At 41.2% G+C, this 57,671-nt stretch carries 55 protein-coding genes and 1 pseudogene (2 of these 56 cut by a window edge); 28 read left to right on the top strand and 28 right to left on the bottom strand.

Annotated elements, in window-relative coordinates; translation table 11 throughout:
* Positions 1 to 563, bottom strand: partial view of a cob(I)yrinic acid a,c-diamide adenosyltransferase gene (locus U2718_RS02680; protein WP_341994815.1) — the 5' portion only. It extends 574 nt beyond the left edge of the window; only the first 563 of its 1,137 coding nucleotides appear in the window; its start codon is at positions 561 to 563; its stop codon lies beyond the left edge, outside the window.
* 243 nt (positions 564 to 806) lie between these two features.
* On the opposite strand from U2718_RS02680, the gene fraC reads away from it, so the two are divergent.
* From fraC to U2718_RS02665, 3 genes are all read left to right on the top strand, one after another.
* Positions 807 to 1,346 (top strand): filament integrity protein FraC, encoded by a 540-nt coding sequence (gene fraC / locus U2718_RS02675; RefSeq protein WP_341994813.1) that lies wholly within the window; start codon positions 807 to 809, stop codon positions 1,344 to 1,346.
* A 26-nt stretch (positions 1,347 to 1,372) separates the two neighbouring features.
* Positions 1,373 to 2,392: a septal junction protein FraD gene (gene fraD / locus U2718_RS02670; protein WP_341994811.1), complete on the top strand. Its 1,020-nt coding sequence runs from the start codon at positions 1,373 to 1,375 to the stop codon at positions 2,390 to 2,392.
* Between the two features lie 263 nt (positions 2,393 to 2,655).
* Complete coding sequence (locus tag U2718_RS02665) at positions 2,656 to 3,435, top strand: ABC transporter permease (RefSeq protein ID WP_341994809.1); 780 nt, start codon at positions 2,656 to 2,658, stop codon at positions 3,433 to 3,435.
* Positions 3,436 to 3,538: 103 nt separating this feature from the next.
* On the opposite strand, the gene U2718_RS02660 is transcribed toward U2718_RS02665, so the two are convergent.
* From U2718_RS02660 to U2718_RS02650, 3 genes are all read right to left on the bottom strand, one after another.
* On the bottom strand, positions 3,539 to 4,201 hold the full coding sequence (locus tag U2718_RS02660) for a pentapeptide repeat-containing protein (protein ID WP_341994807.1): 663 nt from the start codon (positions 4,199 to 4,201) through the stop codon (positions 3,539 to 3,541).
* A 318-nt stretch (positions 4,202 to 4,519) separates the two neighbouring features.
* Entirely contained in the window at positions 4,520 to 5,074 is a 555-nt protein-coding gene (locus U2718_RS02655) for a DUF981 domain-containing protein (RefSeq protein WP_341995121.1), read from the bottom strand.
* 111 nt (positions 5,075 to 5,185) lie between these two features.
* A complete protein-coding gene (locus tag U2718_RS02650) occupies positions 5,186 to 6,085 on the bottom strand; it encodes a sugar ABC transporter permease (RefSeq protein WP_341994805.1) in 900 nt (299 codons plus the stop codon).
* Positions 6,086 to 6,244: 159 nt separating this feature from the next.
* Between U2718_RS02650 and U2718_RS02645 the strand changes: the two genes are divergently transcribed.
* Together U2718_RS02645 and purN are read left to right on the top strand one after the other, a co-directional pair.
* Positions 6,245 to 7,123, top strand: a complete 879-nt coding sequence (locus tag U2718_RS02645; protein ID WP_341994803.1) for a bile acid:sodium symporter family protein — start codon at positions 6,245 to 6,247, stop codon at positions 7,121 to 7,123.
* Between the two features lie 189 nt (positions 7,124 to 7,312).
* Complete coding sequence (purN, locus tag U2718_RS02640; RefSeq protein ID WP_341994801.1) at positions 7,313 to 7,987, top strand: phosphoribosylglycinamide formyltransferase; 675 nt, start codon at positions 7,313 to 7,315, stop codon at positions 7,985 to 7,987.
* A 32-nt stretch (positions 7,988 to 8,019) separates the two neighbouring features.
* Here the strand turns inward: purN and U2718_RS02635 are convergent.
* The 5 genes and pseudogenes from U2718_RS02635 to U2718_RS02615 all read right to left on the bottom strand — a co-directional run bounded on the left by U2718_RS02635 (position 8,020) and on the right by U2718_RS02615 (position 10,919).
* A pseudogene (locus tag U2718_RS02635) lies at positions 8,020 to 8,328 on the bottom strand (helix-turn-helix domain-containing protein).
* An 11-nt stretch (positions 8,329 to 8,339) separates the two neighbouring features.
* On the bottom strand, positions 8,340 to 8,921 hold the full coding sequence (locus U2718_RS02630; RefSeq protein WP_341994799.1) for a CPBP family intramembrane glutamic endopeptidase: 582 nt from the start codon (positions 8,919 to 8,921) through the stop codon (positions 8,340 to 8,342).
* 109 nt (positions 8,922 to 9,030) lie between these two features.
* Positions 9,031 to 10,098 carry a DUF3326 domain-containing protein gene (locus U2718_RS02625; RefSeq protein WP_341994797.1) on the bottom strand — a complete coding sequence of 356 codons (1,068 nt, stop codon included), beginning with the start codon at positions 10,096 to 10,098 and terminating at the stop codon, positions 9,031 to 9,033.
* 233 nt (positions 10,099 to 10,331) lie between these two features.
* Positions 10,332 to 10,505: a hypothetical protein gene (locus tag U2718_RS02620; protein WP_341994795.1), complete on the bottom strand. Its 174-nt coding sequence runs from the start codon at positions 10,503 to 10,505 to the stop codon at positions 10,332 to 10,334.
* A 96-nt stretch (positions 10,506 to 10,601) separates the two neighbouring features.
* Complete coding sequence (locus tag U2718_RS02615) at positions 10,602 to 10,919, bottom strand: 2Fe-2S iron-sulfur cluster-binding protein (protein ID WP_341994793.1); 318 nt, start codon at positions 10,917 to 10,919, stop codon at positions 10,602 to 10,604.
* A gap of 280 nt (positions 10,920 to 11,199) precedes the next feature.
* On the opposite strand from U2718_RS02615, the gene acnB reads away from it, so the two are divergent.
* From acnB to U2718_RS02595, 4 genes are all read left to right on the top strand, one after another.
* The gene (gene acnB / locus U2718_RS02610; protein ID WP_341994791.1) at positions 11,200 to 13,866 is read left to right on the top strand and encodes a bifunctional aconitate hydratase 2/2-methylisocitrate dehydratase; all 2,667 of its coding nucleotides are present in this window, start codon (positions 11,200 to 11,202) and stop codon (positions 13,864 to 13,866) included.
* Positions 13,867 to 13,923: 57 nt separating this feature from the next.
* Positions 13,924 to 14,172, top strand: a complete 249-nt coding sequence (locus tag U2718_RS02605) for a type II toxin-antitoxin system RelE/ParE family toxin (protein WP_341994789.1) — start codon at positions 13,924 to 13,926, stop codon at positions 14,170 to 14,172.
* Positions 14,173 to 14,186: 14 nt separating this feature from the next.
* Positions 14,187 to 14,384, top strand: a complete 198-nt coding sequence (locus tag U2718_RS02600; RefSeq protein ID WP_341994787.1) for a type II toxin-antitoxin system Phd/YefM family antitoxin — start codon at positions 14,187 to 14,189, stop codon at positions 14,382 to 14,384.
* A gap of 220 nt (positions 14,385 to 14,604) precedes the next feature.
* Positions 14,605 to 14,856 carry a type II toxin-antitoxin system HicB family antitoxin gene (locus U2718_RS02595; RefSeq protein WP_341995120.1) on the top strand — a complete coding sequence of 84 codons (252 nt, stop codon included), beginning with the start codon at positions 14,605 to 14,607 and terminating at the stop codon, positions 14,854 to 14,856.
* Positions 14,857 to 14,896: 40 nt separating this feature from the next.
* Here U2718_RS02595 and U2718_RS02590 read toward each other — a convergent pair whose 3' ends face one another.
* From U2718_RS02590 to U2718_RS02580, 3 genes are all read right to left on the bottom strand, one after another.
* A complete protein-coding gene (locus tag U2718_RS02590) occupies positions 14,897 to 15,283 on the bottom strand; it encodes an endonuclease domain-containing protein (protein ID WP_341995119.1) in 387 nt (128 codons plus the stop codon).
* A 384-nt stretch (positions 15,284 to 15,667) separates the two neighbouring features.
* Positions 15,668 to 15,865, bottom strand: a complete 198-nt coding sequence (locus U2718_RS02585) for a hypothetical protein (protein WP_341994785.1) — start codon at positions 15,863 to 15,865, stop codon at positions 15,668 to 15,670.
* A gap of 221 nt (positions 15,866 to 16,086) precedes the next feature.
* Positions 16,087 to 16,377 (bottom strand): Uma2 family endonuclease, encoded by a 291-nt coding sequence (locus U2718_RS02580; RefSeq protein ID WP_341994783.1) that lies wholly within the window; start codon positions 16,375 to 16,377, stop codon positions 16,087 to 16,089.
* Positions 16,378 to 16,695: 318 nt separating this feature from the next.
* Between U2718_RS02580 and U2718_RS02575 the strand changes: the two genes are divergently transcribed.
* The 3 genes from U2718_RS02575 (at position 16,696) to U2718_RS02565 (ending at position 19,137) form a co-directional block, all read left to right on the top strand.
* Positions 16,696 to 17,379 carry a Dps family protein gene (locus U2718_RS02575; RefSeq protein WP_341994781.1) on the top strand — a complete coding sequence of 228 codons (684 nt, stop codon included), beginning with the start codon at positions 16,696 to 16,698 and terminating at the stop codon, positions 17,377 to 17,379.
* Positions 17,380 to 17,767: 388 nt separating this feature from the next.
* The gene (locus tag U2718_RS02570) at positions 17,768 to 18,133 is read left to right on the top strand and encodes a Rieske (2Fe-2S) protein (protein WP_341994779.1); all 366 of its coding nucleotides are present in this window, start codon (positions 17,768 to 17,770) and stop codon (positions 18,131 to 18,133) included.
* Positions 18,134 to 18,192: 59 nt separating this feature from the next.
* Positions 18,193 to 19,137: a pentapeptide repeat-containing protein gene (locus U2718_RS02565; protein ID WP_341994777.1), complete on the top strand. Its 945-nt coding sequence runs from the start codon at positions 18,193 to 18,195 to the stop codon at positions 19,135 to 19,137.
* A gap of 1 nt (position 19,138) precedes the next feature.
* Here the strand turns inward: U2718_RS02565 and U2718_RS02560 are convergent, their stop codons facing one another.
* The 5 genes from U2718_RS02560 to U2718_RS02540 all read right to left on the bottom strand — a co-directional run bounded on the left by U2718_RS02560 (position 19,139) and on the right by U2718_RS02540 (position 25,207).
* A complete protein-coding gene (locus tag U2718_RS02560) occupies positions 19,139 to 19,978 on the bottom strand; it encodes a protein-glutamate O-methyltransferase CheR (protein ID WP_341994776.1) in 840 nt (279 codons plus the stop codon).
* An 8-nt stretch (positions 19,979 to 19,986) separates the two neighbouring features.
* Positions 19,987 to 21,051: a chemotaxis response regulator protein-glutamate methylesterase gene (locus tag U2718_RS02555; RefSeq protein WP_341994774.1), complete on the bottom strand. Its 1,065-nt coding sequence runs from the start codon at positions 21,049 to 21,051 to the stop codon at positions 19,987 to 19,989.
* Positions 21,052 to 21,205: 154 nt separating this feature from the next.
* Complete coding sequence (locus U2718_RS02550) at positions 21,206 to 22,510, bottom strand: HAMP domain-containing methyl-accepting chemotaxis protein (protein WP_341994772.1); 1,305 nt, start codon at positions 22,508 to 22,510, stop codon at positions 21,206 to 21,208.
* 35 nt (positions 22,511 to 22,545) lie between these two features.
* Complete coding sequence (locus U2718_RS02545; protein ID WP_341994770.1) at positions 22,546 to 23,019, bottom strand: chemotaxis protein CheW; 474 nt, start codon at positions 23,017 to 23,019, stop codon at positions 22,546 to 22,548.
* Positions 23,012 to 25,207: a chemotaxis protein CheA gene (locus tag U2718_RS02540; RefSeq protein ID WP_341994768.1), complete on the bottom strand. Its 2,196-nt coding sequence runs from the start codon at positions 25,205 to 25,207 to the stop codon at positions 23,012 to 23,014. The genes U2718_RS02545 and U2718_RS02540 overlap by 8 nt, the downstream gene beginning before the upstream one ends.
* A 137-nt stretch (positions 25,208 to 25,344) precedes the next feature.
* On the opposite strand from U2718_RS02540, the gene U2718_RS02535 reads away from it, so the two are divergent.
* From U2718_RS02535 to U2718_RS02520, 4 genes are all read left to right on the top strand, one after another.
* Positions 25,345 to 25,596: a hypothetical protein gene (locus U2718_RS02535; RefSeq protein ID WP_341994767.1), complete on the top strand. Its 252-nt coding sequence runs from the start codon at positions 25,345 to 25,347 to the stop codon at positions 25,594 to 25,596.
* Between the two features lie 209 nt (positions 25,597 to 25,805).
* Entirely contained in the window at positions 25,806 to 26,171 is a 366-nt protein-coding gene (locus U2718_RS02530; protein WP_341994765.1) for a PleD family two-component system response regulator, read from the top strand.
* A gap of 7 nt (positions 26,172 to 26,178) precedes the next feature.
* A complete protein-coding gene (locus U2718_RS02525) occupies positions 26,179 to 26,784 on the top strand; it encodes a chemotaxis protein CheC (protein ID WP_341994762.1) in 606 nt (201 codons plus the stop codon).
* A gap of 54 nt (positions 26,785 to 26,838) precedes the next feature.
* On the top strand, positions 26,839 to 28,455 hold the full coding sequence (locus U2718_RS02520; protein WP_341994760.1) for an ATP-binding protein: 1,617 nt from the start codon (positions 26,839 to 26,841) through the stop codon (positions 28,453 to 28,455).
* 11 nt (positions 28,456 to 28,466) lie between these two features.
* Here U2718_RS02520 and U2718_RS02515 read toward each other — a convergent pair whose 3' ends face one another.
* On the bottom strand, positions 28,467 to 29,372 hold the full coding sequence (locus U2718_RS02515) for an alpha/beta hydrolase (RefSeq protein ID WP_341994759.1): 906 nt from the start codon (positions 29,370 to 29,372) through the stop codon (positions 28,467 to 28,469).
* A 152-nt stretch (positions 29,373 to 29,524) separates the two neighbouring features.
* Here U2718_RS02515 and U2718_RS02510 point away from each other — a divergent pair, with 152 nt between their 5' ends.
* The 7 genes from U2718_RS02510 (at position 29,525) to U2718_RS02480 (ending at position 40,671) form a co-directional block, all read left to right on the top strand.
* Positions 29,525 to 30,028, top strand: a complete 504-nt coding sequence (locus tag U2718_RS02510) for a GNAT family N-acetyltransferase (protein ID WP_341994758.1) — start codon at positions 29,525 to 29,527, stop codon at positions 30,026 to 30,028.
* A 682-nt stretch (positions 30,029 to 30,710) separates the two neighbouring features.
* On the top strand, positions 30,711 to 32,090 hold the full coding sequence (locus U2718_RS02505) for a CmpA/NrtA family ABC transporter substrate-binding protein (RefSeq protein ID WP_341994757.1): 1,380 nt from the start codon (positions 30,711 to 30,713) through the stop codon (positions 32,088 to 32,090).
* A 102-nt stretch (positions 32,091 to 32,192) separates the two neighbouring features.
* Complete coding sequence (gene ntrB / locus U2718_RS02500) at positions 32,193 to 33,035, top strand: nitrate ABC transporter permease (protein WP_341994755.1); 843 nt, start codon at positions 32,193 to 32,195, stop codon at positions 33,033 to 33,035.
* Positions 33,036 to 33,164: 129 nt separating this feature from the next.
* Positions 33,165 to 35,168 (top strand): nitrate ABC transporter ATP-binding protein, encoded by a 2,004-nt coding sequence (locus tag U2718_RS02495; protein ID WP_341994753.1) that lies wholly within the window; start codon positions 33,165 to 33,167, stop codon positions 35,166 to 35,168.
* Positions 35,169 to 35,467: 299 nt separating this feature from the next.
* Entirely contained in the window at positions 35,468 to 36,337 is an 870-nt protein-coding gene (locus U2718_RS02490; RefSeq protein ID WP_341994751.1) for a nitrate ABC transporter ATP-binding protein, read from the top strand.
* A 912-nt stretch (positions 36,338 to 37,249) separates the two neighbouring features.
* On the top strand, positions 37,250 to 38,968 hold the full coding sequence (locus U2718_RS02485; protein WP_341994748.1) for a SulP family inorganic anion transporter: 1,719 nt from the start codon (positions 37,250 to 37,252) through the stop codon (positions 38,966 to 38,968).
* Positions 38,969 to 39,252: 284 nt separating this feature from the next.
* A complete protein-coding gene (locus tag U2718_RS02480) occupies positions 39,253 to 40,671 on the top strand; it encodes a cation:proton antiporter (RefSeq protein ID WP_341994746.1) in 1,419 nt (472 codons plus the stop codon).
* Between the two features lie 88 nt (positions 40,672 to 40,759).
* On the opposite strand, the gene U2718_RS02475 is transcribed toward U2718_RS02480, so the two are convergent.
* Entirely contained in the window at positions 40,760 to 42,391 is a 1,632-nt protein-coding gene (locus U2718_RS02475) for an MFS transporter (RefSeq protein WP_341994745.1), read from the bottom strand.
* Positions 42,392 to 43,563: 1,172 nt separating this feature from the next.
* Between U2718_RS02475 and U2718_RS02470 the strand changes: the two genes are divergently transcribed.
* The 5 genes from U2718_RS02470 (at position 43,564) to U2718_RS02450 (ending at position 48,180) form a co-directional block, all read left to right on the top strand.
* On the top strand, positions 43,564 to 44,484 hold the full coding sequence (locus U2718_RS02470; protein WP_341994742.1) for a lipid kinase: 921 nt from the start codon (positions 43,564 to 43,566) through the stop codon (positions 44,482 to 44,484).
* Positions 44,485 to 44,704: 220 nt separating this feature from the next.
* Positions 44,705 to 45,337 (top strand): exopolysaccharide biosynthesis protein, encoded by a 633-nt coding sequence (locus tag U2718_RS02465; protein WP_341994740.1) that lies wholly within the window; start codon positions 44,705 to 44,707, stop codon positions 45,335 to 45,337.
* Positions 45,338 to 45,973: 636 nt separating this feature from the next.
* On the top strand, positions 45,974 to 47,005 hold the full coding sequence (locus U2718_RS02460; protein ID WP_341994738.1) for a fatty acid desaturase: 1,032 nt from the start codon (positions 45,974 to 45,976) through the stop codon (positions 47,003 to 47,005).
* A 93-nt stretch (positions 47,006 to 47,098) separates the two neighbouring features.
* Positions 47,099 to 47,515: a secondary thiamine-phosphate synthase enzyme YjbQ gene (locus tag U2718_RS02455; RefSeq protein WP_341994736.1), complete on the top strand. Its 417-nt coding sequence runs from the start codon at positions 47,099 to 47,101 to the stop codon at positions 47,513 to 47,515.
* A gap of 239 nt (positions 47,516 to 47,754) precedes the next feature.
* Positions 47,755 to 48,180 carry a KTSC domain-containing protein gene (locus tag U2718_RS02450; protein ID WP_341994734.1) on the top strand — a complete coding sequence of 142 codons (426 nt, stop codon included), beginning with the start codon at positions 47,755 to 47,757 and terminating at the stop codon, positions 48,178 to 48,180.
* Between the two features lie 149 nt (positions 48,181 to 48,329).
* Here U2718_RS02450 and U2718_RS02445 read toward each other — a convergent pair whose 3' ends face one another.
* The 9 genes from U2718_RS02445 to phaB all read right to left on the bottom strand — a co-directional run.
* On the bottom strand, positions 48,330 to 48,887 hold the full coding sequence (locus tag U2718_RS02445) for an HdeD family acid-resistance protein (RefSeq protein ID WP_341994732.1): 558 nt from the start codon (positions 48,885 to 48,887) through the stop codon (positions 48,330 to 48,332).
* Between the two features lie 147 nt (positions 48,888 to 49,034).
* Entirely contained in the window at positions 49,035 to 50,141 is a 1,107-nt protein-coding gene (locus U2718_RS02440) for a succinylglutamate desuccinylase/aspartoacylase family protein (protein WP_341994730.1), read from the bottom strand.
* Between the two features lie 79 nt (positions 50,142 to 50,220).
* A complete protein-coding gene (locus U2718_RS02435; RefSeq protein ID WP_341994728.1) occupies positions 50,221 to 50,829 on the bottom strand; it encodes a hypothetical protein in 609 nt (202 codons plus the stop codon).
* An 80-nt stretch (positions 50,830 to 50,909) separates the two neighbouring features.
* On the bottom strand, positions 50,910 to 51,986 hold the full coding sequence (locus U2718_RS02430; protein ID WP_341994725.1) for a hypothetical protein: 1,077 nt from the start codon (positions 51,984 to 51,986) through the stop codon (positions 50,910 to 50,912).
* Between the two features lie 33 nt (positions 51,987 to 52,019).
* Positions 52,020 to 52,823 (bottom strand): cyanophycinase, encoded by an 804-nt coding sequence (locus tag U2718_RS02425; protein WP_341994723.1) that lies wholly within the window; start codon positions 52,821 to 52,823, stop codon positions 52,020 to 52,022.
* A 127-nt stretch (positions 52,824 to 52,950) separates the two neighbouring features.
* Positions 52,951 to 54,216, bottom strand: coding sequence for an arginine deiminase (gene arcA, locus U2718_RS02420; protein WP_341994722.1), 1,266 nt, complete (start codon positions 54,214 to 54,216; stop codon positions 52,951 to 52,953).
* A 257-nt stretch (positions 54,217 to 54,473) separates the two neighbouring features.
* Positions 54,474 to 54,977: a DUF1269 domain-containing protein gene (locus U2718_RS02415; RefSeq protein WP_341994720.1), complete on the bottom strand. Its 504-nt coding sequence runs from the start codon at positions 54,975 to 54,977 to the stop codon at positions 54,474 to 54,476.
* Between the two features lie 1,212 nt (positions 54,978 to 56,189).
* Positions 56,190 to 56,861: a GDSL-type esterase/lipase family protein gene (locus tag U2718_RS02410; RefSeq protein WP_341994718.1), complete on the bottom strand. Its 672-nt coding sequence runs from the start codon at positions 56,859 to 56,861 to the stop codon at positions 56,190 to 56,192.
* Between the two features lie 313 nt (positions 56,862 to 57,174).
* On the bottom strand, positions 57,175 to 57,671 hold the 3' portion of the coding sequence (gene phaB, locus U2718_RS02405) for an acetoacetyl-CoA reductase PhaB (RefSeq protein ID WP_341994716.1). 232 nt of this gene lie beyond the right edge of the window; only the last 497 of its 729 coding nucleotides appear in the window; its start codon lies beyond the right edge, outside the window; its stop codon occupies positions 57,175 to 57,177.

Genomic DNA, 57,671 nt, shown 5'->3' with positions numbered 1-57,671 from the left:
TGGTGATGAGGTTTCATTTCTGAGTGTAAATCTGCGATATCAAGCAACTGTTGCGGTGTACCACGCCCAGTAGCAATAATTTCTAACTCGTGGGGTTTAGATTTAAGTATCCGCACTACTTCATCTGTCGGTAGTAAACCCAAATCCAGAACAGGGTTAATTTCATCTAAGACAACAACTGAATACAAACCAGAGGCGATCGCACCTTTTGCCACATCCCAACCCCGTGCTGCCTCATCTTTGTCAAAGGGGGTAATTTCATCTGGGCCAAAAAATTCTGCTCTGCCAGTACGAACTTGGTCGATTAAATGAGGAAATCCTCGCTGCAAGGCAGTAATAGCCCCATCTTCATCATAATCTCGTTCTGGCCCTTTTAAAAACCGCAGCAGCAATACACGGTTGGAATTGCTTGGTGTATTTATCCCCAAGCCAATTGAGCGCAAAACGACTCCTAAAGCAGCTTGAGATTTACCTTTGCCTGCACCATCGTAAACGTGAATTTGTCCTGTAACCCGTTGTTGACGCACTTGCGCTGTGCGAATCCCGATGCCGTTCCTTGTCATCTCACTAAAAGCTCTAGAGTAGCAGTCTTTAATCTTACCCAAGGTTTTGCCGAATCAGCTAGGGAGTGGTTAGTGGTTTATTACTCCCCCTCTCCCACTCTCCCCCTCCCCGTGTCCCCGCGTCCCCGTGTCCTCTTCAATACCCAATCACTAACCAAACTGGAAGAATGGGGTAATTGCCCTCATCAATTGACTAGCTTGCGGCTATACTTTCTTCAGTCACATCTGGAAAGTTACTAAGTTATGTTTGATTATCCTATGATTCCCGAAGTTATTCCCTTGGGTGCTATTTTATTTAACTTTTTATTTATATTAATAGCAATTCCTATAGAAGCATACATTTTAAATAGACGTCTCAAGTTTGATAAAAGAACATCTAGTTACTATGCTATTGCCATTAATTTATTTTCTAATGCTATTGGTTGGAGCATTTTTTTCATTTTAGAACCATTTCTGGCAGTACAGTTAAAGTCAGAGTTAATTAGCTACATTTTCTTTCATCGTTTCATCTCATCCAATATCCAAACGATAATTATTTTAACTGCTTTTATAATTTTCTTTAGTACTTTTTTTATAAAAGTTTTATTGTTAAGAGTTTTATTATTGTCTCTTTCTGATTTTAAAAAAATTGAACCTGTTAATATTAACAGACGAAGAAATTCTCGACAGGACAATAGATTAAAGATACAAAATACAAATTTAGTTACTGCTGTCTTGATAGCTAACGCGCTAAGTTATAGTGCAATTTCTATTATTTTATTTTTGATTCCAAGACAAGTATAGAAAGTTAATTATATAGAGGCTTAATTATGCAATTAATTAAAGATGCATTTGGTTTATTTAATTTATTTGGAGATGTTTACGAAAGAATTAGAAAAATTTTAATTCCACCAAAAGCTTATTCCTGGCAAACCTTAATTTATTTGAGTATTTTTTCTTTGTTAATGTCATCGCTATCTAGTGGTTTGGTTAGGGATATAATCGCTTTTTGTGGTTGGTTATTTTTAATCGCGGGAACTGCTTGGTATACAACTGATAATCCTTTACTTATCCCTGGTACTAATATGCCAGTTGGTGCATTAATCACCGGATTTTTAGTTAGTGCTTTTGCTTTTAGACAACAAGAAGATGTAATCACAACAAATACAATTGTTTTCTGGCCGACAATTTCTGCATTAATTACTGCTATTCCAGAATTTTTTGAAGGCACAGGAACTGATGTAAATCCTCAAATTCCAAAGCTGGAAGACCGTCAAAAAATAATTATTTTAATTGCTAGTAGTATGGTACTTAGTTGCTGCTTGCAATTTACATTTGTAGTAAATAAGTGGTATCAAGAATATCCTAGTTTAAAGAAAGATAATTTCCAGCGCACCTTTGTTGTCAAATTAGTACCATCAAGTGAAACTTCACAAAATGGGGCTATAATTTTAGATAAACTTGAGCCAAGAATAGAACAGCAAATTGCCGAGAGACCTTGGTCAGAAGTAGAACAATGGCTATTAGAAGCAAGACAAAGAGTTGGCAATTTAGGCAGACAAGTTATAGAAGCTAACTTACGTGAATATGAAGAAAGGTCTTTATGGCGAGTTGAACCCCGTATATATAACCTTAAATCTGGGTATAAATTAGATTTATTTAGCATTTGGAGTGGCCCTTCTTCCGCCGGGCGGGGATATTATTTGAGGAAAACTTGTCGCATTGAACCGATCGCAAAATCTAATAATACTTTTGTTCGTAGTAGAACAGATGACAAATCTGTAATAGCGGAATTTGATTGCGATCCGGTGAGTAAACCTATTTTGGAGCCACCACCGGATTTACAGTGAAGAGGGAGACACGGTGACACGGGGATGCGGGGACACCGGGAGGGAGAGAGGGAGAGAGGGAGAGAGGGAGTAATAAAACACTAACTACTAACTACTGTACGGGTGGGTTTAGAAGAGAAATTGTCTATTTAACCAAAAACAACCGGGGAAACTCCGGCAATGCGCTGCCTCCCCTACTACTAACCACTATCAAATGACTATTGACTGTTGACAAATGACTCATTACAAATGATTCATGACAATTGACTAATGGCTAAATAGCAATGAATCTCGGCAGAATTTCTGTAATAGCAATGAATGTGTTTAGGGAAGTAATACGCGATCGCATTCTATTCATTATCGGCTTTTATATTCTCATACTTGCTGCTGCTATGAGTCTGCTTCCAGAAATTTCCGCCAGTACAGAAAATAAAATTTTTCTGGATTTTGGTTTGGCGGCAGCGAATATCCTTGGTTTAGTAGTAGCAGTATTTGTTGGTACAGGGCTAGTTCACAAAGAAATCGAGAAGCGTACAATTTTGGTGCTGATGGCTAAACCAATAGCCCGCAGTGAATTTATTATTGGTAAATATTCGGGTTTATTGGCAGTACTTGCGGTTCTCATGGCTGCCATGACAGGAATTTACGTGGGGTTTTTACAATTTGACAAAATAGATCATTCTACAACTAGTATTCTGATTGCTGCATTTTTCCAATTTCTACAGTTGTCTTTAATCGCTGCTGTCGCAATTAGTTTGGGTGTATTTACTAGTTCCCTATTAGCGACGGCTTTAACCTTTTTTGTTTATTTAACGGGAAATATTACTCAAGATTTATTACAATTTGCTCGCTTGGGGCAAAATCCAGGTATTCAACGTCTTACTCAAGCTTTATATCTGATCTTGCCAGATTTATCTCGATTAGATCTAAAAAATGATGCTATCTATGGGCTAGAAGCATTACCTAACTCAATGACTCTGGTTGCGCATACTGTTTACGGGTTAGTTTACAGTTTGATGTTGCTGGCGATCGCTATATTTATCTTTTCGCAAAGAGAATTTTGATTTTGCTGAGGGACTAAAAGCTAATAGCTTTTTAATTTTTAACTATTAGCTGTTAGCACCAACAAGCTTTTCACATCTCAAATAGAATTTTAGTCTAAATTCTCTAAATAAATGCTATGTGATGTTGATGAATTATACCATCAGGCATAATAGTTTCATACATTTTTGCATTCTTGAGATTTGTATTTTCAATATTTGCTTCACTCAAGTTTGCTGCTATTAAATTTGCCCATCTTAGATCCGCAGCTGTTAAATTAGCTTGATTGAAATTTGCTTCTATTAACATTGCTCCACATAGCTCTGCGTCTGTAAGAATTGCTCTAGTTAAGTTAGCTTCAATCAGTGATGCTTCGATTAACATAGCTGAACTCAAATCTGCTTCTCTTAAATCAACACCACACAGAGAAGCACCCCAAAGTTTGCTACTGCTTAGTTTTGCCTGCCATAAAAAAGCGCCACACAAATCTGCCTGTCTTAAATCGGCTTCACTCAAATTCGCTTGAGATAAATTTGCTTCTCGTAAATTTGCCGCTCTTAAATTCGCTTGAGATAAATTTGCTTCTCGTAAATTTGCACCAGTCAAAATAGCCCCACTGAGATTTGCACCACGCAAATCTGCTCCAATAAAGTTTATTCCACTCAAATCAACTTCTCTAAGGTCAATACCACTTAAATTACATCCACTGAAGTCTCTACCTCCAGAATTGTTATTTGTGATTTGACTTAAAGGACTAAGACTTTTTTGCTGCTCAGTATGATTTTTCATTTTATTTACCTGTAGCTGTCCTAATGTAAAGTTTCTTAAATTTCACCCCGATAGTCTCTGTATTTTGAGAGTACACCTCCGGGATCAAAAAACAGGGTCACTAATTGAGAAAAATTGGAAAAATAATCTGCCTTAAATCGTGAATACATTCAAAATACGTTACTAATCGAGTATTTCATGTCAAAAGGCTCTGATAATCATCAGGGAAAATTAATAACTGAGAACATTTAATTTTATTAGTATTCTCAGCTACGGAAATTTTAATTTTGATTTGTCAACTAATTAAATTCTGATTAATTAGTAATAAATACTTAATACTTAAGGCGATCGCATTGGCAATGGTTTCCAATCAGAATAACTGTCAAGGTGTCCCCAGTATGCCATGTAACCAGTAAAGGCAAAAATTAGAGCAGCAGCTACTAGTACAATCGCACCTAATAAACGCCAAGAACGATTTGTTTTGAAATAGAGTGTTGGTGCAGCACAAACTCCACCCAATCCCGTTAAGATAAATCCAATTCCTGATAGGAGTGGTTGTCGCGTTAATCCCAGGTTAATTATGCGTGTACCAACTAAAATCGCAGTTAGTCCAGCGAAAAAGCCGTAAATTGCTACTGTTAGTAAATCCCAACCAAAGGCTAAAGCCAAAGAAGTGGTGAGGAATAAAATACCAAATAAAACACTTGTCTCACCATAAGCAATATTGAAGATACCAGTAACTGGCCATGTGAAAGTCATGTGTAAGCCGGTAACGAGTGCGATCGCTCCCGTCATGCCAAATCCAGGAATCCAAAGTTTTTTATTAGCACCATCCATACCAAAATATACGTAGCCAGCAAGGAAAAATAGCCCAGCTACGAGATTAATCAACATCAAAGTGATGTAGTTAATAAACACGATTTTGATTATTTACCCATTGACAGTGTTTCACTCACATTTGAATACATATACTGATTGTTTGAAAATCTATATTTAGAAGCATTTTTATAATTTTTTACTTTCTTCTCCCCAAGCTTGTAGCTGCAAATAAACCAACACCAGCGTTACACCTAACAACACCGTTGCTGCTGCCGCTGCATAACCAAAATCAAATTGACCAAAAGCTTCTTGATAAATGTAGTAAACCAGTAAATTAGTAGAATTTAAAGGGCCGCCACCAGTAATTACATAAACTTGCTCAAAACTCCGTAAAGTGAAAATCATAGTGGTGACAAACGCGAATACAATAGTAGGTTGCAATCCGGGTAAGGTAATATGCCAAAACTGCTGCCAAGCGTTTGCTCCATCAAGTTCTGCGGCTTCATAGCGACTGGAGGGAATTGTTTGCAACCCTGCTAAAAAAACCACCAAATTAAAGCCCAGTTGTTTCCAAATACTCAAGATAATTAGCACTGGCATTGCCCAAATGGTGCTACCTAACCAAGGAATTGAATCTATACCTATACTCTCCAAAAGCCCGTTTATAGGGCCATTATTTTGAAACAACCAGCGAAATCCTAAACCTGCTGCAACCAGGGAAATAATTGAAGGTAGAAAGTAAGCACTTCGGAGCAGTCCTCGCAGTGCCAAAGTCTGATTTAATAATACTGCTAGTACCAAAGGAATAACTAGACTAGGCAAAACAGTGGCAAGGGTAAAATAAACTGTATTAAAAATTACTTGCCAAAAATCTGAGGTGAAGAGCAAGCGCAAGTAGTTTTTTAAGCCTACCCAATGAGTACCAACAGAGGTGAAACTTCCAGCAGTAAAGCTGAGGTAAAACAAATAGGCAATTGGCCACAAGACAAATATACCTAGAAAAATCAGTGCTGGAGCTAGAAAAAACCAAGCCGCAACTGTATCGTTGTCTAGCGGTTGACTACCAAAAAAGCGTGAAGGTTTCATAACAAGTGCGACAGTTTGAAATACTAAGATTGTTTAAAGTTATTGGTTAATTTTGACAGGCGATCGCAACCACACACAACTTATGAGATTTATGAAGTACACAACACGGTAAAATTCATAGGGGTTTGTGCTGTACTCTTTTGCACAGGTAGTTGAAGCATGGAATCAAATTTTTTGACGGCTGTTTTTCTGCCCTTAGCTCTATTTATCATTATGTTGGGTATGGGGCTAACCTTGACTTTGGATGACTTTAAACAAGTTTTGATCTATCCTAAAGCAGTAATTATTGGTCTATTGGCACAGTTGGTAATGTTGCCAATAGTGGGTTTTGGAATCGCGTCAATATTTTCCCTCAGCCCAGACTTGGCAGTTGGTTTGATGATTCTAGCAGCTTGTCCTGGTGGTTCTACTTCCAATATGATTACATTTTTAGCTAGAGGAGATGTTGCCCTTTCGATTACGCTAACAGCCGTTAGCAGCTTAATTACTGTTTTCACAATTCCCTTGATTGTTAATCTGTCGATGCAGACTTTTTTGAGGGAAAGCACAACCCTACAACTACCGTTTTTGAGTACTGTTTTACAAATCGCACTGATTACAATTGTGCCAGTAACAATTGGGATGCTTATGAAGCGTTACGTTCCTGGCTTTGCCAAACAAGCAGACAAGTCTGTGAAATGGCTGTCTTTATTTTTCCTAGCGATAGTAATTGCTGGAGTACTCCTCAAAGAACGCAATAACTTTATTTCTTTTGTGATTGATGTGGGCTGGGTAACTCTGGCTTTGAATGTGGTATCAATGGCTCTAGGATTTGCGATCGCCACTTTAACAAGATTGAGTAAACAACAAACTACAGCAATCACAGTGGAAGTGGGAATTCAAAATGGCACTCTGGCGATCGCTATTGCTTCAGCACCAACGCTACTCAATAGCCCAACAATGGCTATTCCCGCTGCAATTTATAGCCTGCTAATGTTTGTTACTGGGGCGGGGTTCGCTTGGTGGGTGAATCGCCATTCAACTTTATCAAAGGCGTAATTTACATAATTAAGTAGCCCTTACTGAACTGCATACATCATGGTAGGGAACAGGTTACAGGGAACAGGGGCTAGGAAATGGACGCGGGGACAAACACACGCGGGGACACAGAGAGGATATTTCTCCCACTCTCCCTCTCTCCCCCTCTCCCTCTCTCCCACTCCTCTTCCTCCTGCCTTCTGCCTTTTTATGAGTAATTCTTCAATCGTAGATACTTCCACACCTTGCCTGATTTCTCCCAATATTCTCTGCCACCAATCTTCACATGGCACTCCCTTAAGATTAGGTATTCTGGCTTCAGGAAATGGTAGTAATTTTGAGGCTATTGCCAATGCCATCCAAGAGGGGCAACTCAATGCTCAAATCCAAGTTTTAATTTACAATCAGCCAGATGCTTATGCCGCAGTACGAGCAGCTAATTGGGGTGTACCATCTGTATTTCTCAACCACCGGGAATATAACACTCGTGAAGATTTGGATCGACAAATTGTACAAACTTTGCGGCAGTATGATGTCGAATTTGTAGTTATGGCTGGTTGGATGCGACTGGTAACGCAAGTATTAATTGATGCTTTTCCCCATCGAATTATCAATATTCATCCCAGCTTGTTGCCCAGTTTTAAAGGTGTGCGTGCCGTAGAACAAGCCTTAGCTGCTGGTGTAAAAATTACTGGTTGTACGGTGCATTTGGTTTCTCTAGAAATGGACAGCGGCCCGATTTTAATTCAAGCAGCAGTCCCTATCATGCCTGATGATACACCAGAAAAACTCCACGCTAGAATTCAAGTGCAGGAACATCAAATCTTACCGCAGGCGATCACTCTGGCAGCCCAACAACTACAAGCTCTAAACACAGCCTCGTAAAAATACGCAAAACCTATTAAGTAATACTTTGATTAAGCTGAATTTTTCATGAAAGAGTATGGTTGAATTAACACCTCAGCCGGAATTCTCAATGAGGAATGTAAACGTCGAATCATTTCTAGTGTTAGTGCTTGCTGGCAATTTAAAATTTTTGTAACCTCTCCCAGACTCCCAATAATAGGTTCCAAATCATCAGCAGATAAACCAGCTTCCACCAGTGTTGTTAAAATTTCTAAGCGATCGCAATTTTATGTATCAGGTTCTGCATCAAATAATCTTTCAATTTCATCAAGCGCAGCACGATAATCAGCTTCAGTTCGGATGGGATGGAGTTTGAGCATTTTTTAATTGTTTAATACTGTCCAACTTTCCACAAATAGCTAGAAAGCATATTAGTAATCACATGAGCCACGATTGGCACTAATAAGTTATCACTGAAAAGGGCGCTATATCCAAGTATAAATCCAACAAAAGTAGCCCAAACCACATAAGGCCATTGTTGAACACCACTCAAGTGCAAGACACCAAAGGAAATACTAGAGAAAAATACAGCTAAGTGATCTAATCCAAAAGCTGGCAACATCACACCGCGAAATAATAATTCTTCGCTCAACCCTGGTAATAATCCCAGCCAGATTAAATCTGGTAGCGCTAACGGTTTTAGTACTATTTCTAAGTAATAATTAGCACTTTTACGATAAGGAGGACAGTGCTGATAAGCCAAGCCGCTTAAGCCAGTAATGCTTAAGCCCAAACCAATTCCTAATAGTAAAGCCCTTATGTCCCAACGCCAAGACATAAGATAAAAGTTACCAAAGTGCAACCATACTTTGGCAATGATCCACAAAATAGTAGCAGTTACTCCCATTGCCACCAGTACTTGGGTACGTGTCATATATGGCATTTCTGGCTCTTGATTTTGGTGTTGAGTCACGGGAGTTTTTATCTATATAGAAGGGCAGGGGAGCAGGGCAGTGAGAGTAATAAACAATTATACGAAGCGACTAATCGCGTCTTTACAACCACTAACAAATAACTAATGACTAATTACTTAAACAATGTAAAGACGAGCTTTTGGCGCTAAGGGAAAAAGGATCTATACCCGCTTTGTGGGCAACCAATACACCTACTGCCTCCAAATATGAGTTTACCTGTATTGATTTTATCCCTAATGGCTGAGAAGGAACTTGAATCTGAGTTTTATTTTCATTCACTGTCACGATTAGACATCGCTGCTGGTTTAAACTCAGCAAAGCGCTGCTGCCACAAGCGGTTGCTGGTGCGATCGCTGCATCGACTCGATCAGCCCAAATATCTTCTGGTTGTGGTATTTGGTAAGTTTGTCTGGCAATAAACTGTGGTGCACGACTCAAACCCACAAGTACACAGGGCAAAAAAGTATAGCCCAATTCTTCTGCGGCAGAACGAGGAGATAAATTTGGATCGAGAGGTGGAGCCTCAAAGGCGGGAGCATGAGCGCAGGGAATGCGAAACTGTCGCACTACTAAATGGCTAATAACAGCTTCTGCTCCTGCAATGGGATCGACTCCTTTGCCATGACGGTAATTTTGCTCTGCTTCCTCATCAAGATGATCGGGAAAACGAGTAACTACTGCGATCGCTTCTGCCCCTGCTTTTTTAATTAGTACCTCCACTGCCCGTAGCAAACTATCTGGGTTGCCTATTGTTCCCCAGCTAGCACCAGAAGCCGCATTACGTAATTCTACGTTTAATGGAGCATCTGTAATTACATAATCAGTCAAGGATATTCCCAGGGTAGCTCTAGCTGCATCTGCTGCCTGCAATTGTCGCAGCCGCAGATCTGGCTCAATCCCTTGATCTAACACCAAACCCACACGATTTTGGTGTATTGGACGCAAACCCCAATACCCGGCAGCCAATTTGTCTAATCCATAACCTTCCACATAAAAAGTATTGGGCAGGTTCCAATACAAGCTTGCACCATTAAGGACATTTGGATGAGTAATGAGGCGATCGCAAACCTGAGCGATCGCTCTTGCAACAGGCAATGCATCCCCTGCATATCCTCCAATTGCAGCCCCAATCCCAGTAGGTATAATTAAAATAGCAGTGTATGGACGTTGATTCACAAGTTGCTCCAATTAAGGATGGAAGTAGATAGTAGGGGCGGGTTTTGTTTATTATCTTGCTGCTAACACTGAATAATTTACCTTTTAAACCCGCCCGTACAATAGATAGTAGATAGTTGTGATATTTACTACTAACTACTGCAAGGGCGGATTTTAACAGCAATCTCTCTAAAATAACGAGATATTTATGTAAACTCACCCCTACTACTCTACTAACCACTAACCACTAACTCTTATTCTTTAGTTACCACAGCTTCAATCTTTACTTTTTGTTTTTCAATATCCACAGAGGTAATAGCCCAACGTAGAGGTTCTCCCTGCTTTTGCAACTCTGCTTCAATTACTTTTTGCAATTCCGTCGGAGTTTCTTGTAAGTCAATTTCGGCAGTAATAAAATGAGTTGTCATTGCAATATCTCCTTATACTTTTTACTAAGTAAGCTAATAACTGATTTCAGGTAAATAGCTCATAGCTAATAGCTATAAAAAATTAGTAATCAGCCATTAACTTTTACCAAATTGTAGCTGATAAACGATTTCTTCTTTTTCTGTGGCTATTTTTAAATCAGAACGCGGATAAGCAACGCAAAGCAGTACATATCCTTGTTTTTGTAGTTCGGGACTTACACCCATGCCATCAGTTTGATCTACAGTTCCTTGCAGGATTTGACCAGCACAAGTTGTACAAACACCAGCATGACAAGAGCTTGGTAAATCTAACCCAGCCGCTTCTGCAACTGATAATATAGTTTCATCCTCAGGAACTTGTAAAGTATGAATTTTACCTTGATGTTGAATTTCTACAGTGTATGTTTTTGACATGGTACAAAATAGTTTGTGATGTAAATAACAAATCAAATATCTTATATTAAAAATAGGTAGAGATACAAATCAATGAAATAAATATTTTCTTGTCAGAGTTATATATGCAATAGTAGCTATACAAGGACAATTATAAATCCTTGACACAGAAAAACTAAAACTAATAATCTTTTGCTCTGTTAATTACACCTGAAAACTATTATCAGGTAAAACAACCCTGAGAGTAGGGAAGTGATTATAACCACAAGAAAAATTGTTGCCTGAACCAAGGAAGAGTAAAATGCTGGAATCATACCGTCAACACGTAGCTGAACGCGCTGCTTTAGGAATTCCCCCCCTACCTCTGGATGCCAAGCAAACCTCCGAATTGTGCGAACTACTGAAAAATCCACCTGCGGGTGAAGAAGAGACATTATTGCATTTATTGCATTTATTGCGTGATCGCGTACCTCCCGGAGTTGATCCAGCAGCTTACGTCAAAGCCGGATTTCTCACTGCTATTGCCAAAAAGGAAATCATCAGCCCCTTGATTTCACCAATCGAAGCAGTACAATTGTTGGGGACAATGGTAGGAGGCTATAATGTTCAATCCCTAATTGAATTGCTGCAAACTCCCACCACTTCTGTATCCGAATCTTCCGAAACACCATTGGTAATGGGGGGACAAGGCAAAGAACCGATCGCAGCTTATGCCGCCAACGCCCTCGGCAAAATCCTACTCGTGTATGATGCCTTCCACGATATTTTGGAATTGTCCAAAACAAATCCCTATGCCAAACGGGTGATTGACTCTTGGGCAAAAGCCGAATGGTTTACTGCTCGTCCGAAACTGCCAGAATTTATTAATGTCACCGTCTTCAAAGTTCCTGGGGAAACCAATACCGACGACTTATCTCCCGCAACCCACGCCACTACCCGCCCAGATATTCCTTTACACGCCTTAGCGATGTTGGAATCACGGATGCCAGGCGCGTTGGAAACCATTGCCGAATTAAAGCAAAAAGGATATCCAGTTGCCTACGTCGGTGATGTAGTCGGTACGGGTTCTTCTCGCAAATCTGCCATTAACTCAGTATTGTGGCACATTGGTAATGATATTCCTTTTGTTCCCAACAAGCGGGCGGGTGGATATGTTTTAGGTGGTGCGATCGCCCCAATTTTCTTCAACACTGCCGAAGACGCTGGCGCTTTCCCCATCCAGTGCGATGTCAGCAAGATGGAAACTGGCATGGTGATTACTATCTATCCCTACAAAGGCGAAATCACCAACGAAGCAGGCGAAGTAATTTCTACCTTTACCCTGAAACCAGATACAATCCTTGATGAAGTTCGTGCAGGTGGGCGCATTCCCTTACTTATTGGACGCACTCTCACCGATAAAACTCGGCAAGCACTGGATTTAGAACCCAGCACAGTCTTCACCCGTTCAACCCCCCCTGTTTCCCCCTCAAGCGGGGGGGAAACAGAAGGCGGGGTAAAAGGTTACACCTTAGCACAAAAAATGGTGGGTAAAGCCTGTGGTTTGCCTGGTGTACGCCCCGGTACTTACTGCGAACCAATCATGACTACCGTTGGTTCCCAGGATACCACCGGGCCAATGACGCGGGATGAGTTGAAAGAACTCGCCTGTCTCGGTTTCTCCGCTGACTTAGTAATGCAAAGTTTCTGTCACACCGCAGCTTATCCCAAACCAGTAGATATCAAAACTCACCATGAGCTACCCGACTTTTTCGCCTCTCGTGGTGGTGTGGCTTTACGTCCCGGAGATGGTATCATCCACTCTTGGCTAAACCGGATGTTACTGCCGGATACAGTCGGAACTGGTGGCGATTCTCACACCCGCTTCCCCTTGGGAATTTCCTTCCCTGCTGGCTCTGGGTTAGTGGCGTTTGCTGGAGCTTTGGGAGTAATGCCTTTGGATATGCCAGAATCAGTTTTGGTACGCTTCAAAGGAGAATTGCAGCCCGGTGTAACTTTGCGAGATATTGTGAATGCCATTCCCTACGTAGCAATTCAAAAAGGTTTGCTAACGGTAGAAAAGCAAAACAAGAAAAACGTCTTCGCCGGGCGGATCATGGAAATAGAAGGCTTGCCAGATTTGAAAGTTGAGCAAGCATTTGAACTTACCGATGCTACCGCAGAACGTTCTTGTGCGGGTTGCACAATTAAACTAAGTACAGAGACAGTTTCCGAATATCTGCGTTCTAATATTGCCTTGTTGAAAAACATGGTAGCACGGGGTTACGGTGATGCTAAAACTATCATGCGTCGTGTTGCCAAAATGGAAGAATGGTTGGCAAATCCGGTATTAATGGAAGCAGATGCAGATGCGGAGTATGCCGAAATCATTGAAATTGATTTGAACGAAATCAAAGAACCAATTGTCGCCGCTCCCAACGATCCTGATAACGTGAAATTATTGTCAGAAGTTGCAAACGACAAAGTTGATGAAGTATTCGTCGGTTCTTGCATGACGAATATCGGTCATTATCGCGCGACTGCTAAAGTTTTAGAAGGTGCAGGCGCAGTTAAAACTCGCTTGTGGATCTGTCCGCCGACTCGCATGGACGAACACCAATTAAAAGAAGAAGGCGTATATGGCATTTTTGGTGCTGCCGGTGCGCGTACAGAAATGCCAGGATGCAGTTTGTGTATGGGGAACCAAGCACGAGTTGAAGATGGCGCAACGGTGTTTTCAACCTCTACCCGCAACTTCAATAACCGCATGGGTAAAGATGCGCGAGTTTATCTTGGTTCAGCCGAATTAGCAGCAGTTTGCGCTTTGTTGGGAAGAGTTCCCACAGTGCAAGAATATATGGACATTGTGACGAATAAGATTCATCCTTTTGCTGGTGAGTTGTATCGGTATTTGAACTTCGATCAAATTGCTGGTTTTGAGGATGAAGGTAGGGTGGTTTCTAAAGAGGAGGAGGCTTTGTTGGTATAGTTTAACGAGGGTGAGTCTTAATGGCTCACCCTAATATATTTCAAGAGGTTAAAGTATGTGCAGTACAAAATAGAATTTAAACCCAAAGCGATTAAAGATTTAGAGCAGTTTCCTGTAAATATTAGAGAACGCATTATTAGTAAAATTGAAGCTATGCAAGATGATTTACAGGGAGATGTAAAACGCCTAACCAACTTTACTCCAGAATATCGTCTTAGAGTAGGTGATTATCGAGTTTTGTTTGAATTAGAAGAACAGACTATCATGATATATAGGGTTAAGCATCGCAGTAAGGCTTATGAGTAAAGGAAGTGAAAAAAATGATTGAATTACATCCTGAGTTTTTAACAAAAAACGGTCAAAAAGAATTTGCTGTTTTGCCTTATGAAGAATTTTTGAAGATTCAAGATCTGCTACAAGATCTAGAAGATTTAAGAGATTTGAGAGAAGCGAAACAAGCAGAAAAAGATAGTTCATCAATATCTTTGTCTGATGTCAAAAAAACGTTAATATCCTAATTTTTATATTGAGTGTTACTATTGATTATTTATTACAGACAGAGAAGATTATTTAATGGATAAGTTAACTCATTATCAAAATATAATCAAGCAAATTTTGACAGAGTATCAATAAAGTTTCTGCATAAGTTCCTGTTACTGATGTAGCTGAAGTAAATTCAAGAGCGCGATTGCCTGAAGCTCTAAAATTAAAATGTTACCCACACTTCGGGTTATGCTCATGAACTCCCTACAAGACTACACTATCGTTATCCATCCTGATGACAATGGCACTTTTGTTGCCTACATTCCAGCGATTCCTGGTTGCCATGCTTGGGGGCAAACATCTGATGAGGCTCGTGTCGAATTAATTCATGTTTTTGAAATGATTCAAGAAGAATACACAGAGCAACGACGTTCTTTGCTTGAAGATATTGAAATGGAAGTTGCAAATACCAGCCAAAGAACTATGAAAACGAATTGCGATAAATAGTGCGATCGCCTGAGTCTCTACAATTCAGTTTCCCCCCTTTTTAAGGGGGGTTAGGGGGGATCAAAACCCGTATCTGCTCACACACACTATCAAATTGATTTAAAACTTGGGTATTTGTAAACCTAATAATCTTTAAACCATAGCCTTCCAAAATATTTGTTCTCTCTATGTCATAAGCTTGAGCTTCATCTGTAAAATGGCTATTCCCATCAATCTCTATCACTAATTTTAAAGTAGGACAGTAGAAATCAACGATGAAATGATTAATCGGTCGTTGTCTTAAAACCCGAAATTGAAAATTTCTCAGATATCCATACCAAAGTTTTTGTTCTGCTGGAGTCATGTTTTTGCGAAGTTCTTTCGCTCTTTCCACAAGCTTTGGATTGTAGGGTAAATGGAAATTGCTACTATTGAGGTTATTCATCATAGTTTTTAGTTTTGATCCCCCCTGCCCCCTTAAAAAGGGGGTATTATACCAATGCGTGGATTTTGGATTAAAACCATTGATTAATAGGCTAGTCCAGAATTTTGAAACAAGACCCCCTACGCCAATTTGGTATAATAGATTCTCCAATAGGGTACCCATATATACAATTAAAAACTCTGTATAGTATTCCGAACTCATCATTTATGTAGAGTTAGTTTTGGTAAAAGGCGATCGCTTGAAGCTCTAAAATTCGTAATATGAAACAATTTCAGCTTGGCTATTGAACGTTGTGTGGAAGTGGCTAATTTTGTGTAGTCTCAGAACTATGATTGAGAAGTGCGATCGCACCCTCACTCTCCAATTAATCAACGCTCAACCCTCATTTTACTGAAACTGGCTCAATAACCAAGTTCCAACCTCAGATTGACTCATTTCCCGACTGTGACGTAAAGCTTCCTCTAAAATTGCGATCGCCAATCCAGGCAATTTCTTGATATTTGCCGTACTGACCAACCCCCTTCGGGGCGGGTGTAGGGGTGCAGGGGAGCCACTGCGGTGGACGGGTTTCCCGGCATAAAGCATGTGGCGTTGTAGGGGTGTAAAGCGATTAGCCCCGAAGAAAAGGATACAAGCCCCTGCTTTTAAGCATGGAGAAGAAAAGAAGATGTATTTCGAGATACGTAGTACGAGAAATACGGCGTCCTTGTTTCAAGCCCCTAAATTTATTTATGGGGTTCCCTTACACCCCTATACCCTTATCCCCTTACACCCCTAATTCTTGACTTCAGCCATCAGCAGTCCACTCAAAAAGCTGGCGATCGCTTTGTACCTAAGTCATCAAGCAGAGATGTTTTAGCAATCTCAATCACTAAATCTGGTGCAGGGTAGTGATCGAGGTTGACAATCCCTGTACCAGTTGCGATAGTTTGAGCGCCTTCTCTAAGATAGTATGCCACATCAGGCTGACAGTCTTGAACTCCAGTTTTACGAAAAGTCGTGGTATCTAAACCTGTGGCTAAAATCCTTTTAAGTGTCGCAAATAGAGTTACAGCAAAAATAATTACTAGAGGCAGAGCATGAAGAAAGGCTCTCAACCCTCTTGCTGAAACGGTAGACTCTACAACTTTCTTTAAGATCTCTTGTAAAACATACTCATATCGACTATGAATATTTATAAAATCTGATGATACTTTCTGGTTGATTCTTACAAAATTAAAGTAGGCAACACGATGGAGAAGGTAATTGACCTAATGTTGCCCAACTACAGCAGATGTTTTTCTATGTAACCTGCGGTTCACCCAAATTGTTACTGTTAGGAGAACAGTGTGTGGATAGAAGCGGTGACGGGAATGATATTTACTGCGTAGTGGTTTAGTTTAAAAATCGACTTTGAAAAAATAAGGAGGTTCACCATGGCTAAAGTTGCACAGCAGATGGTGGAGCAATCCGGAATTGATGTGAAGGAACTGGTAGAAAAGCTTGTCCGGGCGGCAGCAGCAGAATTTACAACATACTACTATTACACAATCTTGCGAGCCAATGCCATTGGCTTTGAAGGTGAGGGATTGAAAGAAATTATTGAGGATGCTCGACTGGAGGATCGCAACCACTTCGAGGCTTTGGTTCCGCGTATTTATGAGTTAGGTGGCGAACTACCACGAGACATTCGCGACTTTTCCAATGTAGCAGCCTGTCCTGATGCTTACCTGCCAGAACGCGATCGCGGTAATGGTAATGAAAGTACATCAGCACGGGTTGGCTTTACCAGTGGTGGAACTGAGGAGGCAAAGCAAGCAATCTCTGAGGTCAAGCAGGGAGTAGAACAAGGTAATATCAGGCCAATGTTGCAGGTATTGGTAGAAGCCGAGCGTTGTGCAATCAGGGTTTATACCGATATTTGCAATATGACTTTTGGTAAAGATCATCGTACCTATGAATTGTCTCTAGCGATCTTGAATGAAGAAATAGAGCATGAAGCTTGGTTTAGCGAGTTTCTCGGTGAGGGACCATCAGGACACTTCCGTCGAGGCGTGCCAGGTGAATCCCCCTACACCTCCCGGTTCTTGGTTGTGCCTAACGGTCATAATGGCAAATAAGTAGTTGGGCAAAATTAAATTCATTTGTAGAGACAGGGAACAGGGAATAGGGAACAGGGGCTAGGAAATGGACGCGGGGACACGGAGAGGATATTTCTCCCATTCTCCCTCTCTCCCACTCCTCTTTCTAGCCCCTAGAGGGTGTTTTCAAAGTCTAACGCTTCCCCTAACCCACGCCAGTCGCCCACCACGGCGCTGGCTCCCCTTGTCAAGAGGGGAAATAGAATCAAAGTCCTCCTTTTTAAGGGGAATTTAGGGGGATCTAAAAAATTAAGAGGCTAAACGAAATAGTTTGAAAACACGCCCTAGCCCCTAGCTCCTATTCCCTCTATCTTCTTCTGAGAAAGAAACTTGACATACAGGAGTACTCAGGTTGGAGTAATAGGCAGTGTGTTATATAACAGTGGCAAGGGTAGAAGAGATTCCGTCAGGGCAGACACGGATGTTACAGGTAGGGACTTGTATGATTTTGCTTGTAAACAATTTAGGTGAATTCCACGCCTTACAAGGTCTGTGCGGACACCAAAATTTGCCACTAGCAGGAGCTAAGGTTTGGCAAGGAGTACTGGATTGCCCTTGGCATCATTTTCAGTATGACATCCGCACGGGAGAGAATCTCTACCCTAAACGCATCTATCCGCTCAATGCTCTCCCCAAACTACGAGAGCAAATTTCTTCCCTGCGTACCTATCCTGTGCGAATAGTGGATGGAAAAGTGCAAGTGAGTGTGTCAGAAAGCTGTGAGCTATGCTAAGAAATAGCCGATCAGGTGGAAGCCTAACAGCCCAGAGGTAGCATTGAGAGGCAAATCATATGGATGCCCAAGATCTTCTGAGGCGCTATGCTGTTGGAGAAAGGGATTTTCACACAGCAGATTTGCGTGGAGCACAGCTACGAGAAGTAGATCTGAGTGGGGTAGTTCTGAAAAAGGCTATCTTGTGTGAAGTAGATTTAAGTGGAGCAAACTTAGTCGGGGCAGATCTAAATGGAGTAGTTTTACAGCAAGCTAACCTCAATGGAACACATCTAAATGAGTCTCACTTGGTTGGGGCAGACTTATATAAAGCAAATCTAACTAATGCAGATCTAAACGGAGTTATTTTGTGGAGAGCAACGTTAGAGAAAGCTATCTTGTCTCAAGCTAATCTGAGTAGGGCAAATTTGGATGACGCAAATCTGATTGGGGCAAACTTGAGTCAAGCAAACTTAAAGGGGGCAAAGTTAAGTAAAGCAAACCTGAGCCAGACAAAGTTAACTGAGGCAAATCTTTGTCGAGCGACTTTGATAGAGGCGAAACTGATTTTGGCTGACTTGCGTGGAGCAAATTTAGGGTTGGCAAATTTGACTAAAGCAAACTTCGCAGAGGCAGACTTAAGTAGAGTTAACTTAGAGGGTGCTAATTTGAGTGGAGCAAACCTTAGTCGGGTGAACCTAAGTGGAGCAAATTTAACTGGAGCAAATTTGCACAGAGCAAACTTAATTGAAGCAAAATTGATTTTGACTGGGTTGCGTGGAGCAAACTTGGAACGGGCAGAGCTGATTAAGGCAAATTTAACTGAGGCGGATCTGAGTTGGGCGCGTTTAGATGGCGTTAACTTCAGTGGGGCATACCTACGCCGGGCAATTTTTACAGATACAAATCTGGATTCAGCGATTCTGCGTGGCGCTGACTTAGCTGAGGCAAAACTGGATCAAGTCAAGATGAATAACTTAGATCTAAATTGGGTAACAATGCCCAATGGAGCAGTCTACTTTTGAGTTAAGTTTTATTGTGTAATCGATAACAAGTACTTTTGTCTAATTGAACTCGCTCAAATGAATCATCAAGGCTAATGGTCGTTTCACCACTACCGAGAAACAAGTAGCCATTTGGTCTTAATTGCTGCTTTACTTTTTTCAGTAAATCTTTTTTGGTTGTCAGATCAAAATAAATTAAAGCATTACGTAAAAAGATAACATCTATTTGAGGCAGAGATAACCAAGATTGCATAAGATTAATTTGATGAAACTCAACCATCTGGCGGATTTCGTCCTTAATTTGCCAGTTGCCTTCTCGCTTTTGAAAGTAGCGATCGCGCAGAGGTTTAGGTAGCCCACGCTGAATTTCAAGCTGGTTATAACTTCCCTGACGCGCACGGGTTAATACTTTGTTAGAAAAGTCGCTAGCAATTAGCCGTACAGACCAACTAGCAAGCATGGGAAAATGTTCGCGAATCAACATGGCGATGCTGTAAGGTTCTTGTCCATTGGAGCAAGCAGCACACCAAATATTTAGCGATCGCTCAATAGCTCGTATTTTTACTAGCTCCGGTAATACAAATCGTTTCAGTGCTTCAAAGGGGTAAATATCACGGAAGAATGATGTTTCATTAGTAACTAGTGCCTCAATCACCTGAACGTGAAGACTACTAAAAGGCTGAGTTCGCAGATGAGTAATCAAATCAGTAATAGAAGCAAATCCTGTTGATTCTGCAATTGGCTGTAAATGTAACTCTGCCAAATAAGTTTTATCGGCATACAATACAACGGCTGAATGCTCGTGAACTAATTGACGAAGATAGTTAAAATCAGTAAAGCTGACATCTGTAGCCTGCTTCATTACAGACCTTAAATAGAAACTTGCTTAGAAAAGATTCGACGTATAATTTCACCTGCCATTTGCTCAAGCCCAACAACTTGATCAGCAAGTCCGGTATTAACTACAAAACCAGGCATTCCCCACACCACACTACTAGCTTCGTCTTGGGCAAGCACCTGTCCACCTGCCTCGCGGATGTATTGGCAGCCATGCAATCCATCTTGCCCCATTCCCGTGAGTATGACTGCGATCGCACCAGCACCATACACTTGGGCAACTGATCGCAACAGAACATCTACAGAAGGGCGACAGGAATTTTCCGGAGGTTCCTGGTGGGTAGCAAGTCGAACTTTTGTTCCATCTCGTTGCACGATCATGTGAAAATTTCCCGGTGCAATCCAGGCGTGTCCGGGTTTTATAGCTACTCCGGAAACTGCTTCATCTACTGGAATTTGACATTTAGCAGATAATCGTTCAGCTAATAGTTTGGTAAACATTACGGGCATATGTTGCACAATCAGGATTGGAACCGGTAAATCGGCGGGCAGTTCAGGAAGAATTGTAGCAAGGGCATTAGGCCCCCCGGTAGAAACCCCTATTGCAACAATATCTACTTGCTTTCTCCTGGTAGGTACGGGAGTAAAAACTTGATGGGTAATCGTAGTTGGCTTTGGAAATGAAGTAGTTCTTGCACCAAGTACCTTGATTTTTGGAATCAAGTTTTCGCGTATATATTGGTTTGTTGCTTCTACACTCCCTAGATTATTCGGTTTTGTTGCATAATCTGAAGCACCCAAAGATAGAGCTTCGAGTGTGGCGATCGCCCCTGTGTGCGTCGAAGTGCTAAACATAATCACCGCCAAGTGTGGATAAATTTTGCGGAGCGCAGCAAGGGTTTCTAAACCGTTCATTTCCGGCATTTCGACATCGAGGAGGACAACATCGGGATTGAGATGAGGAATCTTGGCAAGAGCAATAGAACCGCTGGCAGCAACTCCTACCACCTCCAATTCTGGATCGCAAGACAGAATCTTACTGACTCGACTGCGAACCACCACCGCATCATCTACAACAAGTACCCGGATTCTTGGCATATTTATAAAAAATTAATCTCACCTCAAAATAGGGAACGGGGAACAGGGGCTAGGAAATGGACGCGGGGACGAACGGACGCGGGGACACGGAGAGGATATTTCTCCCACTCTCCCACTCTCCCACTCTCCCTCTCTCCTTCCTTCTGCCTTCTTTTTAATATTTAAATTTATTGACGACTTTCTGCAAATCCGCTGCCATCCGGGCTAGCTCTGTGGCTGCTTGGGATGTATTACTGGCTCCAGTTGTCGTACTTTGAGCATTAAGTGCTACAATCCCGATATTTTTGGCGATGCCTGACGTTCCTTTAGCCGCTTCAGCAATATTTCGAGCAATTTCATTCGTAGTTGCTGTTTGTTCTTCAATCGCGCTAGCGATCGTACTTTGCAGATCGTTAATTTGGTTGATAATGTCAGTAATTTGAGTAATTGCTTGAATAGCACTTTTTGTATCAGTCTGAATTGCTTCTATTCGTTGGCTAATATCTTCGGTTGCATTTGCTGTTTGTTTAGCTAATTCCTTCACCTCGTTAGCAACTACGGCAAATCCCCTACCTGCATCTCCTGCTCTTGCTGCCTCAATTGTGGCATTGAGTGCGAGCAAGTTTGTTTGCCCTGCGATCGAGGTAATCACCTTAATCACTTTGCCTATTTCAACACTACTTTGACCGAGTTTGTCAATGGTTTTGTTGGTGCGATCGGCGGTTGTAACTGCCTCAGTCGCCACTTTTGCGCCTTGGGCGACTGTTTTTGCAATTTCTCGTATGCTGGCGTTCATCTCTTCCACCGCAGTGACAACTGTACTAGTATTCTGATTCACCTGTTCTGCCGAAGCAGATGCGGAGGTTGCCTGTGCTGCTGTTTGTTTGGCATTGTCTGTCATTTCTTTGCTAACTGCGGTTAGTTCTTCTGAAGAAGACGCAACTGCCGTCGCCACCTCTGCCATTTGTCTAATGGAAGATTTCAGATTACTAATCATCTGATTGGCATTCTCTGTGAGTTGCTTAAACTCTCCAGCATTGCCTGCCTCGATGTGCTTCGACAAATTTCCCTGAGCAACGGCGAGCGTGACTTCATTTACACTTTGGATCTGCTGTGAGAGTTGTGAAGACATCCGGTTTAAGTTGTCGAGTAATTCTTTCCAAGAACCTCTAATTCCTTTGACAACGGCTTGAGAACCAAGTTTTCCTTCCGCACCAATCTTGGCAGCAAAGTTATTAACTTCGTTAGCAAAACTTTGATTCAAACTCACCCATTCGTTAAAAACCGTAGCAATTTCACCCAACCCATCGTTTTCAACTGGTAAACGAACAGTAAAATCACCATTTCTTGCTGCTTTCATTGCTGCTAGTAAAGGTTGCAGCTGCACTTGTGTAGTGCTGTCACTATTTTCTAGTGGATCTGCATTGTTTTCTAACGTAGATTTAGAGTTAGCTGTTTTCCCAGTTCGAGATGTAGCCATTGCAAAGCGCTCCTAAGTTATCAGTTAGCAGTTGATCAGTGTTCTTTATTTTCTGATTTCAAATTAACGTCTAAAATTTTTTCAGTGTCTAGAACTAGCAGAAATCCCTCTTTAAGTGGGTAAGCTCCAGCTAACATTTGACGCATTCTACCTTTTAACGTGGCAGGTGGCAGTTGAAAGGTGCTCTCTGTAAACTCTAAGACGTCTCCAACATCATCGACGAGTAAACTAACTGTTTCATCGTTAGAACATACAACGATATTAAATCCCGTTGGTTCATCTCCAAGGTTCGTGGTTGATTTTATTGCCGAGTTGCCAATCTCTAATCGCTGCTGCAAATCGATTACAGCTAAAATTTGTCCACGCAAGTTAATTAATCCACAAATATCGGGTGGTGCCAAAGGCACACGAGTTATGGTTTGGGGGCGAATTACTTCTTGAACGTGCTGCACATCGATGCCAAAGTAAATTCCGCCCAGAAAAAAAGTACAAAATTGTCGTTTAGCCATGAGCAGCTACTTGCAGCAAATAAGGGTTGGCAATCCGAATCACGGTTTCAATGTCAAGAATTTCTGTAATTTGATCTTGAATTACAGCACAGAAAAGGACACCTGCTCTAGATGAAGTTCCTTTTACTGTTATTGACTCTTCCACAATGTCGAGAATGCGATCAACTACTAGCCCCATAATTAATTCTGAGTGAACAGAGACAATCACTATCGACAGCTTTTGTGCCGCTCCAAAAGCATCATTATGAGGATGATGCTGATGAGAAAATACTCTGTGCAAATCGATCAACGGCAAAATCTTACCGTAAGATTGCATCACATACCCATCACCTACTCGCTCCACAGCAGCACGAGGAATTTCTTCGAGCCGTAAGGCGATCGCTGCTGGAATGCCCATGCGTGTGCCTTGTGGCCCCTGAAATAGTAAAATCATTTGGCGATCGCTTGCTTGAGCTTGGGTATTTGCGGCGGTGTCAGTTGCTAGTTGCTTTTGTTTTGCAGTGATGCCAGCATGGTTTGCTAAACCGACAATATCAATAATTAATGCCACCGCACCATCGCCGAGAATTGTAGCTCCTGCAAATACAGATAGTGTCTTCAACTGCTTGCCCAGAGGTTTAACGACAATGTCTTGGATGTCTTCAATTCCTTCTACAACCAGTCCAAATTGACAATTATCTGCTTGAACAATTACCAGACTCAGGGTTTGGGAGTTGGTGACATTATTTTGGATCTGCAACTGTTGATTGAGGTAAACCAATGGCACAACTTTACCCCGCAACCGATACACGGGTACGTCGTAAAGCATTTCAATGCGATTGAGTGCTTGTGCTTCTAAGCGCACTAGCTCTTGCAAACTCGTTTGGGGAATGGCATAGCGATCGTCTCCACTAGTAACAATTAATGCTGGAATAATTGTCAACGTGAGCGGAATCCTAATTTTAAATGTTGTTCCTTGCCCCTGCTGGCTGTAAATTTCAATACTGCCGTTAATTTTCTCAATATTGCCCTTAACAATATCCATCCCTACTCCCCGCCCTGAAAGGTTAGTCACCTGTTTAGCGGTAGAAAAGCCAGGTAAAAAAATTAAGTTGATCGCTGCCAATTCGCTCATTGCCACCACTTGGGCAGCACTCATTAAACCAAGTTGCTGCGCTCGCGCTTTGAGACGATCTGGATCTAAACCACGCCCATCATCGCTAATTTCAATATTGACTTTGCCGCTTTCATGAAAAGCTTTGAGGAATAGCCTGCCTGAGATTGATTTACCACAAGCTGTCCGCTCGGCTGGTAATTCAATGCCATGATCGATACAGTTGCGGATTAAATGAGTTAGGGGATCTTTAATAGCTTCAATAATACTTTTATCTAATTCAGTATCTTCTCCCTCCATTTCCACTTCAACTTGTTTATTAGAGGCGATCGCCAAATCGCGAATCACGCGAGGGAATTTTTGCCAAATAGTACTAATGGGTTGCAGTCGAGTTTTCATCACTCCTTCCTGCAACTGGGCTGTAATTAGGTTCAGGCGCTGGCAAATATTAACAAAGCTATGATCCTTAAACTTTGTACTAAATTCCATTACCTGGTTACGGGCTAAAACCAGTTCACCCACCAGGTTCATCATCTGATCTAATAAAGCAACATTAACTCTAATATGAGAAGATTCTGAGGTAATTAAGGTTGAAGGTTCTGGTAACTGGTTATTAATCTGTTGTACTTGAGTATTAACAACAGGCAAAGGCGATCGACAGACTCTTACTTCCTGTTCAGTCTGTTGTAATTTAGTCAAACTCTCGATCAGTGCAGAATAATCTTTATCACCCTCACTTCTTGTAGCTTTAATTTCAGACAAAATCTGCCGGATAGTATCTACTGTTTGCAATAAGGTAGTGACGATTTCAGGTGTCACTGCTAGCTTGCGATCGCCATCAGACGGGTGCTTTGTACCATCACGCAAACTACTTAGCAAACTCTCTCCGGCATGGGCAAGCGATTCCAACTTCGGAAATGGCAAAAAGCCACAGTTTCCTTTCAATGTATGGAGTGAGCGATAAATGCGATTTAGTGCTTGTTCATGAGTAGATGCTTTTTCTAAGTCGATAATGTCTTGTTCTATTTGATCTAGATTTTCATAACTCTCAACTAGAAATGCCTCTATATCATCGTCAATTTCTGCTGACTCCATTGCGTTGCTAGACTCAAAATATATATCTTTTGTGTTAATACTAACCTGATTTTAGACTGAACAAATGTATCTCTCAAGAAAGATGTTTCCATGACTTAATGCTGAAAAGATAATGTTTATCCTCATGATAAACACAAATGCAATGTCTTTATTGCCATTCCATTCAGACATTTAAAAATGGTCATCGTAAAGGTAGACAATGTTACAAATGTAAACAATGTAATCGTCAGTTTCTCGAATCTTATCAACCTTGGCGCTACTCAGATGATGTTAAGCAACTTTGCCTAAGAATGCATACTAACGGCATGAGCTTGCGCGAAATTGAGCGAGTCACTGATATTCACCACACCACAATTTTGCATTGGCTTCGTAAGGCAAGCTTAAACTAGAAAGTTATCCAAACACATTCTGGAAAAAGCTTGATTTTAGCAATTATTTCTAAATTTAGCATTATAGTTGCAGCATCACTACCTTTTTTAAATGCGATTTATGAAAATTTAGATGTGATTTAAATTAGAATAAATTTTAACTATTTAAGAAGTAAAATAACTAATTTAAAGTCAATAACTATAAAGTAAAAAATCAAAGGATAAAGCTGATGGCATTGGTACTGATTATCGATGATGCAGCCTTTTCTCGCCGAATGATCCGTAAGTTTCTACAAGGCGATGGCTATGAAATTCTAGAAGCAACTAATGGGCGCGAGGGATTAGAAATAGTTCACAACTATAAACCTAACTGTGTGTTAGCAGATCTGTTAATGCCTGATATGAATGGGTTTGAATTCCTTCAGGCTCTCCAAGACGAAGGATTAAAAATTCCCACAATCATTATCTCAGCTGATATTCAAGATGGCTCTCGCGCTCAAAGTTATAATTTGGGAGCAGCAAACTTTATTAATAAACCGCCGAAAGAGCATGAATTGCGAGAGGCAGTTCAGCAAGTTATTAATTCCAAGGAATAAAGTTGCCATGAATGTGACAACAGACCAATTAGATGCGCTACAAGAATTAATTAATATTGGTGTCGGTCGAGCAGCAAGCCTACTTAATGAGATGGTAGACTCTCATATCAATCTCGAAATTCCATCGGTGAAAGTATTAACTGCCTTAGATGCTTATCAAGAATTAAGAACACGATTTCATGATGATAGTTTAGCAACTGTAAAACTAGGTTTTACTGGCTCTTTTTATGGTAATGCTGGCTTAATTTTCCCGACAGAAAGCGCCTCAACATTAATTGCACTCTTGACTGGTGAAGAAGCAGGCTCACCCGATTTAGATGAAGTTAAAATTGGAACTCTGAGCGAAATTGGTAATATTGTGATCAATGGAGTGATGGGTTCAATCAGTAATGTGCTAAAGCAGCATATGAACTATACATTGCCTGTTTATTTAGAAGATACAATTGATAACTTATTGTTGTCAGCTAATGTGAGCAACTCTAAGATTTTACTTGCCCAAGCACGCTTTACTATTCAACAGTTAGAAATTATCGGAGATATAATTTTAGTCTTCGAGGTAGGCACATTCGATGCATTGATCAATGCTATTAACGAGCAGATGGGAGTAATATGATAAGAAAAGTTCCAGCAAAAATTGCTGTAGAAAAATTAAAAACGGTCTGACCAAATGAACGAAATTGAGCAAGTTCAGGAAAAATTCAGCCTTTTAGATCAAATTCCTTTAGGAGCTTTTGTTCTAAATTGCGATCGCACCGTTTTATTCTGGAACTGTAGTTTAGAAGAATGGACAAAAATTCCTAGAAATCAGATTTTAGGAGCCTCGATTGATGATTATTTTCCTCATCTGAATCAACCTCGTTACGCTAGCCGCCTACATCAAATTTTTGAAGGTGGGCCTCCCACAATCTTTTCTTCTCAACTACATAAATATGTTATTCCTGTACCGTTAGCAGCAGGTAAATATCGTATCCAGCACACAACAGTAACTGCTGTGCCTGCATTGAATGCAGACAGTTTTTATGCTCTTTTCTCAATTCAAGATGTTACTGATTTAACATTGCGAGTTCAGGAATATAAGAACTTACGAGATCAGGCATTAGCTGTAGCAGAAGAACGCCAACGAGCTAAAGAAGCGGCTGAGACAGCAAACCGTATCAAAGACGAATTTCTGGCGATAGTTTCTCACGAACTTCGTTCCCCTCTCAATCCAATTTTAGGTTGGGCAAAGCTACTGAGAAAACGTTTATTGAACGAAGTAGTTACCGCTCGCGCAATTGAAACCATCGAACGAAATGCTGAACTCCAGGTTCAATTAATTGAGGATTTGTTGGATATCTCCCGCATTCTCCGGGGTAAACTAGGACTGAATTTAGAAATCGTTAATCTTGCTGTTAGTATTGAAGCGGCCCTAGAAACAGTCCGATTGGCAGCAGAAGCAAAATCAATTCAAATTAATCTTTATTTGGATACAAATGTAGGCAGGGTAAAAGGTGATAGTAGCCGTCTTCAACAAATAGTTTGGAATTTGCTCTCAAACGCTGTTAAATTTACACCCCCCGGTGGAAAGGTTGAAGCTTACTTAGAACAGATTGACTCTCAGGTACAAATCCGAGTTAAGGACACAGGTAACGGCATTAGTCCCGACTTTTTGCCACACGTGTTTGAGTATTTCCGGCAGGCAGATAGTGGCATAACTCGCAGAGCGGGTGGACTAGGATTAGGTTTGGCAATTGTGCGCCAGCTTGTTGAGTTGCATGGTGGTACAGTTTGGGCAGAAAGTCCAGGAGAAGGACAAGGCGCAACATTTACAGTTTGTCTTCCAGTGTATAAACAAAGTCAGAAGTTAGCAAAAAGAGATAGTAACTTTAGTGAGGATTTCTATCCGTTCTCTATGCTCTCTACTCCCTTAGAGGGTATTCGGATATTAGTGGTGGACGATGATGCTGACACACGCGAGTTTCTTGCCTTTCTATTAGAACAGCAGGGGGCGATCGTCACAGCGGCAGAATCAGCCAATGATGCACTCGCTTTAATTGCGCAGTCAAAACCAGATTTGCTGTTGAGCGATCTAGGTATGCCAGATGTTGATGGTTATGCCTTGATCCGAAAACTACGAGCTATGCCAGCCAATCAGGGTGGGCAAATTCCTGCGATCGCCTTAACTGCTTATGCCGCCGAGACAACACAAAAACAGGTTTTTGCCGCCGGATTTCAACAACATATTTCTAAACCAGCCGATCCTTATAAACTGGTAACTACAATTGCAGCACTAATTAAAAGCTGAATTTTCTAAATTTACGTGGGTTGCTCAAGTAAAGGTAAAAACTTCCGAATCAGCCCTATTGTCACAGCAGGCAGTTCTAATTGGGGAGTAAAACCTACATCATCTAAATGTAGAAAAATCCGAATCGCTCTAGGGTTAATTTCGGTGAAACGACGCCCGACATCAGGCCCAGTATACTTTGACTTTTGCCCCCAGATGATAGCAGTAGGAATGGTCAATTGAGGAATGTATCTGGACAAATCAAAGGATAAATCTCCCCGGACAAAAGCCAGAGCAGCATACTCAGCATTAAACTGTTGGGCAGATTGCAGGTATGCTTCGACAATTTCGGGATAAACTCTTTCTGGACGGGCAAACTGCCGTTGTTCGAGAAAACTGCGAATGCCAAAGCTTGTGGAAATTCCAGTCATATATAGTAGACGATCCAGCATCGGGATTTTGATGATTTGAGCAGAAAAGCTATTTTTGTAGTCTTCGCCAAATTCCTCAAGAGCTGCTGGTGTAACTAAAATCAAAGACTTGAATAAATCAGGACGAGCGATCGCGGCACGAATAGTAAAAGCCGCTGTTAATCCCGAAGCGATCACCACAGTCGGAATGCTGTAGGTATTTTCGATAAACTCAATAATGGTTGTAATGTAGTCTTCAATTTGATAGTTGTGGGCTGGGTGATCCGAGTGTCCCCAACCAATCAAATCTGGTGCCAGAACTTGATAATCTGGAGCAAAAGCCGGGTAAACCTTCGACCATTCATAGGCAGACGAACCACCACCAAAGGCGTGCAGAAAAACTAACTTGCGATCGCTCGATTTTGAGACATCCGAATCTACCCAAGGCTTTTCATCGGCAGTATAGTAAACCATTCTGCCTAGCTTAGTCATCACAGAATTTTGGCTAAAGCCTGGTGGCACAAACATAAGTTAAACCCTTATACGGACAATTAACTATAGGTCTATCATTTCGATCCTGCTTGTGAAAACAATGCCAGTGCATCATTCTCAAGTTGCATCCCACATTTGTTAAGTGAAGAAATAAAATCAGCTTCAATTAAGTGTGATGCAGCATAGACATGAAACTCGCTTTTCATATCATTGACGAACAAACGGCTCGGCATATCCTCACCTGGTGCTACGAACCGCCTTATGACTTCTACAACTTAGATCCTGAGAAACTGGAGTCTACTCTTGCAACGTTGCTGAATCCAGAAAACCGTTACCATACTATTTGGGATGAAAACCGGGCTGTAATTGGATATTGTTGTTTTGGAAAAGACGCGCAGGTTCCAGGAGGAGATTACAGTCAGGAGGCGTTGGATGTGGGCATGGAATTGCGCCCAGATCTAACAGGGCAGGGACAAGGTACTCAAATTATTCAAGCGGTAATAGTTTTTGCTCGGCAAAACTTCCAGGCGAGTCAGCTACGAGTGACGATCGCCGCGTTCAATCAGCGGGCGTTGCGGGCGTGGCAGAAGGTTGGTTTTGAGATTGTCAATGAGTTTGTAAAGGCTTCGGATCGCCAACGATTTTTAATCTTGAACAGAGATATCTCGCTCAACTCAAACCTATCCAAATAAGAGCGATCGCCATTTCTAACCACAACCCCCTGAAATCTGTCAAGGGGAATTGGGGACTAAGTATTTGTGACTAGGGAAAGGAACCCTCAGAAAGTTTGATTCCTCTAAGTGGCGCACCTCGACTCAATGTCAGTAATACTTATTTGTCTCTTATTTACCTCTTATTCATATTTTATTTGTCTTTATCAACTAGCTTTATTAAGTTATATTTTGCAATTTCTTACATACATAGAAATATGCTTGTAATTATCATCGTTTTTATCAATGATTGCATTAAAAGTCTAATTAAAAAATGCATAATTGATATCAAGCATAGATTTTTAATGATGGATATGATAGGAGTTTAAATATTCCATAGTAATCCCAAGTAACATTTAGCCATTTATATAAACTTTTTCTTATATCACTAATCTAATATTTATTTAATAATCACTGGTTGAGAATGAACTATTTTGTCTGAAAAGCTGTAAGCTATTGAAAAGAAACAGCGTGAATAAATTTTCTAAATACAAAAGCGTGATTGCAAATACAGAATTTTTATGATGTTTGCCATCTCCTTTGTTGACATCGGCTGATGGTACGTACATAGCGTTTAATACGCCCTAATAGAGCAAGAAACACTAATTTTTTTCTTGCCCAAAATTGTCATATCTAAAAAACAAATTTACACACAGAGGTTGTCATGTCTGAGCTTTTCAACCAATTTACCCGCCGTAAATTTTTATTAACAGCAAGTTTATCTGCCAGTGCTGTTTTGCTTAAAGGCTGTTTAGGAAATCCACCAGAACCAGGAGGTGGCAGCGCTCAAACTCAGTCAGCAGTGCAGCCGGTTGCTAACATTAGTCCAGAACAAGCGCCAGAAACTACTACAGTTAAGCTGGGATACGTTCCTATTGTTGAAGCAGCGCCTTTAATTATTGCCAAAGAAAAAGGCTTTTTTGCTAAGTATGGCATGACTGATGTCGAAGTTTCCAAGCAAGCTTCTTGGGGTTCAGCAAGAGATAATGCTGAAATTGGATCTGCTGGTGGTGGTATTGATGGCGGACAGTGGCAGATGCCAATGCCACATTTAATTACAGAAGGTTTAATTACCAAGGGCAATCAAAAAATTCCCATGTATGTTTTAGCGCAGTTGAACACGCATGGGAACGGAATTGCGATCGCAAGCAAGCACCAAGGTAAGAGTATTGGTTTACAACTTGCTGGAGCTAAATCTTTATTTAGCCAACTCAAATCAACCAACACACCCTTCACAGCAGCCCAAACATTTCCCGCTGTCAACCAAGATTTTTGGATTCGCTATTGGTTAGCTGCTGGTGGTATAGATCCAGATGCAGATATAAAGTTGCTGACGGTACCGGCAGCACAAACAGTCGCTAACATGAAAACCGGAACAATGGATGCCTTTAGTACCGGTGATCCTTGGCCTTATCGTATTGTCAAAGACAAAATTGGCTTTTTAGCAGCATTAACAGCAGAAATTTGGAAGAATCATCCTGAAGAATATTTTGCGATGAGAGCTGATTGGGTTGATAAAAATCCCAAAGCTACCAGAGCGCTTTTAAAAGGAATCATGGAAGCGCAGCAATGGTTAGATAACTTTGAGAACCGCAAAGAAGCAGCAGAAATTCTCGGTGGACGCAACTACTTTAATCTACCAGCAGAAATCCTTGCAGGGCCATTTCAAGGCAATTACGACATGGGTGAGGGGCGTACAATAAATGATAAATCAATGGCACCTTACTACTGGAAAGATGGAAGAGGTAGCGTTTCTTATCCCTATAAGAGCCATGATTTGTGGTTTATTACAGAAAGTGTGCGTTGGAATTTCTTGCCAAAAGATTACATTGCTAATAATGGTGCCAAAGCGAAGGAATTAATTAATAAAGTCAACCGTGAAGATATTTGGAAACAAGCAGCAAAAGAAGCAGGAATAGCTACTGCTGATATTCCCACGAATACATCTCGTGGTGTAGAAGAATTTTTTGATGGCATCAAGTTTGATCCAGACAAGCCAGAAGCATACTTAAAGAGCCTCAAAATCAAGAAAGTCAGTGTTTAGTTAGTGGTTAGTAGTTAGTAGTTAGTTGTAATTACTTACTAATAACCACGACTCAAAAGTAATCAAAAAACCCAAAAACACCAGTAGAGGAGAGCAAAATCCATGACAGTAGCCAGCAGACGACGTCCTAACCCTAGTTTTGACAATAGCTTCCTATCGCGCTTGCAAAAGCAATTTCCTGATCTTTTGCCTCCTGTGATTGCGATCGCTATATTTCTAGCTATATGGCAACTGTTTTCTTGGCTGCCAGGAGCAACTCTACCAGGGCCAATTCAAGTTGTTCAAGACACCTGGATATTAATTTTGTATCCCTTTTATGACAGAGGTGGAATTGACAAAGGTTTGTTTTGGCAGATTCTTGCTAGTCTCAAACGAGTAGCAATCAGTTACACCTTAGCTGCAATTGTAGGTATTGGTTTGGGCATTTTAATTGGTACTAGTAAAATAATGTCCAAAGCGTTAGATCCTCTTTTTCAGTTATTGCGAACTGTACCACCCTTGGCTTGGGTTCCCATCTCCTTAGCAGCTTTGCGACAAAATGAGCCATCAGCATTATTTGTAATTTTCATCACCGCAATTTGGCCAATTTTAATTAACACTGCTGTAGGAGTAAAAGAAATTCCTCAAGATTACAACAACGTTGCCAAAGTTCTACAACTTTCCAAAAAAGAGTATTTCTTTAATATTCTCATTCCTGCTGCTTTACCCTACATTTTTACAGGCTTGAGAATTGCGATCGGTTTAGCGTGGTTAGCAATTATCGCAGCAGAAATTGTCATGTCAGGTATTGTCGGCATTGGCTTTTTCATCTGGGATGCTTATCAAAACAACAATGTTAGCGAAATTATCTTAGCCCTGATTTATATCGGCGCTGTTGGTTTGCTCTTAGATAAATTAATGGCTTGGATTCAAACATTGATTTTGCCACCAGCAGATCAAAAGTAAGGCTGAAGAATACCCTGAAGGATATAAGGATAAAGTATGAAGGATGAAAAGTTAGGCTTTAAACTTCCCACTTCATACTTCCCACTTCCCACTTCATACTTCCCACTTCCCACTTCATACTTCACTGCCATGTCTGTATTCGTTGCAATTGACCAAATTGATAAGGTTTTTAACCTCAGCAATGGTGGGCAATATATTGCTCTCAAAGGTATTGACTTAGAAATCAAAAAAGGCGAATTTATTTCCCTGATCGGCCACTCCGGTTGTGGTAAATCTACATTATTAAATATGATTGCCGGTTTAGATTTACCAAGTGATGGTTTGGTTACTCTTGAAGGCAAACGTATCACTAAACCAGGGCCAGACCGGATGGTGGTTTTCCAAAATTATTCGCTGCTGCCTTGGCGAACGGTACGAGAAAATATAGCTTTGGCTGTAGATTCAGTCATGACGCATCTGCCAGCAGGCGAACGTCGCACCATTGTCGAACAACATATTGATATGGTGGGGTTGCGTCCTCATGCCGAAAAACCTCCAGCAATGTTATCTGGTGGACAAAAGCAAAGGGTAGCGATCGCCCGCGCTTTAGCAATTCGTCCTAAGTTACTGCTGCTGGATGAGCCATTTGGTGCTTTGGATGCACTCACACGCGGTAATTTGCAAGAACAATTGATGCAAATCTGCGAACAAAACCAAGTCACCGCCGTGATGGTTACCCACGATGTTGATGAAGCAGTGCTGCTTTCCGATAGAATTGTGATGCTCACCAACGGGCCAGAATCAAAAATTGGTGGCATTTTAGAAGTAGATATTCCTAGACCTCGCAAGCGGATGGAAGTGGTAGAACATCCCAGTTACTACAGCTTGCGCAGCGAAATGATTTACTTCCTCAACCAACAGAAGCGCATTAAAAAAATTCGCGCACGCAAAACTACCATTGTCTCAAAGCACGGTTTGGAAAAAGTCAATTTGGAAATTGGCTTTGTACCTCTAACTGCCTGCGCCCCTCTAGCAGTAGCAAAAGAGAAAGGCTTTTTCGCCAAGCACGGTTTAGATGATGTCAACTTGGTGCGCGAAACTAGTTGGCGCGGCATTGTTGACGGCATTGCAGGTGGATATTTAGATGCTGCCCAAATGCCCTCTGGTATGCCGATGTGGTTAACTTTGGGAGGCAATGAAAATCGACCTCTACCCATTGTTACCTCCCTGACTATGACGCGTAACGGTAATGCCATTACCCTCGCAAAACGCTTTTATGAACAAGGGATACAAACCGTCGCTGAATTCAAACAGTATCTCAAAAGCACCCGTGACAAACGGCACATTATGGGAGTAGTGCATCCTTCCTCAATGCATAGCCTGCTGCTACGTTACTGGCTTGCATCTGGTGGTGTCGATCCTGATCAAGATGTGGATATTAAAACCATCCCCCCTGCCCAGATGGTAGTTGACTTGCAAGCTGGAACTATTGATGGTTACTGTGTAGGTGAACCTTGGAATATCCGTGCTGCTGCTGAAAACGTTGGCTTTACAATTGCTACCGATTTAGAAGTTTGGTTGGGGCATCCGGGTAAAGTTCTCGGTGTACGAGAAGATTGGGCAACAGCTTATCCCAATACTTACATTGCATTGACTAAAGCTTTATTGGAAGCTTGTTATTACTGTTCGCTTCCTGAAAATGCTCAAGAAATTCGGGAAATTTTGGCGCGGCGGGAATATGTCAGTACCGATATTGAGTACATCCAAATCGAAGATCCAAATAATGTTACCTGTGACTTAGATCATCCGATGCAGGAATATGCCCATCACCAATTTTTTGCAGAGTCTGCGATCAACCGTCCCAGCCGCACCGAGCAAATATGGATTATGACGCAGTTAGCACGTTGGGGTGAAGTACCTTTCCCCAGAAATTGGGTGGAAATTGTAGAACGAGTATGTCGAGTTGGTGTGTTTAGCACCGCCGCACGAGAATTAGGTATGGATACAAGTTACACTCGTCAGCCAATTAATTTATTTGATGGCACCGTCTTTAATGCTGACGATCCAATTGCCTATCTCAACAGCTTGAAGATTAAGCACGATTTTTCTGTTGCAGAAGTTATTCTCGATGCACCAACAAGACGGGCAGCCTAATTCTTAACGATGAACTGAGAGGGTGTTTACTAAGATAAAAATAAAATTCTTGTAGGGTGTGCTAGACGCACTAGTGTATCTGAAACTTTTAGGACAAGTATCGATGCGTCGTAACACACCGGATCTATTCTGAATCTGATGCATTACGACAAATTCATATCTACATCATGCTGTCAAGCTTTTGCATTGTCGTAGCACATCCTATTTAAGATTTTATTTATAAACAAGCTCTTAGGCTTTCGGTTAAGAATTATACCTCGCTAACCTGATAAATTCTACCTTTACCTCTATTAACTGACATGCAAAACCGCAGTTTTAAAGTTACTAACACAGCCGCAACCAGACTTGGAGTGCCTCTAGCCACCGCAGCTGCCGATCGCAAGCCTTATTTGCAAATTCAAGACGTTTCTAAAGTCTATCCGACAAAGAATGGGCCTTTCACTGTCTTGGATGGGGTAAACCTCAATGTTGGGGAAGGGGAATTTATATGTGTCATCGGTCACTCTGGCTGTGGCAAGTCTACTCTGTTGAACATGGTATCAGGTTTTAACTCTCCCACCTCCGGACAAGTCTTACTAGAAGGAAAACCTATCACCAAACCAGGCCCTGATCGCATGGTTGTGTTCCAAAATTATGCCCTGCTACCTTGGCGGACTGCTTTTGAAAATATCTATTTGGCTGTTAACGCCGTTCATCCCAGTAAACCAGAGGCAGAAAAGTCAGCGATCGTTCGCGAACATCTGGCGATGGTGGGATTAGGGGATGCAATGGAGAAAAAGCCTACTCAAATGTCGGGTGGGATGAGACAACGGGTTTCGATTGCTCGCGCTTTGGCAATTCGTCCCAAAGTCCTCATTTTAGATGAACCTTTTGGGGCATTGGATGCGATCACCAAAGAAGAATTACAGGAAGAGTTACTAAAAATTTGGAACGAAAATCGCTGCACGGTATTGATGATTACCCACGATATCGATGAAGCATTGTTTTTGGCAGACAAGTTAGTCATGATGACTAATGGCCCTCATGCCAAAATCGGTGAAGTCATGGAAATTCCTTTCCCTCGTCCACGCGATCGCGCCCGGATTATGGAAGATCCACAATACTACAAGTTGCGTAATTATGCTCTTGATTTTCTGTTCAACCGTTATGCCCATGATGACGTAGGTTAATTGGCTACCTACCACCCTCGTTACTAGGTTCAATCTGGTAACGAGAATCAGAGCGGCGGAAGCCACCGCTCTGAAGTTCGGTGGGCAGAACATCTAACCGTTTTTTACCTCCCCTACTAATTCCTTAATAACTTCAATAGCATCAGTTGGAACTTCTTAGATTCACCTATGTCTTTGTAGCTTGTAAATAACCAAAATTCTTCATGCATTGATTTAAAGCAATAGTTATCATATAATCTCAGTTATATATTGTCACTTTTCGTCGGAATTTTAGTGATACATAAAGTATTGCTTATCAAAGCTATCTAATATTTATTTAATAATTGCAGCCTAAGTATTAACTTTTTTGGCTGGAAAAGCTGTATGCTATTTTTAACAACTTAAATACGTTTTCTACATAACTAACGGTTTTTAGCCAAATTATGGGATAGTTGCGTCAGTCTACTTTTTTGTAAATCTAGGCTAACCGTTATTTACCATGTATGCATTTTAAAACACAAAAAAGTGCAAGAAAGTTATTCTTGCAAAAAATTGTGTTGCTTTTAAAACTCTCAATTTACCTAGTTGATTAAATGAGGACTACGATTTTGTAAGCAAATATTTTTGTTCAGAATTGGGCTAGCAATTTTACTATTAGATACAACTAGTTTTACAGCCCTTGAGTACAGCTTAATTCTTGCCAGCACTTAGCATATACCAAGCGATCTAGATTGCCAGGATAAATATATATCTAGCCTGGATGTAGATTTAGTTCAGCTAATTATCGCTATGCAAAAAATCAACTAAGATTAAATATAGCATGGTTGTAGTTGAGCTAACGAGTGCAAGTTTCTAGGGGTTTGATTGAGTGCTATCTATGGCAAGAAAAAAGTTGGATGAATCGACAATTCTACTGTCATTAATTGCCCACTCATGCAAATAACTAATACGATAAATTTCCGAAATTTGCGCGGTGATCTTTTTGGTGGTCTTACTGCTGCAATTGTCTCGCTTCCGCTAGCTTTGGCATTCGGTGTTGCCTCCGGTGCTGGGCCTGTGGCAGGTCTTTACGGTGCTGTTTGTGTTGGCTTTTTTGCGGCACTGTTTGGTGGTACACCGACTCTTATTTCTGAGCCAACAGGCCCAATGACTGTAGTCATTACCGGGATTATCACCTCACTGACTGCAAGTAATCCCGAAAATGGCTTGGCAATGGCATTCACTGTAGTCATGCTGGCGGGGATATTTCAAATTTTGTTTGGAATATTTCGGTTGGGGAAATACATCACCCTCATGCCTTACAGCGTAATTTCGGGCTTTATGTCTGGGATTGGAGTAATTCTGATTATTTTACAAATTGCTCCTTTTCTGGGACAGCCTAATCCTAAAGGTGGGGTGCTGGGTGTGGTACAGAATCTGCCCCAGCTGTTCGCAAATATCAATCCCATCGAAACCATTTTGGGAGTGCTGACGCTGGCAATTATTTTCCTTATACCATCCAAATTAAAGCGTATTGCTCCACCCCAACTTGTAGCATTAATTGTAGGAACTGCGGTTTCTCTAATCTTTTTTGGTGATGCAAATATCAGACGTATTGGTGAAATTCCAATGGGTCTGCCAGAATTGCAATTACCCACTTTTACTGCTGCCCAAACTATTGTAATGCTTGTAGATGGCGTAGTATTAGGAATGCTGGGATGTATTGATACATTACTGACTGCGGTAATTGCTGATAGTTTGACTAGAACTGAACACAAATCAGACAAAGAATTAATTGGTCAGGGTATTGGTAACTTGGTTTCTGGTTTGTGCGGCGGTCTACCTGGCGCGGGTGCAACGATGGGGACTGTGGTAAATATTCAAACAGGTGCTCAGACAGCTGTATCTGGTTTAACTCGCGCTTTGATTTTGCTAGTGGTAGTTTTGTGGGCTGCTAATTTTACCGAACCGATTCCAATGGCGGTATTAGCAGCGATCGCTCTCAAGGTGGGGATAGATATTCTCGACTGGAGTTTCTTAAAACGCGCCCACAAAGTTTCGTGGAAGGGAACACTCATCATGTATGGGGTAATGTTCCTGACAGTGTTTGTGGATTTGATTGTTGCCGTTGGTGTTGGGGTGTTCATTGCTAACATCTTGACGATTGAGCGTCTTTCCAGCTTGCAATCTGAAGAAGTCAAGACTATTACCGATACAGATGACGCGATTATCTTAAACGATGAAGAAAAACGACTCCTAGATCGAGCTCACGGTCGGGTGCTGCTATTCTACCTCAGCGGGCCAATGATTTTTGGAGTTTCCAAGGCGATCGCTCGCGAACATAATGCCCTACAAAATTGCGATGTTTTAATTGTGGATTTGAGCGATGTACCTTTATTGGGTGTTACTGCTTCACTAGCAATTGAGAATGCGATTAAAGAAGCTGTCGAGAAAGGGCGTCAAGTATTTATCGTTGGGGCGACTGGCAAGATTAAACGGCGGTTAGAACGTTTTGGAATTTTGCAAATGCTACCCTCACATCACCTACTAATGGATCGTACAGAGGCAATAAAAGAAGCGGTTGCTTTAGTTAATGCTAGCCAATTAGATCGAGATGTTTCTGCAAGCAGCACATATCGAAGCGATTTTAATGATGCTGCTACAGCACAGTAGTATTCATTAGTATTGGTGTAGAGATTTTACATTTTATCTGTTCCCCTATGGGGATCTAAAACCCCAGCTAGAGCGCTTCTTAAAAGGAAAGGGTTGGGGTTAAAGTCCCCCCTCCAAACTCCCTGTTCCCCCAGCCCTGTTCCGATAAACGCAGCAAACCCAAGGCGAATTTTATCTATCACAAACCCTCCTGTTCCCCGTTCCCTTTCAATTAATGTCTCTACAAACTTCAACTTAAAATTTTTGACCAAACCGGAGAAGTAATCGCTACAAAGATATAAGACATGATTTTTACCGAACACATACCAAATTCATTAACCTGGATATCTCCGTTAACTTCCTCGTTGCAAACTCCGTTATTAGCAACAGCAACCGAATCAGAATATGCTCCTGTTGTTCTCACCGGAGTACTGCTAAGTTTAGTTGTAATTTATTTTGCCAGCAAACTCGGTGGTGAGTTATCTAGGATGATGGACTTTCCGCCAGTGTTGGGGGAATTGGTTGGTGGAGTCGTAGTAGGTGCTTCTGCTTTGCATCTGTTGGTATTTCCCGAAAGTGGTGCCAACGCCTCCGACTCTGTAATCATGAATATCCTGCAACTCATCAACAACCTTAGCCCGGAAGCGGTAACATCAATTTTTGAAAGCCAAAGCGAGGCGATTTCTATCCTGGCTGAGTTAGGTGTCATTGTCCTTTTATTTGAAATTGGACTAGAGTCTGACTTACGGGAACTAAAGAAAGTCGGTTATCAAGCAGCGATCGTTGCATGTGTTGGTGTAGCAGTTCCGTTTGCGGCTGGTACTGCTGGTTTGATGCTTTTGTTTCACACTCCAGCAATTCCCGCAATTTTTGCTGGTGCAGCTTTAACAGCTACTAGTATAGGCATTACTTCCAAAGTTTTGTCAGAACTTGGACATCTCAAATCGAGAGAAGGACAGATTATTGTTGGAGCTGCTGTTATTGATGATGTTTTGGGAATCATTGTTTTAGCAGTAGTAGCAAGCCTTGCCAAAACTGGTGAAGTAGACGTTTTTAACGTTATCTATTTAATTGTCAGTGCTACTGTTTTTCTCATCGGTTCAATTTTACTTGGCAAATTCTTCAATAAAACCTTTGTCACTATTGCCGATAAACTGCAAACACGCGGAAAACTTGTTATCCCTGCATTTATCTTTGCGTTCTTCATGGCTTTTATTGGCAACGCCATTCATTTAGAAGCAATTTTGGGAGCCTTTGCTGCCGGATTAGTCTTAGACGAAACAGATAAGCGCAAAGAACTCGATCAACAAGTAATTCCTATTGCTGATATTTTGGTGCCAATTTTCTTTGTTACCGTCGGTGCTAGGGTTGATTTAGGTGTTCTCAATCCTGTTGTGCCTGAGAATCAGCAAGGACTGATTATTGCTATCTTCTTAGTGGTGGTGGCAATTATTGGTAAAGTAGTCACAGGTTGGTCGGTATTTGGTCAATCTGGAATTAATCGTTTAGCAATTGGTGTCGGCATGATTCCACGGGGTGAAGTGGGTTTAGTATTCCTTGGAATTGGTGCAGCTAGCGGTGCAATCGACAAACCCTTGCAAGCAGCTATTATTATCATGGTCATTCTCACAACATTCTTAGCACCGCCTTTTTTGAGGGTTGCATTTAATAGACAGCCTGTGGATGTGGAAGAAATAGTCGAACAAGCTGATGTGACTGGGTAACAAGCTGATCAGTAGAACAACTAAATTCAAGTCCAATCTGCCCTGTTAGCTCCCCGACTTTTTTAAAAATCGGGGAGCTATGTTTTTACTAACTCTTCTTTGCTTGCGAAGAGGGGTGCTTAGGTAGAAAGAATGACAATAGTAAGCAGCATACACTCAATGCGAGGATGTACAATAAGGCGGTTTGCATCGCTTCTATCGCAGATGTGTTGAGAATAGTATTGAGAGAAGGTTGAATTGTATTAGGTAAGTTACTGAAAAATTTTTGTTGCTCGTCACGGCTGTAGGTTTGAATCACCTGTTCTAATTTGGTGATCGCTTCATTTCTCTGTGCTATGGTTACTGTTTTCCCCAGTTGTGCGATCGCCTGATCAACAATTCTAATCGAAGCGGTGCCAATCAAAACAGATCCCAAGATTCCTCGCCCCAAGGCATTACCTAAATTTTGAAATGGGGTATAAATACCACTAGCTTCAGCCATATTATCTCGGTTGACTGTCGAAAAGGTGATGGTGCCAATTTGTGCAAGAAACAAACCTGAGCCTGCTCCCATAATTACCAAAGCAGGCAACAGATTTAGGGTAGTCATATTTAAGCTAATAGCATTGTGCAGTAGCCAAACGCCAAGACAGAACAACGTCAGTCCGGTATAGATTGGGAATTGAGATGGAATTCTGCCAACAACTTTGAATGTGGTGAAGACAACCACAACTAAGGTAGCTAAAGAGAAAGGTAAAACGGCAAGAGCAGTTTGGAATGGATTGAGTTGCAGTATCACAGGTAAGAACTGATAAAGGTTGAACTGCATTCCTGTTGTTATCATCGTATGCATAGTGGCTGTAAATAGCCCCAGCAGAAAGGGTTTGTGACGAAGCAATCCCGCTCTCAGCAATGAAGCTTTTCCTTGTTGAGCTTGTTGTCGTTGCCATGCTGCGAAGATTCCTAAACAGATCACACCTACTGCAATCAAAACCGGAACTATTGAGAGTGCAAAGGGCGGAATCACAATCCCGAATACTATAAACGGTTGTTTGGGTTTCCACCAGCCATACTCACTTGCCAAGCTGATACCAACAAGAGTCAAACCAAATCCCAAAAATGATAATAGTCCTCCAATCCAATCTAGTGGCACAGATTGGGTTGGAGGAATTCTGGGAACACTTCGCAGTAGAAAAGCAATCATAGGAATGAGTATAAATTCTGGAAAAAAAGACCATCGCCAGCCAAATCTAGAGGCAATCCAGCCTCCAAGTAGCGCTCCTGTCAAACCACCGATAATTGAGAAGACAATCAATGCTAATAGTGCATATTTTTCTGCCTTTTGCTGATAAATTCTACTGACTAGATCTCGCGGTGAACCAACCAAGGGTGTAGCTCCCAATCCGGTGATAAAAGAATAGGCAACTACAAACAAACCCATACTCAAACTCAGGGAAGTAGCGATCGTACCAAGTGTGAACAGTCCCAATCCTGCCATCAAGATTTGTTTGCGCCCAAATTGTTTGATCAGATTTTCACAAGTAGGGGCGAATGAGGCTGTAACTAGAGCTAGCAGCACTAATGCTCCTTGAATACTACCCATACTCGAATCTAGATCTCGTACAATACGCGGCATGATTGCAGGAACAACACTAACGTTGTATGCCACTAAAAATAGGGTCAAGCATAGACCTATTGGAGAAGACCACTTCTGAAGAAATGATTGCCGCTCCTGTATCATGAGATTTATCTCAGTTGATGGTAATAATCAATATCCTAATCTGTGACATTAAGAATTTTCTATGTAATTTTTAGTTATTGAGATGGTGTCACTAAGATGTCGTAATATTACTGACTACGCGATCGCGCTTGTAAAAGACAGTGCAATATAATTTTCTACTATTACTAAAAATTTAATTAAGTAGTATTTACTGCTTTACTTTGCTTGCTCAAATCAGGGTTAGGCTCAAGCTCAAGGTAAAATATACAATTAATAACTTATTTTATTTGAGCTAAATATAGAACTCATGTTTGATTTCTAAAAAACACGTAGGGTGTGTGCTCGCGAAGCGTAACGCACCGTTTTCAATGGTTGGGTGCGTTAGACTAAAGTCATAACACATCCTACACATACTTAATTTTTTCAGTAATTAAACCAGATTTCTATATATACAATCATTTATCAAGCGTAGCAAAAATAACTAACTTGATAGATGCAGTATAATTGCGGTTGTAAGAATAGGTTAGTAAGTCAGTTAACACAAATAAAATAAATACATATAGCCCAATTTTTCTAAGAATTTAGAGTTATTGATAAAACAGATTTTACGTTTGTTCCTCTTATTTAACGTATAATGTTTATCTGTAATCATTTTAGTCTTACTGATTCTATTTCATGTATGAAAATATTTTCCACAATTCCAAAATCTCCGTAAATAGGAGATATATCGCGTTTATATATTCTGATTCACGCTACAATGCAGTAACAATTAAATTTTTTATTATCTTTGAAAATTTAACTATAAAGAGCCAATATATACAAGTATTCTTGACTAATTAATAAGTGATTAATTAAAATATTAGATAATATCTATATGAAAATAACTACATGTCATCATAATAATTAAAAATCTTATAATATTATAATTAATGTCTATTTAAAAAACAGATATTTTAAATTCATCATCAAAAATTAAATAATACTTCGCTTTGAAAAATAAATATATTGTTAGTTACAATATCAAGCACAAGTAAACAATATCTAAAAAGTAGCTATAAATCGATATAATAAACTTATCAAACTAAATTGATTGTAAAATTTATAACTAAATCTATGCAGATCGAAAGAACACTTCAATGAATTGTAAGTGTTATATTACTAATTTTCTGTATCAAAATGAAGAGTAATACCTCATGAGTCAGCGCGCACTGCTATTAGTAAATTGTCAATCTCGCCAAGGGCAAAGGCGTTTGCCAGAAGTGATAAGTACTCTTGTGCAGCAAGGGTTCGAGATCATTGCTGCATCCGCAGAAAAACCTGAAGATTTTTCACAAGTGATTCGCAGGTACCAAAATCAAGTTGACTTGGTAATTATTGGTGGTGGAGATGGTAGTCTCAATGCGGCGGTAGATACATTGATAGAAACTCATTTACCCCTGGGAATTTTACCTCTAGGAACTGCCAATGATTTGGCAAGAACTTTAGGAATACCAAACTCCTTACTCGAAGCTAGCAAAGCGATCGCTCACGGAGAGTTAAGACGCATTGACTTAGGATGGGTAAACGGTAAACACTTTTTCAACGTTGCTAGTTTGGGATTAAGTGTAAAAATAACTCAGCGGCTTACTAAAGAAGTGAAGCGTCGTTGGGGAGTATTTGCTTATGCTTTTACTGCCTTACAAGTAATTTTTGAATCTCGGCCTTTTAGTGCAGAGATTCGGATGAATGGCAAATCAATTCGCGTCAAAACAGTACAAATTGCTGTTGGTAACGGTCGATATTACGGTGGTGGCATGGCGGTAGCACCCGATGCTAGCATCGATGATCAAAGACTAGATTTATATAGCTTAGAGATTAAGCATTGGTGGGAAATTATTCTTTTACTGCCTGCGATGCGGCAAGGGCAACATATTCATCAGTCTAATGTTCGCGCCCTCCACGGTCAAGAGTTTGAAGTGTACACCCGCAAACCACGTCATATTAATACCGATGGTGAAATTACTACTTACACACCTGCTCATTTTCGCGTTGTTCCTCAGGCTTTAGCAGTATTTGTTCCCCTCAAATCAACTACAGTCAAAACAAATACAAATTCAAAGGTTTCTGGTTTTTAATCCTAAATATTCGCCAAAATTTAGCTTAGGCAAAATCAAAATCTGATATTTTAGAAATAAAAGCAGTCAGCATACAGAATTACTCTACCCAAAGTTTAAGCTTTCATAAGCAATACACAAATTCTTATATCTATATCTGGGGTCTGAGTTCTTCTCAAAAAAGAATAAAGGCTTTTTGACTCATCATCAAATTGAATTTAGTTAAGTAAAAAAGGATATTGTGACTATTAAAATACCTTCACGCCAAATCCACCTGAGATTTTCTCAAGATATCAAGTTACTGCTGCAACGTCTAGCCCAAAAACCGTTGAGCATAGGAGATATTTTGGCAGAAACCTCCGAGCGGGGTTTTAGCTTAGTGATTGCATTATTAGTTTTACCCTTTTTGTTTCCTATGCCACCAGGATTAACAGGCCCCTTTGGTGGCGCTTGCTTGTTATTATCAATGCAAATGATGCTAGGAAGGCGATCGCCTTGGCTACCAAAAAAAATTTCTCAGTATAAATTTCCTCGTCCTTTTGCACAAATTCTCCTGCAAAATTTGCAACGTGTCACCAAAGTCTTAGAAAAAATTGCTCGTCCCCGTTTAATGCGATTAGCTGAGAAACCTTTAGTTTGGCGTTTGAATGGGTTTTGTATTTCTTGGTTAGCAGTGTTATTAATCTCACCAGTTCCTTTTACCAATCCTATCCCTACAATCGGTATTTTACTGTTAGCGGTAGCAACAATAGAATCTGATGGTTTACTGATGTGTTTTGGTTACATATTTACAGTATTAACTAGCTTAGTATTTGTACTGATTGGTTATTTATTATGGTACGCTCCTAGTTGGCTACCAGCAATATTTCGATAGATCCTATGTTACATAATTCTTGCTGAGATGACCTTAAAGCCTAGAATATAAGCAATCGAATTATTTTAGTTGGTAATTTTAACTTGTTGTCTTCAAACACATTAATATAATTAATATAAAAAATTTTACTTGGTAGTTTTGATATTTACAGGAAAAACCCCCAGCTAAAAACTGAGGGCAGCAATTAGGGTGCATCTACCATTTATGTATCCGCAATCCTAATTTGAGCATCCGGAAAGATTTAATTAGAAAATAAAATTTTTCATCTCTACCAAGATAGAGAGTATTCAAAATTTTAATATGTTATAATAAAGCCCCCAGCCAGAGGCTGAAGGCTACAAATTCGGGTGTATCTACCATTTCTTTATCCTTGATTCTAACTACTGCATCCGGATTATTTTATTCATATAATTCCCAATTTTTCTGGGAATTTATACTTATTCTCACCACTAAGTTAAAAATACGATTCAGAAATTGCTAATAGCTAATTGCTAATTGGCATCAAGTAATCAATTATTAGCAATTAGCTACTAAATTCTTTTGTTTATAAATCATTTTAGAATTGCAACATAGCAATATTAATTTCAAGAGTTAAGCTAAAAGTAACTTAGGTTACAAATTTAGGTGAGGTGGGTTATGGGCGATCGCACCATGACTTCGACGACTAGTCTCTCCCAAGAGTTACAGCAAGCCACCGCAGATTTACATCAGGTGAATGCTTGGGCAGGACTACTACGCTTCAGTGTAATTGGTTTAATGTTCTTCAGCTTGGTGACATTAGCTTGGTCAATATCGAACACAATTATGTTTGTGAGTTTAACAGCACTAGCTGGAATTTTCTATGCTTTCTGGTTAATCTGTACTCACGATATGATTCATCAAACCTTGACAGGATGGACTTGGTTTGATTCTGTAATGTCTCGCTTGATCAGCTGGCCAATGCTTTGGCCTTACAGTCTTTATTCAGAACTCCACCGTTTGCATCATGGCTGGAATGGAATTGATCTGCGAGATCCAGAACGAGTACAGTGGACTTGGCAAGAGTACCAGCAAGCTCACCCCATTCTCCAATGGTATGTTCGCTACCAGTGGGGCTGGGATATTCTTGTGCTGGGCGGATTTGGGATGATTTTTAAAACCTTAATTAAAGCTCTACACTTCCAGAAGTTAGTACCTCGTATCCGCCGACAACTACTGCTTGATTTAACAGGTATGCTTCTGATAAATGGTGTTTTATTGAGTATAGTTATTTTTCAAGGAGAACTACTGCGTTACTTATTATTTTGGTTAATTTTAGAACGCGTTATGGGAATTATCGGACAGACACGCGACCATTTGGAACACTACGGGCTTTGGGGCAAGTTTACCAGTCATCAACTGACACAGTTCTATGCTTGTCGTAATCTCAAAACTAGTTCCTTAATGGGATGGTTGATGGGTGGTTTAAACTATCATGCTGTTCATCATGCTTTTCCTAACATTCCCTTTAACCGACTTCCAGAAGCATATGAGCGAATTCAAGGCATATTACAAAAGCGTGGACTTCCCCTCATGCAAATGGAACTAGGTTATTTTCAGTCCACTTATTGGTTTAGCTGTCATCCGTCATTAATTGGCGATGTTAACCAATCTGAGCCAAAAAGACGTCATTATATGATTTCAGCTTGATGCGATCGCCCTTGGCATACCTATTGTCTTTGCTCCAGAGTAAGCAGGTGGCACTATTTTGGTAGCAACGTCATCAATGAATCACTAAGCAATATGGTTTATCAAGAGCAAATCACAATTTCTACTAAAGGCCATGGTGAAATGCACGATCTGACTGATAAAGTCAGTCAAATCATTAAAAAATCTGGCATCAAGGCTGGGATGGTGAATGTCTTTAATATTGGTAGTACAGCAGCAATTGGCACGATTGAATTTGAACCGGGACTGCAAAAAGACTTACCACAACTCCTCAACAAGTTAATTCCCCCCAATCGGGAATACGGACACGAGCAAACTTGGCACGACGGTAACGGACATTCGCACTTGCAAGCCACCTGGTTAGGGCCTGAAATTACCGTTCCCATTCGTGATGGCAAGTTAATTTCGGGTACTTGGCAGCAAATCTTTCACCTAGAATGTGACATCAAACCCCGCCAGCGCCAAATCGTAGTCACTGTGTATGGGGATTAGGGACTAGGGAACAGGTGACAGGGAACAGGGGCAAGAACGTGAATCATGATTCTCCGTGTCCCCGTGTCTCCTTGTCTTCTTCTTCCCAATCCCCTAGTTTAAATTTTTTCTCTGTAGTGCTTGACTTTTGATTATTTATATAGTACATATGTACTGTACAAATAAATTGGCTTTGGCACCAGAAATTACCGCTCACGATTTTGTAAATTGCACCTCTTTTGCCTACAGGAGAGCAACCGATGAAGCTATCTAAGCTGAACTTAAGCAATGTAGTAGCGATCGCTCATACTCAAGGAAATTTACAGTTATTGCTAGATCTGGGTGGTAAGGAGCTAGAGTTTTTGGAAATTTCCTTACCAGTTGAGGCTTTTGAAGGACTGCAATATTTAAATGAAATAGTAGCTCAAGCAAAAGCAAAACCCCCATCCCCAGATACAGTTACCATGTTTCCGGTTAAATCACCAATGGCAAATGCTGTTGAGTATGAGGGTAGTAATAAAATTTTACAAGTTGAATTTCATAACCAGGCGGTGTACCAGTACACCGGAGTAGACAAAAATACTTGTCAGGATTTACATAAGGCTGGTTCAGCTGGTAGATTTTTCAATGAAAAATTTAGAGGTAAATATCAGTATGACCGTATAGATTTTGACCATGACTGTTAATTACCTCTGATAAGCGTTCCTGGTGCTCTGGCTAATTGCTAATGGTGAACAGACATTAGTAATTAGCCTTTTCTTTATTTTTACTCAATTATTGACCATTTCTCAACAAAACTTCACTTTTGACCTAAAAGTGTTACAGTGTGTGCAATTTATCTAGCAACTGCCCGCCGCGCAGCTAGCCCAGCAGCTAACAAAGAGATCCCACTCATAAGCAGACTAAGACCAACATATAGACCAATCAGCCAGATAGCACTGAAGGGAAACCGATTTAGCACCATTATGCCCAAAATTAAAGTAATGACTCCATTTAATGCTACCAACCAAGACATCCTGTGACCTGCCCGATTAGTAAATGCCATGATGATAGTAAAAATACCTTCAACAATGAACAAAATACCAAAGGCAAAGGTCAACGCTAGCAGTGCGGCTCCCACATTAAAGAGAATGTAAATGCCTGCAATGGCATAGAAAATACCCACAATCAGATTTAGCCAGAACCCTCTGACTGGTTTTGATTGAAATGACTGGACAATCATCACAACGCCGCTAATGAGGGAAATCCACCCAATCACAGAGGTAAAAAAAGCTGACGCAATGCCTGGCATGAAAATCGCCAGTATGCCAAGAATAATTAGAGCAATGCTAAGGGCGATTACCCAACCGATTGATTTTCGGATATCTACATCAGATTGAAAATCAGCAGTCATATTACTCACCTTTGTTAATGAAATAGTTTTGATCGACAATTTGGATTCGTTTATCCTCTTTTCTGGTGAAAATCGATTGCATCCATCTTTATTTATTGATTAATAGAAACAGATAAATAATGTGTGGATTAAATTATCTCAAAAGAATCAATAGTCATCTCCAGATTGGTGACTGATACCAGTTTTGAAATTCAGATCTGTGCTGTTGTAAAGAATTTGCATCACCCGCGAGCCTGGTTCAGTGAGTGCATCCCTAGCGATCGTCGCAACTTTACCAATTACACTCACTGTATACTCAGCAACAACATCACCAAAAGAATTGCGCTGCATTGCGACTTTCTGCCCTGGCGTCACCTGATCATTTAGATCAACCAGCAATTCAAGGTAACCGCCAGTTGTCGAACGAACAGTTTCAAACATATCGCCAAAAAATGTTCCAGCTTCTTTGGATGTGCGACCGATGGGGCCATCAATGACTTTATAGTGCTTAAGCACATTCATGCTGCCTTCTACAGTCATCGCGATTTTCCGGGCATCAAAGATCCGCGGAGCACCCACCTCGATAGTTATTACCGGGATACCAGCCTCGACGAAAGCCATTTCGAGGGAGCCACTCTCACCAGCATCGTTCTTAATCTGCTCGATTGGAAACAGTTCAGCAATTTGTCGAATCTCTGCTTTGCGAAAGTCAGCAAAGATGAACATTGTAAAATCGCCACCAGTTGATGCTGTATGAAAATCAAGCGCGATATCGACATTATTTTTGAACAGTCGATTCCAGAGAATGCCAGCATGGCGTGTCGGTGCGTTATTTCCTGCTTCATCGCCCGGCCAAACGCGATTGAGGTCAACCAATGAGCCGCCTTTCTGTGCAACTGGCCACTGGCGCTGTGTGTACTCCTTAGCTGGGCGGGAGAGGTCGTAGATGGCGATCGCTGTACCTGACATCTTCTCTGGATCAAGATTGTCCATAATGCGCTGTACTGCGTTTACCGGACTCAACTCATCGCCATGCACTCCTGCGGTTAGCGAGATGCGTTTACCATCTTGAGCACCCTTTGCAACAACAACAGGGATATACCAGTGCTGACCAGTACCCATCTGCACAGCTTGGAAAAAAAAGCGGTATTTTTTACCAGGTTCGAGGTCATTGACATCTAACTGACTGATGACTGGTGCGCCTTGGATTTGATCGCCCGTGAGAATCGTCCCCAGATGCATCCCCGTTTTGTAAGTATCATTGTGAGAAAGCATTTTGAAAGCTCCTTTAGTCGTCGTAAATGACGCTCATCAGCCCATCCTTCTTGGCAGTGAAAATATCCAAACTCAGGTCTTAACCACTAAAATTGTTTTGTTTTGCTTCTCGGAAAATCACAGGTGCGTTTTGCAATCTTTTGTAGGTTTTGTAACGGTGATACAATTCACGATTTGTGAAAAAGAACAAAGAAACTGCTTCCCAGATAAAAACCCATCCACTAATTGCCAGTCCTTCCAGTAAAATAGATTGCAAATTCGCTTCTGTAGAAATAGTATTTGCTACCCATAGACACACAAAACCGACCACTACCAACACAAGCATCTGCTTATTCGTTTTCTCCACTTCCTTTTTGAGAAAGTATCGTTTATAAATAAAACTATTTTTTAAAGCATCCCGCAAATCATTTTCTATCTGATGATTTCGTATTGCCGCTGGAACGGTGAAACACAGTTCAATTGGATATTTGGATGGAATTTCATTGGAACTTTCCTCCAGATACAGGCGCAGTTCAGGGCCAAGCTCTCGATGCTTAAAGGGAGCCAGATCCCATTCATTAAAAATATCTGTGTACTGAGCCAGCCCAATCTCAATCATGTAGAGATTGGTAGAGTCATCGATTTTGTATAGTTCTCTAACAACCCTATATTCATCTGTTTTGTTTGTTAAATAGATTAAGAAGTTCATGACGCATTATTTTGGAGAGTTACTAAATAATTGGTGCATTCAATTATTGAGTATCTACTCAACCAGCTACAGCAAGGATCTCAGTAACGTAAAATTAATGCAATGTGTTGATGAGCGGATAGTGCTTCATCATTAACAATTGCAACCTTTCCGCCCTTTGCCAACACTACTTCGATAATTTCATCCACAGCATCATCCATTACCTCTGTGCCGCCTGAGCTATCTACCAATTTCAGCCTGCCGTCTTCAGTAATAATTGCGGGAACATGATAGTTTTTTTCAATCAACAGCAGTTTCCCTCGCCCTTCTTGCGCCAATTGCCAGACTTCCTCGATCGCTGAGACGACCTTTTGAGCACCCACTGCATTATTCAATTCTTGCAACGCATTGATTTGTTGAGCCTCTCTAACAGTTTGGATAATTGACCATACTTGAGGAGAGAGTTCGGGAATCGTCGCTTTGTCAAAATTGCCGCTCAGTGTGCCTGCGATTGATGATGGATTTTGCGTAATTTCCTGAAAGAAAGATATCTGCCGGTCAACGCCTCCCACAACTAATGGCAGTTCATCATCTTTGGCGTAAGAGGTAAATACACTGTCTACCTGCTGAAAAAATCGACGATGTCGGTCATCTACATAGCTAGAATCAGCATCATAGGGAAGAGCAGTTGTTGCCCCCGGCCCTGTCATTTGCATCGGAAAGTTTTGATCTTTAACTTCTTCAAGGGTCTCGCCTGTTCCAGCTAATAAGCGAGTAGATGCTTGGCTTAATAGAAGCACCCAATAGCGCAGCGCCCGATGCATACCATACACCAAATCTCGTGTTGCAAAAGTTTGATCAATCACAACGCGGGCGGGTACCGGAAACGGCAGGTAGTAAAGTTTAGCGAAGTCGTGGCTGACATACAGTGCTAACCCATCTAGTGTATAGGGGTAATCAATTTCGCTCACGAGTGATTCCAGTCGCTTCAGTAGCGGTTCTAACTCGCGATTAGAAAATTCTGCCCGAAGTCGATTAATTGCCTCATCTACCAGATTTTTGACCCGAATGGGATCTTGTTTGTTGTCAGGCCATGTTCGATGGGTCGGCAATAAAATGGAAAGGGCAGGCACCTTAATTAAGGATTGCAATTGATTGAGATCCTGGCGAGTAATCATGAATATTTCCTACTACCCGATGGGTTTTGTCTTTTACATTAGTGGTAGGTGTGTTTTCAGGTTAAAGCGATAGCCGTGGGGCAAAACGTGCAACTTTACTCCACACAGCGCGATGGGTTCATCTTTGAGTAATCCTTCCAGATTGTTGTGAGTAGAAGTTGTTTCATCAACAACCGTTACGGCTCCCTGCCCAACCACTTCAAATTCATCTCCGTTGACAATAATAGCCGTGTCTTCATCGATGCCTAGACCAAGCACCGCAGGTTGCAGTACCAAGGCTGCCAGTAGGCGACCAAGGCGACCCCGTTGAGCAAAGTGTTGATCCACTAAAATTCCTGGCAAAAACCCCATACCAGGGCCTATATTAACTGCATTAACACTGGGATTGGATACAGATGCACCGCCCACAATCATTTCATCAGGCATCATGGCAGCTCCAGCACTGGTACCGCCAATCACCGCTCCTTCCTGATGCCGCTTGTGAATGACTTTGTCTAGCAGGGTTCCCTTGATAAAGTCTACAATACGCAACTGGTCACCCCCCGTAAAGAAGATACCGGTTGCCTGTTCAACCGTGCGGATAGAGTATTCGCGTTCGGAATCTTCCCGGTGTTCGGTGTGTACTACCTGTACCGATTCTGCTCCCAAGCGCTCAAACACGTTGATGTAGTCATCCCCGACTTCTCTGGGTAAACTGGTGGCTGCTGTCATCACCGCAATATGGGCTTTCACTCCACCCGCCGCACGAACAAATTCCCGTAGAACCAAGCAATCGCCCTGTCGATCTTCTGCTCCGCCAATAATGACCAGAGCGCCACGTTGTTGCTCACTATTCATTGTGACTCTCCCACCTAATGTAATCTCTGCCGTTGCGGCATTTGTGTAGACTAAACGCTTCTCAATCCAAGAAATTTGTTGAGTTTAGCGCTGATACGTTACTTTAGCGAACATTTAGACTATCCTCTTAGAAATCAACTGCGTCCCGAATTAACGGACAGGTCATGCAATGACCACCACCCCGTCCGCGTCCCAGTTCAGCACCGACAATGGTGATGACTTCTATCCCTTCCTTGCGTAGGGCTGTATTTGTAAAAGTATTGCGATCATAAGCAACAACCACGCCTGGTTCAATACAGACAACGTTGTTGCCGCTGTCCCATTGTTGACGCTGTCTAGCGTAAGCATTACCCCCTGTCTCTATAACACGCAACTTTTTCAAACCTAAAGATGAGGCGACAACATCGACAAATGGTTTTGATTCTTGAATCAATTCATATCCAGGAGATTTGTCACTAGGCCATAGGGAAAAAGTCACGATTTGATCCATAATTTCGGGAAATAAAGTTACTACGTCCCGATCGCAAAAGGTGAAGACTGTATCCAGGTGCATTGCTGACCGAAGTTTTGGCATTCCGGCTACAATCACCCGTTTTGCACCCTTCTTAGCAAATAGGGATGCTGCCAGTTGAGTAATAGCCTGGCGCGAGGTGCGCTCACTCATGCCGATCAGCACTACGCCATTACCGATGGGCATGACATCACCCCCCTCAAGGGTGGCAGAACCGTGGTTGACTTCTGGATCGCCCCACCAGATAGCAAAGTTTGCCTGGGCAAAGCTAGGATGAAACGTGTATATCGCTGTTGTTAGAACAGTTTCTTCATGCCGAGCAGGCCAATACAGTGGATTCAGTGTGACACCATTGTAAATCCAGCAAGTAGTATCACGGGTATATAAGGTGTTGGGTAGTGGCGGTAGTAGGTATCCGGTAATACCAACTGCTTGTTGAGCCATCTTGAGCAAGTCGCTGCCGAACTGTTGAGGAATATCAGTAGCGGCAAGCCCGCCGATCAGATATTTAGCTAGTTGCCCGGAACTCAAGCTTTCTAAGAATGCCCGAACATCATCAATCAATCCCAGCCCGACTTCATTGGGTACAATTTGTTGATCTAAAATCCATTTTTTCGCTTCTGGAACATCAAGGGTTTGTGCCAATAATTCGTGCATTTCAGCGACTTCGACACCGCGATCGCGCATTTTTAAAATGAAGTCAGCATGATCTCGCTTGGCTTGATCCACCCACAAGACATCGTCAAATAGCAGATCATCACAGTTAGTGGGTGTCAAACGAGCATGTGCCAAGCCTGGTGAACACACCATAACTTTTCGCAATTTGCCAACTTCTGAATGCACCCCATAGGTAACGGTTTTGGTATCATTGGCACTAGTCATAACAACCTCCAATAGTTTAGATGGTATTTGACCTGTCGCTGTCACCACGACTGGGAGCCCACAGCAGCACCTTGAAACAGTTGCTTTGTGCATCTGTCACTCTACAAGTTTCAATAGGCAATTGAGGGCTGATTCCAGAGTGGTTTGATAGATCAAGCCAGAAGTTGCAGATATATGGAGGAGAAGTTATACGGCTTAATTTCTATGCTTATAGCCTGAGCTGATTCCTTTGCTCAAGTATTTGCGATCTACTTAAGTTACTTCTCTACAATCTCTGCGCCAAAGTCTTCCCGCAGTTTAGCCTCTTGCTCGGTGGATAGATTTGATTGAAGTAATTCACCTTTTTCGTCTGGGGCGAAAGCCGCTTCTACTTTATCTATTGTGACTTGACCTGTTAACAAGAATAGGGCAGATGTTCCTTCTGTGACTTTGCTTTGCAGATCTTTGATGAAATTGTCATTGATTCCGTAGTCAGTTAACCGCCCTGAAATCGCACCCGCTGTAGCACCCACTATTACCCCTAGCAAAGGAGCAAAAAAGATGAGACCAAATAATAGTCCCCAGAATGCACCGCCCAGTGCACCGGCTCCTACAGTATTCATCGCCTGATAGGTTTTAGGGCGTTGCCGTCCTCGTGGCCAGGATACAATTGCGGCATCTAGAACTTGAATTAGTTGCTGTTTTTGTAAGTCTTCTAGCTTGTTCAAAGCATGATCTGCGCCATCAGCAGTATTGAATTTCCAAACGGTTAACGTTGACATACTATTCTCCTAGTTTAATTTTTCTTTGAGAATCTTCCCAACTAGCTAACTTGGCTAATCATCTGTTGAAACTTGCTGGTTGCGGATCTGATGACTCCATTTCATCAGGCAGGGTAAAGTGGTCAAACTGTTTAGTGATTACTCAGGCAAATCCTGTTTGGTGAAGTTGCTTAAATATTCTTTCGACCGAAAAACAATTGTCGAAGTCCTGTTAAAGCTCTTCTCACACTTATTTGGCGAGCATTACCATAACCCGTGCAGAAGTATAATCATGCCCATATAGCTTTTGTCAGGTTTGGTTTAAAACATTAAGTACTACTTCAAGACTATTGCTTTTAGACACATCGTCACTGAATAGAGCGGAAGATAAAAGCTACTGAGATGATTTGTTCTTTAGATTAGAACAAAAAGATAAGGAAAAGATATGAAAATGATATGAAAGGATATTTTTATCCTTCCTAATCTAATTATTCTGCATCTTTGGAGCAAAGCACCTATCGATGACATCTGCAATGCTCATTTCTGCTGCTTATAAGACAGCTATTAGTTGCTTCAGTAGTAATCGAAAGCGCTCAACTATTTACCAAATTACTTTTCAATTCTCTTGAAATTTGGAATCAAAAAGTCTAGAAGGATTAGGTTGTAACCTCATTAAATAACCAGAGATAACCTTGCTAACCTATCTGCGATCGCATCGATAAATAAAGCGCAGAGAAAGCTTATGAGCGCTATGCACCAGTAGATTAATCGTCTTCAGCTACAAAAGTATTCATTGTGAAAGACCTTGGTAAACTCTACCTCAAAATCAGGCAGAGTCTATGGAGATATTATTATCTTGCCTTACTATTAATTAAGTGAATTTCATCTGGTTATAGTAGTAGTTTTGACTGAGAAAAAACTTTATTCATGATTTTAAGCATATAGGTATTAGGGACTTTCAAATATTAAATTTTAAAAAAATACTTAATAAGTACTAGAGTAGTTGGCTTAAATCTCAATTGAAAACAATACAGTCAACTAAAATATATAATTAAACTATATAAGATAGAGAAGCTTTTAGTGTGTGATGAAATTAAACTACTGTCTTGCAATCAAATAATCGTGAGTATCATCTTCTTGAGTTGCGATCACAGTTCAACAATTGGCAATATAATCTATCGTTTCCATCTTCAAAAGCTTTACAAACGAGAATAAGTGATCGCCAATCAGCTATTACCCTAGTTGTGCGATCGGTTCCCAGTTAAGAACGTCTTGCAGTAAGACTTGATAGCCCTGAAAATTAGGATGCAGTCCATCAGAACAAAGATGCGATCGCACCGAGTTTGTACCTCTTGCTAGCCAAAGATCAAAAATATCTAGATAGGGAATCTGACGTGCTGCACAAGCTAGCTTAGTTGCTTCCTTGTAACGGTATTGATCGGCATGATTGTAATAAAAGCAGTTCATGAAGGGCATCTTGCTTTCATCTACTGGCACCATGCCCACAAATACAACATTACATAACTGCCGTGCTTGATCTAATAAATTAGCTAACTGTGTTTGAAACTGCTTAAATTCAGTTGCTAGGCGTCCATCTAAACGTCCTAGACGAGCCGAGTCATTAACTCCCACAGAAAGAACAATCAAGTCTGGAAAACGATTTCGCAATTCACCCCGTCGGCGAAATTCTTGCTCTAATCTTGCTTGAACTTGAGCCACTCCGTTTCCTCGAATACCCAAATTATAAAGTGCATGACCAGAATGATCAGCACACATCCATCGACGTCGCAGTTGCTCTATCCAACCACCACCAATTGGATCGCCAAAGCCATAAATGAGGCTATCACCAAGAGCAATCACTTTTAGACCAAGGCGAGTTTGTTGAGGAACTGCTAAAGTATTCATCTTCTCTCCTCTGAGCTACTGCAATTTTTCAGAGATTGGGGATTGGGAAGAAGAGGACACGGGGACGCGGTGAGACAGTGCTCTTGGTAGGGTTTCCAACGCTACTTGACGCCAGTTGACGCCACTTGCTTTATGCCGGGGAACCCGTCCACCGCAGTGGCTCCTTTATGCCGGGGAACCCGTCCACCCTCCGGGTACTCTACAAGAAGTCCTTCGGATATCCTGCGGGTTCTTCGTTGGGGGACACGGAGAACTGTAATTGACGTTCTTGCCTGTTCCCTGTTAAGAGTTCCCCGTTCCCTATTAATTGACTTTAAGTATGATGAGCACCGTTAACTTTAAGAACAGTCCCAGTCATATAGCTACTGGCGATTGGCGAAAGCAAAAATACTACTGCCCAAGCAATTTCCTCAGGCTTACCAAAGCGACGTAACGGGATCTCTGCGGTAATCTTTTCTTTGACTTTCTCTGGAATCGCTTGAGTCATTTCAGTTTCGATAAACCCAGGTGCTACAGCATTAGCTCGCACTCCATAACGCGCTCCCTCTAGGGCTAGAGCTTTGGTCAAACCGATCGCGCCTGCTTTAGATGCTGCATAGTTGGTTTGACCAATGTTTCCCCGTTCACCAGAAATTGAACTGATACAGACGACTGAACCTTCTCGTCGCTCATACATATTGGGGATGATGGGCTTGAGTGTGTTATATATTCCTTTCAAGTTAGTTTCTATGACTGCGTTCCAATCAGCGATCGCCAATTTGGGAAAAAAGTTATCTCTGGTAATTCCAGCATTGGCGACAACTCCGTAAA

The sequence above is a fragment of the Chlorogloeopsis sp. ULAP02 genome (assembly GCF_038404745.2).
In the GTDB taxonomy this organism is placed as follows: Bacteria; Cyanobacteriota; Cyanobacteriia; order Cyanobacteriales; family Nostocaceae; genus Chlorogloeopsis.
Note: the sequence above shows the minus strand (reverse complement) of the source record. Positions and strands in the feature narration are given on the sequence as shown.

Coding starts and splice junctions, on each gene's coding strand:
- U2718_RS02660 (WP_341994807.1), bottom strand. CDS start 4,201: ATGAAAAATCATACTGAGCAGCAAAAAAGTCTTAGTCCTTTAAGTCAA.
- U2718_RS02555 (WP_341994774.1), bottom strand. CDS start 21,051: ATGCCAAGAATCCGGGTACTTGTTGTAGATGATGCGGTGGTGGTTCGC.
- U2718_RS02545 (WP_341994770.1), bottom strand. CDS start 23,019: ATGGCTAAACGACAATTTTGTACTTTTTTTCTGGGCGGAATTTACTTT.
- U2718_RS02560 (WP_341994776.1), bottom strand. CDS start 19,978: ATGAAGCAGGCTACAGATGTCAGCTTTACTGATTTTAACTATCTTCGT.
- U2718_RS02430 (WP_341994725.1), bottom strand. CDS start 51,986: ATGATTACTCGCCAGGATCTCAATCAATTGCAATCCTTAATTAAGGTG.
- U2718_RS02535 (WP_341994767.1), top strand. CDS start 25,345: ATGCAATGTCTTTATTGCCATTCCATTCAGACATTTAAAAATGGTCAT.
- U2718_RS02455 (WP_341994736.1), top strand. CDS start 47,099: ATGGTTTATCAAGAGCAAATCACAATTTCTACTAAAGGCCATGGTGAA.
- U2718_RS02485 (WP_341994748.1), top strand. CDS start 37,250: ATGCAAATAACTAATACGATAAATTTCCGAAATTTGCGCGGTGATCTT.
- U2718_RS02565 (WP_341994777.1), top strand. CDS start 18,193: ATGGATGCCCAAGATCTTCTGAGGCGCTATGCTGTTGGAGAAAGGGAT.
- U2718_RS02460 (WP_341994738.1), top strand. CDS start 45,974: ATGGGCGATCGCACCATGACTTCGACGACTAGTCTCTCCCAAGAGTTA.
- U2718_RS02520 (WP_341994760.1), top strand. CDS start 26,839: ATGAACGAAATTGAGCAAGTTCAGGAAAAATTCAGCCTTTTAGATCAA.
- fraD (WP_341994811.1), top strand. CDS start 1,373: ATGCAATTAATTAAAGATGCATTTGGTTTATTTAATTTATTTGGAGAT.
- U2718_RS02445 (WP_341994732.1), bottom strand. CDS start 48,887: ATGACTGCTGATTTTCAATCTGATGTAGATATCCGAAAATCAATCGGT.
- U2718_RS02450 (WP_341994734.1), top strand. CDS start 47,755: ATGAAGCTATCTAAGCTGAACTTAAGCAATGTAGTAGCGATCGCTCAT.
- U2718_RS02620 (WP_341994795.1), bottom strand. CDS start 10,505: ATGACAACTCATTTTATTACTGCCGAAATTGACTTACAAGAAACTCCG.
- arcA (WP_341994722.1), bottom strand. CDS start 54,216: ATGACTAGTGCCAATGATACCAAAACCGTTACCTATGGGGTGCATTCA.
- acnB (WP_341994791.1), top strand. CDS start 11,200: ATGCTGGAATCATACCGTCAACACGTAGCTGAACGCGCTGCTTTAGGA.
- U2718_RS02540 (WP_341994768.1), bottom strand. CDS start 25,207: ATGGAGTCAGCAGAAATTGACGATGATATAGAGGCATTTCTAGTTGAG.
- U2718_RS02590 (WP_341995119.1), bottom strand. CDS start 15,283: ATGATGAATAACCTCAATAGTAGCAATTTCCATTTACCCTACAATCCA.
- U2718_RS02475 (WP_341994745.1), bottom strand. CDS start 42,391: ATGATACAGGAGCGGCAATCATTTCTTCAGAAGTGGTCTTCTCCAATA.
- U2718_RS02480 (WP_341994746.1), top strand. CDS start 39,253: ATGATTTTTACCGAACACATACCAAATTCATTAACCTGGATATCTCCG.
- U2718_RS02510 (WP_341994758.1), top strand. CDS start 29,525: ATGAAACTCGCTTTTCATATCATTGACGAACAAACGGCTCGGCATATC.
- U2718_RS02515 (WP_341994759.1), bottom strand. CDS start 29,372: ATGTTTGTGCCACCAGGCTTTAGCCAAAATTCTGTGATGACTAAGCTA.
- U2718_RS02655 (WP_341995121.1), bottom strand. CDS start 5,074: ATGTTGATTAATCTCGTAGCTGGGCTATTTTTCCTTGCTGGCTACGTA.
- U2718_RS02600 (WP_341994787.1), top strand. CDS start 14,187: ATGATTGAATTACATCCTGAGTTTTTAACAAAAAACGGTCAAAAAGAA.
- U2718_RS02525 (WP_341994762.1), top strand. CDS start 26,179: ATGAATGTGACAACAGACCAATTAGATGCGCTACAAGAATTAATTAAT.
- U2718_RS02435 (WP_341994728.1), bottom strand. CDS start 50,829: ATGAACTTCTTAATCTATTTAACAAACAAAACAGATGAATATAGGGTT.
- U2718_RS02415 (WP_341994720.1), bottom strand. CDS start 54,977: ATGTCAACGTTAACCGTTTGGAAATTCAATACTGCTGATGGCGCAGAT.
- U2718_RS02490 (WP_341994751.1), top strand. CDS start 35,468: ATGCAAAACCGCAGTTTTAAAGTTACTAACACAGCCGCAACCAGACTT.
- ntrB (WP_341994755.1), top strand. CDS start 32,193: ATGACAGTAGCCAGCAGACGACGTCCTAACCCTAGTTTTGACAATAGC.
- purN (WP_341994801.1), top strand. CDS start 7,313: ATGAGTAATTCTTCAATCGTAGATACTTCCACACCTTGCCTGATTTCT.
- U2718_RS02425 (WP_341994723.1), bottom strand. CDS start 52,823: ATGAATAGTGAGCAACAACGTGGCGCTCTGGTCATTATTGGCGGAGCA.
- U2718_RS02650 (WP_341994805.1), bottom strand. CDS start 6,085: ATGAAACCTTCACGCTTTTTTGGTAGTCAACCGCTAGACAACGATACA.
- U2718_RS02440 (WP_341994730.1), bottom strand. CDS start 50,141: ATGCTTTCTCACAATGATACTTACAAAACGGGGATGCATCTGGGGACG.
- U2718_RS02550 (WP_341994772.1), bottom strand. CDS start 22,510: ATGGCTACATCTCGAACTGGGAAAACAGCTAACTCTAAATCTACGTTA.
- U2718_RS02585 (WP_341994785.1), bottom strand. CDS start 15,865: ATGCTTTATGCCGGGAAACCCGTCCACCGCAGTGGCTCCCCTGCACCC.
- U2718_RS02410 (WP_341994718.1), bottom strand. CDS start 56,861: ATGAATACTTTAGCAGTTCCTCAACAAACTCGCCTTGGTCTAAAAGTG.
- U2718_RS02505 (WP_341994757.1), top strand. CDS start 30,711: ATGTCTGAGCTTTTCAACCAATTTACCCGCCGTAAATTTTTATTAACA.
- U2718_RS02615 (WP_341994793.1), bottom strand. CDS start 10,919: ATGTCAAAAACATACACTGTAGAAATTCAACATCAAGGTAAAATTCAT.
- U2718_RS02530 (WP_341994765.1), top strand. CDS start 25,806: ATGGCATTGGTACTGATTATCGATGATGCAGCCTTTTCTCGCCGAATG.
- U2718_RS02595 (WP_341995120.1), top strand. CDS start 14,605: ATGAACTCCCTACAAGACTACACTATCGTTATCCATCCTGATGACAAT.
- U2718_RS02470 (WP_341994742.1), top strand. CDS start 43,564: ATGAGTCAGCGCGCACTGCTATTAGTAAATTGTCAATCTCGCCAAGGG.
- U2718_RS02495 (WP_341994753.1), top strand. CDS start 33,165: ATGTCTGTATTCGTTGCAATTGACCAAATTGATAAGGTTTTTAACCTC.
- U2718_RS02665 (WP_341994809.1), top strand. CDS start 2,656: ATGAATCTCGGCAGAATTTCTGTAATAGCAATGAATGTGTTTAGGGAA.
- U2718_RS02645 (WP_341994803.1), top strand. CDS start 6,245: ATGGAATCAAATTTTTTGACGGCTGTTTTTCTGCCCTTAGCTCTATTT.
- fraC (WP_341994813.1), top strand. CDS start 807: ATGTTTGATTATCCTATGATTCCCGAAGTTATTCCCTTGGGTGCTATT.
- U2718_RS02575 (WP_341994781.1), top strand. CDS start 16,696: ATGGCTAAAGTTGCACAGCAGATGGTGGAGCAATCCGGAATTGATGTG.